At 35.0% G+C, this 57671-nt stretch carries 51 protein-coding genes and 1 other RNA gene (1 of these 52 running past the window's edge); 39 read left to right on the top strand and 13 right to left on the bottom strand.

The genetic code is table 11. The annotated features are described in order from the left end of the window. Positions 1 to 1719, top strand: the 3' portion of a protein-coding gene (gene dnaG / locus CP367_RS02465; protein ID WP_013086426.1) for a DNA primase. Its footprint begins 102 nt before the window's first position; only the last 1719 of its 1821 coding nucleotides appear in the window; its start codon lies off the left edge, out of view; its stop codon occupies positions 1717 to 1719. 15 nt (positions 1720 to 1734) lie between these two features. Further along, positions 1735 to 2847, top strand: a complete 1113-nt coding sequence (rpoD, locus tag CP367_RS02460; protein ID WP_005719716.1) for an RNA polymerase sigma factor RpoD — start codon at positions 1735 to 1737, stop codon at positions 2845 to 2847. 46 nt (positions 2848 to 2893) lie between these two features. Here the strand turns inward: rpoD and CP367_RS02455 are convergent, their stop codons facing one another. Further along, the gene (locus tag CP367_RS02455) at positions 2894 to 3568 is read right to left on the bottom strand and encodes a M23 family metallopeptidase (RefSeq protein ID WP_089145770.1); all 675 of its coding nucleotides are present in this window, start codon (positions 3566 to 3568) and stop codon (positions 2894 to 2896) included. Beyond that, entirely contained in the window at positions 3568 to 4008 is a 441-nt protein-coding gene (locus CP367_RS02450; RefSeq protein ID WP_005719714.1) for an 8-oxo-dGTP diphosphatase, read from the bottom strand. The genes CP367_RS02455 and CP367_RS02450 overlap by 1 nt, the downstream gene beginning before the upstream one ends. A 100-nt stretch (positions 4009 to 4108) precedes the next feature. Here CP367_RS02450 and CP367_RS02445 point away from each other — a divergent pair, with 100 nt between their 5' ends. The 8 genes from CP367_RS02445 (at position 4109) to CP367_RS02410 (ending at position 10715) form a co-directional block, all read left to right on the top strand. Then, complete coding sequence (locus tag CP367_RS02445; RefSeq protein ID WP_057726804.1) at positions 4109 to 4792, top strand: class I SAM-dependent methyltransferase; 684 nt, start codon at positions 4109 to 4111, stop codon at positions 4790 to 4792. Continuing rightward, entirely contained in the window at positions 4789 to 5586 is a 798-nt protein-coding gene (locus CP367_RS02440; RefSeq protein WP_089145382.1) for a Nif3-like dinuclear metal center hexameric protein, read from the top strand. Before CP367_RS02445 ends, CP367_RS02440 begins: the two co-directional genes overlap by 4 nt. Positions 5587 to 5604: 18 nt before the next feature. Further along, the gene (pepT, locus tag CP367_RS02435) at positions 5605 to 6846 is read left to right on the top strand and encodes a peptidase T (protein WP_089145769.1); all 1242 of its coding nucleotides are present in this window, start codon (positions 5605 to 5607) and stop codon (positions 6844 to 6846) included. A gap of 306 nt (positions 6847 to 7152) precedes the next feature. Continuing rightward, positions 7153 to 7527 carry a GntR family transcriptional regulator gene (locus CP367_RS02430; RefSeq protein WP_089145768.1) on the top strand — a complete coding sequence of 125 codons (375 nt, stop codon included), beginning with the start codon at positions 7153 to 7155 and terminating at the stop codon, positions 7525 to 7527. Then, positions 7520 to 8227 (top strand): ATP-binding cassette domain-containing protein, encoded by a 708-nt coding sequence (locus CP367_RS02425; RefSeq protein ID WP_005723095.1) that lies wholly within the window; start codon positions 7520 to 7522, stop codon positions 8225 to 8227. Before CP367_RS02430 ends, CP367_RS02425 begins: the two co-directional genes overlap by 8 nt. Continuing rightward, complete coding sequence (locus CP367_RS02420) at positions 8227 to 9057, top strand: ABC transporter permease (RefSeq protein WP_089143294.1); 831 nt, start codon at positions 8227 to 8229, stop codon at positions 9055 to 9057. Before CP367_RS02425 ends, CP367_RS02420 begins: the two co-directional genes overlap by 1 nt. Positions 9058 to 9066: 9 nt before the next feature. Continuing rightward, positions 9067 to 9876, top strand: coding sequence for a hypothetical protein (locus CP367_RS02415; RefSeq protein ID WP_013086419.1), 810 nt, complete (start codon positions 9067 to 9069; stop codon positions 9874 to 9876). Between the two features lie 20 nt (positions 9877 to 9896). Further along, positions 9897 to 10715, top strand: coding sequence for a hypothetical protein (locus CP367_RS02410; RefSeq protein ID WP_005719705.1), 819 nt, complete (start codon positions 9897 to 9899; stop codon positions 10713 to 10715). 58 nt (positions 10716 to 10773) lie between these two features. Here CP367_RS02410 and CP367_RS02405 read toward each other — a convergent pair whose 3' ends face one another. Further along, complete coding sequence (locus CP367_RS02405) at positions 10774 to 10962, bottom strand: LBP_cg2779 family protein (RefSeq protein ID WP_013086417.1); 189 nt, start codon at positions 10960 to 10962, stop codon at positions 10774 to 10776. Positions 10963 to 11032: 70 nt separating this feature from the next. Continuing rightward, positions 11033 to 11596 carry a signal peptidase I gene (gene lepB / locus CP367_RS02400; RefSeq protein WP_005722374.1) on the bottom strand — a complete coding sequence of 188 codons (564 nt, stop codon included), beginning with the start codon at positions 11594 to 11596 and terminating at the stop codon, positions 11033 to 11035. An 82-nt stretch (positions 11597 to 11678) separates the two neighbouring features. On the opposite strand from lepB, the gene CP367_RS02395 reads away from it, so the two are divergent. The 4 genes from CP367_RS02395 to CP367_RS02380 are packed head-to-tail and all read left to right on the top strand — an operon-like array spanning position 11679 to position 15540. Next, complete coding sequence (locus CP367_RS02395) at positions 11679 to 12431, top strand: hypothetical protein (protein WP_013086416.1); 753 nt, start codon at positions 11679 to 11681, stop codon at positions 12429 to 12431. Beyond that, positions 12421 to 13398, top strand: a complete 978-nt coding sequence (locus CP367_RS02390) for a hypothetical protein (protein ID WP_083554561.1) — start codon at positions 12421 to 12423, stop codon at positions 13396 to 13398. Before CP367_RS02395 ends, CP367_RS02390 begins: the two co-directional genes overlap by 11 nt. Next, positions 13379 to 14752 (top strand): RsmB/NOP family class I SAM-dependent RNA methyltransferase, encoded by a 1374-nt coding sequence (locus CP367_RS02385; RefSeq protein ID WP_089143295.1) that lies wholly within the window; start codon positions 13379 to 13381, stop codon positions 14750 to 14752. Before CP367_RS02390 ends, CP367_RS02385 begins: the two co-directional genes overlap by 20 nt. Next, positions 14749 to 15540: a Cof-type HAD-IIB family hydrolase gene (locus CP367_RS02380; RefSeq protein ID WP_005719694.1), complete on the top strand. Its 792-nt coding sequence runs from the start codon at positions 14749 to 14751 to the stop codon at positions 15538 to 15540. The genes CP367_RS02385 and CP367_RS02380 overlap by 4 nt, the downstream gene beginning before the upstream one ends. A gap of 52 nt (positions 15541 to 15592) precedes the next feature. Here the strand turns inward: CP367_RS02380 and fni are convergent, their stop codons facing one another. The 4 genes from fni to mvk are packed head-to-tail and all read right to left on the bottom strand — an operon-like array spanning position 15593 to position 19616. Continuing rightward, positions 15593 to 16609 (bottom strand): type 2 isopentenyl-diphosphate Delta-isomerase, encoded by a 1017-nt coding sequence (fni, locus tag CP367_RS02375; RefSeq protein WP_089145767.1) that lies wholly within the window; start codon positions 16607 to 16609, stop codon positions 15593 to 15595. A gap of 11 nt (positions 16610 to 16620) precedes the next feature. Then, positions 16621 to 17703, bottom strand: coding sequence for a phosphomevalonate kinase (locus tag CP367_RS02370; RefSeq protein ID WP_005719692.1), 1083 nt, complete (start codon positions 17701 to 17703; stop codon positions 16621 to 16623). Positions 17704 to 17745: 42 nt separating this feature from the next. Then, positions 17746 to 18708, bottom strand: a complete 963-nt coding sequence (gene mvaD, locus CP367_RS02365; RefSeq protein ID WP_013086410.1) for a diphosphomevalonate decarboxylase — start codon at positions 18706 to 18708, stop codon at positions 17746 to 17748. Next, positions 18708 to 19616: a mevalonate kinase gene (gene mvk / locus CP367_RS02360; protein ID WP_089143296.1), complete on the bottom strand. Its 909-nt coding sequence runs from the start codon at positions 19614 to 19616 to the stop codon at positions 18708 to 18710. Before mvk ends, mvaD begins: the two co-directional genes overlap by 1 nt. A 78-nt stretch (positions 19617 to 19694) precedes the next feature. Between mvk and rexB the strand changes: the two genes are divergently transcribed. From rexB to nth, 7 genes are all read left to right on the top strand, one after another. After that, positions 19695 to 23174 carry an ATP-dependent helicase/nuclease RexB gene (gene rexB / locus CP367_RS02355; RefSeq protein ID WP_089145766.1) on the top strand — a complete coding sequence of 1160 codons (3480 nt, stop codon included), beginning with the start codon at positions 19695 to 19697 and terminating at the stop codon, positions 23172 to 23174. A gap of 2 nt (positions 23175 to 23176) precedes the next feature. Then, on the top strand, positions 23177 to 26785 hold the full coding sequence (addA, locus tag CP367_RS02350) for a helicase-exonuclease AddAB subunit AddA (RefSeq protein WP_065990345.1): 3609 nt from the start codon (positions 23177 to 23179) through the stop codon (positions 26783 to 26785). A 15-nt stretch (positions 26786 to 26800) separates the two neighbouring features. Further along, a complete protein-coding gene (locus CP367_RS02345; protein ID WP_089145765.1) occupies positions 26801 to 29581 on the top strand; it encodes a DnaQ family exonuclease/DinG family helicase in 2781 nt (926 codons plus the stop codon). A 2-nt stretch (positions 29582 to 29583) separates the two neighbouring features. Continuing rightward, a complete protein-coding gene (locus tag CP367_RS02340; protein WP_013086404.1) occupies positions 29584 to 30081 on the top strand; it encodes a hypothetical protein in 498 nt (165 codons plus the stop codon). Positions 30082 to 30134: 53 nt separating this feature from the next. Then, positions 30135 to 31433, top strand: a complete 1299-nt coding sequence (gene asnS / locus CP367_RS02335) for an asparagine--tRNA ligase (RefSeq protein WP_089145764.1) — start codon at positions 30135 to 30137, stop codon at positions 31431 to 31433. A 78-nt stretch (positions 31434 to 31511) separates the two neighbouring features. After that, positions 31512 to 32156, top strand: a complete 645-nt coding sequence (locus CP367_RS02330) for a DnaD domain protein (protein WP_005719684.1) — start codon at positions 31512 to 31514, stop codon at positions 32154 to 32156. A gap of 2 nt (positions 32157 to 32158) precedes the next feature. Beyond that, entirely contained in the window at positions 32159 to 32788 is a 630-nt protein-coding gene (nth, locus tag CP367_RS02325) for an endonuclease III (RefSeq protein ID WP_013086402.1), read from the top strand. Between the two features lie 154 nt (positions 32789 to 32942). On the opposite strand, the gene CP367_RS02320 is transcribed toward nth, so the two are convergent. Both CP367_RS02320 and recU read right to left on the bottom strand, forming a co-directional pair. Beyond that, entirely contained in the window at positions 32943 to 35255 is a 2313-nt protein-coding gene (locus CP367_RS02320) for a PBP1A family penicillin-binding protein (RefSeq protein ID WP_089143301.1), read from the bottom strand. 2 nt (positions 35256 to 35257) lie between these two features. Further along, positions 35258 to 35887 (bottom strand): Holliday junction resolvase RecU, encoded by a 630-nt coding sequence (gene recU / locus CP367_RS02315; protein ID WP_005723080.1) that lies wholly within the window; start codon positions 35885 to 35887, stop codon positions 35258 to 35260. A gap of 70 nt (positions 35888 to 35957) precedes the next feature. On the opposite strand from recU, the gene CP367_RS02310 reads away from it, so the two are divergent. The 6 genes from CP367_RS02310 (at position 35958) to CP367_RS02285 (ending at position 40339) form a co-directional block, all read left to right on the top strand. After that, positions 35958 to 36527: a DUF1273 domain-containing protein gene (locus CP367_RS02310; RefSeq protein ID WP_005719679.1), complete on the top strand. Its 570-nt coding sequence runs from the start codon at positions 35958 to 35960 to the stop codon at positions 36525 to 36527. A 93-nt stretch (positions 36528 to 36620) separates the two neighbouring features. Continuing rightward, positions 36621 to 37031, top strand: a complete 411-nt coding sequence (locus tag CP367_RS02305; RefSeq protein ID WP_005723079.1) for a DivIVA domain-containing protein — start codon at positions 36621 to 36623, stop codon at positions 37029 to 37031. Between the two features lie 26 nt (positions 37032 to 37057). Further along, positions 37058 to 37425: RNase P RNA component class B (gene rnpB, locus CP367_RS02300), an RNA gene on the top strand. A 66-nt stretch (positions 37426 to 37491) separates the two neighbouring features. Further along, positions 37492 to 38616 carry a class I SAM-dependent RNA methyltransferase gene (locus CP367_RS02295; protein ID WP_089145801.1) on the top strand — a complete coding sequence of 375 codons (1125 nt, stop codon included), beginning with the start codon at positions 37492 to 37494 and terminating at the stop codon, positions 38614 to 38616. 3 nt (positions 38617 to 38619) lie between these two features. Continuing rightward, on the top strand, positions 38620 to 39852 hold the full coding sequence (locus CP367_RS02290) for a metallophosphoesterase (RefSeq protein WP_005722382.1): 1233 nt from the start codon (positions 38620 to 38622) through the stop codon (positions 39850 to 39852). A gap of 49 nt (positions 39853 to 39901) precedes the next feature. Continuing rightward, the gene (locus CP367_RS02285; RefSeq protein WP_005726999.1) at positions 39902 to 40339 is read left to right on the top strand and encodes a hypothetical protein; all 438 of its coding nucleotides are present in this window, start codon (positions 39902 to 39904) and stop codon (positions 40337 to 40339) included. A gap of 141 nt (positions 40340 to 40480) precedes the next feature. On the opposite strand, the gene CP367_RS02280 is transcribed toward CP367_RS02285, so the two are convergent. Continuing rightward, positions 40481 to 41104, bottom strand: coding sequence for a non-canonical purine NTP pyrophosphatase (locus tag CP367_RS02280; protein ID WP_005722384.1), 624 nt, complete (start codon positions 41102 to 41104; stop codon positions 40481 to 40483). Between the two features lie 783 nt (positions 41105 to 41887). Here CP367_RS02280 and CP367_RS02270 point away from each other — a divergent pair. From CP367_RS02270 to CP367_RS02240, 7 genes are all read left to right on the top strand, one after another. Continuing rightward, entirely contained in the window at positions 41888 to 42244 is a 357-nt protein-coding gene (locus CP367_RS02270) for a hypothetical protein (protein ID WP_005719668.1), read from the top strand. Positions 42245 to 42341: 97 nt separating this feature from the next. After that, the gene (locus CP367_RS02265; protein WP_089145762.1) at positions 42342 to 42950 is read left to right on the top strand and encodes a hypothetical protein; all 609 of its coding nucleotides are present in this window, start codon (positions 42342 to 42344) and stop codon (positions 42948 to 42950) included. Positions 42951 to 42975: 25 nt separating this feature from the next. Further along, positions 42976 to 43632 (top strand): hypothetical protein, encoded by a 657-nt coding sequence (locus tag CP367_RS02260; protein ID WP_061204726.1) that lies wholly within the window; start codon positions 42976 to 42978, stop codon positions 43630 to 43632. 46 nt (positions 43633 to 43678) lie between these two features. Beyond that, entirely contained in the window at positions 43679 to 44434 is a 756-nt protein-coding gene (locus CP367_RS02255; RefSeq protein WP_065990339.1) for a hypothetical protein, read from the top strand. An 11-nt stretch (positions 44435 to 44445) separates the two neighbouring features. Continuing rightward, positions 44446 to 44997 carry a cysteine hydrolase family protein gene (locus CP367_RS02250; RefSeq protein WP_065990337.1) on the top strand — a complete coding sequence of 184 codons (552 nt, stop codon included), beginning with the start codon at positions 44446 to 44448 and terminating at the stop codon, positions 44995 to 44997. A gap of 161 nt (positions 44998 to 45158) precedes the next feature. After that, positions 45159 to 45395 (top strand): replication initiator protein A, encoded by a 237-nt coding sequence (locus CP367_RS02245; protein WP_041810979.1) that lies wholly within the window; start codon positions 45159 to 45161, stop codon positions 45393 to 45395. Between the two features lie 61 nt (positions 45396 to 45456). Beyond that, positions 45457 to 48837 carry a DEAD/DEAH box helicase gene (locus CP367_RS02240; protein ID WP_233186469.1) on the top strand — a complete coding sequence of 1127 codons (3381 nt, stop codon included), beginning with the start codon at positions 45457 to 45459 and terminating at the stop codon, positions 48835 to 48837. Between the two features lie 117 nt (positions 48838 to 48954). On the opposite strand, the gene plsY is transcribed toward CP367_RS02240, so the two are convergent. Further along, entirely contained in the window at positions 48955 to 49590 is a 636-nt protein-coding gene (plsY, locus tag CP367_RS02235; RefSeq protein WP_005719656.1) for a glycerol-3-phosphate 1-O-acyltransferase PlsY, read from the bottom strand. A gap of 98 nt (positions 49591 to 49688) precedes the next feature. Between plsY and parE the strand changes: the two genes are divergently transcribed. From parE to CP367_RS02210, 5 genes are all read left to right on the top strand, one after another. Next, positions 49689 to 51635, top strand: a complete 1947-nt coding sequence (parE, locus tag CP367_RS02230) for a DNA topoisomerase IV subunit B (RefSeq protein WP_089145760.1) — start codon at positions 49689 to 49691, stop codon at positions 51633 to 51635. A gap of 18 nt (positions 51636 to 51653) precedes the next feature. Next, positions 51654 to 54110 (top strand): DNA topoisomerase IV subunit A, encoded by a 2457-nt coding sequence (gene parC / locus CP367_RS02225; RefSeq protein ID WP_060462510.1) that lies wholly within the window; start codon positions 51654 to 51656, stop codon positions 54108 to 54110. Positions 54111 to 54257: 147 nt separating this feature from the next. After that, complete coding sequence (locus tag CP367_RS02220) at positions 54258 to 55232, top strand: LysR family transcriptional regulator (protein WP_061204721.1); 975 nt, start codon at positions 54258 to 54260, stop codon at positions 55230 to 55232. Positions 55233 to 55261: 29 nt separating this feature from the next. Next, entirely contained in the window at positions 55262 to 56197 is a 936-nt protein-coding gene (locus tag CP367_RS02215; protein ID WP_054832972.1) for a manganese-dependent inorganic pyrophosphatase, read from the top strand. Positions 56198 to 56282: 85 nt separating this feature from the next. After that, positions 56283 to 56882: a peptidylprolyl isomerase gene (locus CP367_RS02210; RefSeq protein ID WP_013086386.1), complete on the top strand. Its 600-nt coding sequence runs from the start codon at positions 56283 to 56285 to the stop codon at positions 56880 to 56882. 41 nt (positions 56883 to 56923) lie between these two features. Here the strand turns inward: CP367_RS02210 and CP367_RS02205 are convergent, their stop codons facing one another. Next, the gene (locus CP367_RS02205; protein ID WP_013086385.1) at positions 56924 to 57283 is read right to left on the bottom strand and encodes a helix-turn-helix domain-containing protein; all 360 of its coding nucleotides are present in this window, start codon (positions 57281 to 57283) and stop codon (positions 56924 to 56926) included. Positions 57284 to 57671: the final 388 nt, after the last annotated feature.

The raw sequence follows: 57671 nt of genomic DNA, 5'->3' as shown, positions 1-57671 counted from the left end.
GACTATATTGGTCTTTGCCCTTTTCATCAAGAAAAAACTCCGTCGTTTACTGTAAATGCTGATAAGCAGTTTTTTAAGTGCTTTGGTTGTGGTAAGGGTGGAAATGTTTTTAAATTCTTGATGTATAAGGATGATTTAACTTTTCCCGAAAGCGTCGAGCGAGTAGCTGAGTTTGCCCATATTGCTATGCCTAATGGATATGGTCATAATAGTGGAACAAAATTAAATCCACTTATGCAAATGCATCAGGATGCCGTTGATTTTTATCATCGTGTGCTTTTGACTACTAAAGCCGGTGAACGGGGGATGCAGTATGCTCAAAAGCGAGAACTAGATCAAGAAATATTAGATCATTTTAAGATAGGCTATGCACCTAAGGCTGATAATGTTTTGATTACTTATTTACGTAGTAAAGGTTATCAAGATGATGATCTAGCACAAAGTGGCTTATTTGTTCAAGCTAGGGATGGGCAGTTATACGACCGTTTTCGTGACCGTTTGATGTTTCCATTGGATAATGAAAATGGGAGAACGATAGGCTTTTCTGGTAGACGAATTTCTGATGATAAGACCGAAGCTAAGTATATGAATAGTCCTGAAACGGAGATTTTTACCAAGTCAAAGGTATTATTCCACTTTGCAGAAGCAAAGAAAGCAGCTCGTGGTGAAGGTCACTTAGTTCTATATGAAGGTTATATGGATGTAATTGCAGCATATAAAGCAGGGGTGAAATCGGGAATTGCCTCAATGGGAACTAGTTTAACAGATGACCAAATATATTTGTTGAGACGTATTACTCCTAATATCATTATTAATTATGATGGAGATGATCCAGGAGTCCATGCCGAAGAACGTGCTGCACGTATGTTTAATAAAGATGGCAATTTTAATTTAGGAATTGTAGTTTTACCAGAAAAACTAGATCCTGATGAATACGTCAAAAAATATGGCGCTGAGAAGTATCTGGAAGAAGTCAAAGGTGCCTTAACGCCGACTGACTTTTTCTTAAAACGGTTGGAACAAAAATATAACTTAGATAATGACCGTGAAAAGATTGCTTATTTAGGTGAGGCCGTAAAAGAAATTGCACAAGTGCGCAATCCAGTTGAGCAAGATATGTATACTGAAAAATTGGCGAAGTCTAGTGGGGTTTCTATTGCTTCGTTAAAGGCAAATCTTGCTAAAGAAAGACGGCGAAATAATCGGGCACGCAATCATGTACGTAATTCTCAAAGAAATTCACCTGATTATCCGATAGACGTACCTTTACCTGGTGATGAAGACGTGCCTACAGAGCAGTCAGTAGTTGAAAAAAATCCTAGTCAGACCAGACTCTTGTATTTATTTATTCATTCAACTGATGCTCAAAAATATATGTTAGAAGGGCAATTTCATTTTCCTAATCAGGATTTTGAAACTCTGGCACAGGATTGGTTAAAATATGCGGAAACTCATGAAAATCCACAAATTGATGGGTTCTTAGATTTTATTCCTGAGCAACTTCAAGGTATAATAGTAGATGCTGAAATGGCACAGATGCCAAAAGATTCTACAATTCAAGAAGTTGATGCTTTGGTTCTAGCATTAAAAAGACGCAACATCTATTCCAGGCTGAATGAGCTTCAAGCTCAATTACAGGATGCTAAGCGCAAAAATGATGCACAAGGAATTATTGCAATCACTCAGGAGATTATTGGATTAAAACGGATCTTAGGTTAATAAGGAGGCTTTTTAGTGGCAGAAAAAGAAACTACACAAAAACTATCTTTGGATAAGATGGTTAAGCAAGTCGTAAAAGACGTAAAGAAAGATAAGTCGATCACTGAAGAAGATTTCACTGCTCGTTTGATTAAGCCTTATAACTTACAAGGCAAGGCTGTAGATCAACTAGTACAAGAGTTTGAAGATAATGGTATTAGCATTGTTGATGAAAACGGTGATCCTTCAAAGTTAGCCTTAAAGAAACAAAAGGATGTTGAAAAGGCTGAATTAAAGGATATGTCTGCTCCATCAAGCGTACGCATGAACGATCCAGTGCGGATGTATTTGAAGGAAATTGGTCGTGTACCACTTCTTACTGCTGATCAAGAAATTGCTCTTGCCAAAAGAATTGAATCCGGGGATGAAGAGGCAAAGCAAGAATTAGCCGAAGCCAACCTTCGTTTGGTAGTTTCTATTGCTAAGCGTTATGTAGGACGTGGTATGTCATTCCTTGATTTGATTCAAGAAGGTAATATGGGACTAATGAAAGCCGTTGATAAGTTTGATTATCGTCTAGGCTTTAAGTTCTCAACCTACGCAACTTGGTGGATTAGACAGGCAATTACTCGTGCGATCGCTGACCAAGCACGTACAATTAGAATTCCTGTTCACATGGTCGAAACAATTAATAAATTGATCAGGATACAACGTCAATTGTTACAGGACTTAGGCCGTGAACCTACACCAGAAGAAATTGGTGCAGAAATGAATATGCCAACCAATAAAGTACGTGATATTCTAAAAATTGCTCAAGAACCTGTTTCATTAGAAACGCCTATTGGCGAAGAGGATGATTCACACTTAGGCGACTTTATTGAGGATAAGGATGCAACTAGTCCAGAACAACACGCTTCTTACGAAATGTTGAAGGAACAACTTGAACAAGTACTTGAGACTTTAACTGATCGTGAGGAAAATGTTTTGCGTTTGCGTTTTGGTCTTGATGATGGTCGTACCCGTACTTTGGAAGAAGTAGGTAAGGTATTTGGTGTTACCAGAGAGCGTATTCGTCAGATTGAAGCTAAGGCATTACGTAAGTTGCGTCATCCAAGTCGCTCAAATCAATTACGTGATTTCATGGATTAATTATAATTATCTATATTAAAAGAGCTAAGTTTTACTTAGCTCTTTTTTATTGGACTGGATCTTTACCTGCTGCCCTTAGATTATCTTCAATGATTTTCATTGGATTTAACCAAGTGCCATTATCTTTCCAATAGTATTTGCATGGCGTATTGTCATGCTTTTTATCAATGTAATCTTTATCTGTCTTAGTAACTCCTAAATGAATGTGAGAGCCGGTCAGTTTACCAATTTTTTGTCCCAACTTGACTTTTTGACCTTTTTTAATATAAATATCAGTAATACTGAGGAAGCCTTCCTGGTAAACTTCAACATAGCCATCATCGGAAATAATCCAAATATAAAGTCCTAAACCTGGGGCGTATTTAACACGATGGACAGTTCCCGCATGCACAGCATATACGGAAGAATGTCCAACTTCACTAAATCCGAAGTCATAGCCATCATGAAAATAACTCTTGCTAGGATAGACTCGACGAATGACGTCAGTTTCACCAAACTTTTGTCCAGATTTAAATTTGATTTTCTTTTCATAGAGCTTCTTAAAAGGGTAACCCCAAGTAACATGAACGACTTTTTTCTTTTTAGCAGTCTTCTTTTTCTTAACCGTGTGAGTTTGTGGTCGTAAACTATTCAGATTGTTTTGCCATAAGGGAATAGAGGCAAAAGCTAAAATAGCAATTAAAGCAGCTAAAAGTGCAAACTTACTTTCAGTTTTTTTCATTAAAATAGCTCATCTCGCTTTCCGTCAAGCATATGTTCACTAATTGTTTGTTCAAAAAATACTGGTAAATCATGATCAAAATTGTAAGCTAACTTTTGCTTTTTCAATTCTTTAGCACTCATCCAGGTTAGTTTACCTTCGTCTGATTCTTTAACGGTACCCGAAAATTGTTCAGCTATGTAGAAAAATACTAAATAACGTTCATCATTGTGATCATAAAATTGTTTAACACCAACTAATTGAGGATGACTAATCGTTAATCCAGTTTCTTCTTTGACTTCCCTGACGACAGAATCATGAAAAGATTCATGCGCTTCAACATGACCTCCAGGAAAAGTAAGTCCTGGCCAGACCGGATCGTTGCGATCAAGAACTAAAACCTGATCTTTGTTTTTAACCATGCACATATTAGTTAATGTGACATTTTCTGTTCTACTCATGTAAAAAACCCGCTTTCTGTGACGATTATATCAAATAGTAGCAAAATAAGACTATGAAATATGCTAAAATTTGTTTAACCATATCTTTTATGGAGGAAACATGAATTTAAGATTAAATACGTTGGCAAAGATGGTAGATCCTGGCAGTCGAGTGGCTGATATTGGAACTGATCATGCATACTTGCCAATTGAATTAGTAAAAAATGGCAAAATTGATTATGCAATTGCTAGTGACGTTGCAGAGGGCCCTCTTGAAAATGCTAAAAATGATATTGCAGCAGCTGGGTTAACCGAGCAAATTGAAACTCGCTTAGGTAGTGGGTTAGAAACCGTTACTCATGCTGATCAGATTGATACAGTTGTGATTGCCGGAATGGGCGGCAAGTTAATGACTGATATTCTTGATAGAGCTTGGAGCAAAGATGCACAATTTAAAACTCTGGTACTAGAACCTAATATAGGCGAAGCAGGGGTACGTAATTGGCTGATGATGCATAATTATAAGATTATCTCAGAAAAATTAATTGCAGAGGCTGGGCATACTTATGAATTAATTAAGGCTAGCTTAACTGAAGAAAAGCATGAGATGACTGAAAAGGAAATCTTTTTTGGCCCCTTTATTGTACAAGAAAAGAATCCAGTTTTTTATCAGAAATGGGAAGGCCAACTCGCTTATTATCAAAGATTGCTGGTTAATTTGAATAAAGCAAGAAAAAAAGACGAAGATCGAATCAATGAAGTAGATCATGATATTAAATTAATCAAGGAGGAATTGGAGAAATGACCAAAGTAAAAGACATTGTTGCGCGCTTGCGACAAGATTTTCCGGAAAACATTGCTTCACAAGGTGATCCTGTTGGTATGCAAATTGGATCAATGGAGGCTGATGTTACCAAAGTAATGACTACTTTAGATGTACGTCCCCAGGTAGTTGAAGAAGCTGTTGAAAAAGGGGTTGATTTCATCGTTAGTCACCATCCTGTAATGTTTAGACCAGCACAAAATTTGAATTTTGCGAATGCACAAAACGCAATGTATGGCAATATTATCAAGAATGGAATTACTGTTTATTCAATTCATACTAATTCAGATAAAGCCCAAGATGGATCTGCTGATTGGCAAGCAGAGGAATTAGGTCTGCAAGATGTTGAACCATTTTGTCTGGATGATGATGGAATTGCTATGGGTAGAAAAGGAAAGTTACCTAGAACAATGACTGCTTATGATTTTGCCTATTATGTTAAAGAAAAAATGCAAATTAAAATGGCACGTCTGATTACTGCAAACAATGAAAAGCCAATTACCAGTGTAGGATTTATTTGTGGCGATGGTGGTAAATATTGGACTAGAGCCTTAGATGACCATTTAGATGCTTTTATTACTGGGGATGTTTATTATCATGTAGGCCATGATATGATTTCATCTGGTTTAACTGTTGTTGATCCTGGTCATTATACTGAAAAACTATTTAAGTACAAGGTCTATGATCGACTTAAAAAGTGGAATGAAGAAAATAACTGGAATGTTGGAATTGAGCTTTCCGAGGTTTCTACCAATCCATTTCAAGACTTATTTTAATTAGAAAGAGAGTTATATATGGAATATTCTAATTTGTTACCTAGATTTTTAAAGTACGTTAAAGTTAATTCGCGTTCTGACGAACATTCAGATCGCTTTCCATCAACTGAAAGAGAAGAAAACTTCCAAAAGAATGTCATTATGAAGGATCTTGAAGACTTAGGTTTAAGTGACATTCATTACAACCAAAAAGCAGGTAGTGTAATTGCTGAAATTCCTTCAAACGTTGACTATGATGTTCCGGTAATGGGCTTTTTAGCACATAGTGATACAGCTGACTTTAATTCAGAAAATGTTAAACCACAGATTCATGAAAATTATGATGGTGAAAGCAAAATTCAATTAGGCGATTCAGAATTTTACCTTGATCCAAAGGTCTTTCCACACTTGAAGAATTACAAGGGTCAAACTATAATTACTGCCTCAGGCGATACCTTGCTTGGTGGGGACGACAAGTGTGGTGTTTCTGAATTAATGACCTTTGCGGAATACTTAATGAATCATCCAGAAGTTAAGCACGGCAAGATTCGATTGGCCTTTACTCCCGATGAAGAAATTGGTACTGGTGCTGAACACTTTGATGTTGAAGACTTTGGTGCTGACTTTGCTTTTACTGTTGATGGTGAAGCTCCTGGTAAGTTAGATTGGGGTACATTCTCTGCGGCACAATTTAGTCTTGATATTCAGGGAGTTAATGTTCACCCAGCTGTTGCTAAGGGGCAAATGATTAATGCAATTCAAGTTGGAATTGACTTTCATAATCAACTGCCAGAACACGATCGCCCAGAACATACCGATGGACGCGAAGGTTTCTTCCATCTAATGAATTTTGCTGGTACTGTTGATAATGCTCACTTAGATTATATTATTCGTGATTTTGAACGTGATGGGCTTGAAGAGCGGAAGAATTTGGTTAAGTCAATCGTTAAGAAAATGAATGATGAATTCGGTACTGAACGAATTACACTTAAAATGTGGGACCAATATTACAACATGGCCGATGAATTAAAGAAACATATGGACATCGTTGACTTAGCGCGCGATGCTTATAAAGCAGAAGGTCTTGAAGTCAATGAAGACCCGGTTCGTGGTGGTACAGATGGCTCACAATTGACTTATATGGGCTTACCATGTCCTAATATTTTTGCCGGAGAAGAAAACATGCATGGTCGTTATGAATACACAGTTCTTGAGTCTATGTGGAAAGCGGTCGATGTCATGATTAAAATGGCTGAATTAAACGCTGAAAGAGCTAAGTAGTGAAACATTTTTGACTATAAACAGCGATAATTCTATTTATGATCTAATACGAAGAGGTTGATAGATTAGTAAATAGGATAAAGTAGTTAATAAATTAAAATTATGCACTGATAATATTAAAACGAAAAAGATAGTTTGTAATTACCGTCATTATAGGAATTATAGACTATCTTTTTGTTGTGCTTTTAACTTTTATGAACTTGTGAAACAAAGTGATTAAACTTAGCCCTTGCAAAAAGTGACTAAAGTGAGTATTATAGTTAGTGTAATAGACTAATAATACAGTGTAAAATAGGAGCTGAGTAAATGGAATTTAAAGATAATATTCCTATTTATCTTCAGATTGAACAATACTTGTATCGTCAAATTGCTTTAGGCAAGTTAACAGCTGGTGAGAAGATTCCTTCTGTTAGAAAACTTGCTCTAGAATTAACCGTTAATGTTAATACCGTGCAAAGAGCACTACAACAGATGAACAGTCAAGGTATTCTTTATACTAAACGTGGCGAAGGTAATTTTGTTACTGAAGATACTAAACTATTATCCGAAACCAAGCAGTCATTAATTAATAATGAATTAGAACAGTTTGTTCAAAATATGGAAGAGTTTGGAATAGGAAAGAATGGGTTAGTTTCAACGTTAGAGAATTATTTAAAAAATGGTGGGGATCAGAATGAATGATTTATTAGCTATTAAAGATGTAAGTTATAAGAAAAATCAGAAGCAAGTATTGCAAGATGTGAACTTGAATTTAGCTCCTGGCAAGATTGTTGCTTTACTTGGTGAAAATGGTGCTGGTAAGACCACTTTGATGCGAATTATTGCCGGTGTAGCTAAGAATTACAAAGGCGAAATTAATTTAGAGGGGGCAACAAAAGAGGCAGAAAGAAAGGCTAAGTTGTCTTTTACTGATGGTTTAACTGGCTTCAGCGATTCAACAAAGATCAAGGAAGTGGTTAAATTTTACGCAACGATTTTTCAAGATTTTGATGAGAATGAATTCGATGAGCTGCGTAAGTTTATGAAATTAGATCCTGAAATGAAGTTGAGTCAGTTATCACGAGGAATGCGTGAAAAATTGATTATTGCTTTAACATTTGCTCGTAAAGCAGATTTGTATTTACTTGATGAACCTTTTGGTGGGATTGATGCAATGGCTCGAAAGAAAATTATTAATTCCATCATTTTGTGGAAAGATGAAAAGGCAACGATTTTAATCTCAGATCACTTTGTCAATGAAATTTCATCATTGCTTGATGAAGTGGTTATTGTAAAAGATCATACCGTTTTGGAACACAAGTCAGCAGATGACATTCGTCAAACGCATAAGTCAATCGAAGAATACTATGAAAGTTTTTATGCAGATGAGGATGATGAATAATGACTAGTTTTAACACATTGTTTAATCGAATGTTTCAAGAAAAAAGCAAGTCAGTCTATTTAATCTTCTTAATTCAAGCCTTTGCTAGTTTATGTTTTACAATTATTGGTTTTGTTTCGGAAAATGGTACACCAGAATTTGTTAATGGAAAAGATACTAGTTCTGTCAATGTGATTGTTGCTTTTCTCGCTGTATTTGCAGTAATGATGCTGATAACGTCATTTATCGCTGATTTTGTTTATTGGATTATTTCTTCAATCAAGAATGAAAAAATTAATCGCAGTCAAACTTGGCGCTTGATTCCGGTAACTGATACTAAGTTTTTGCTTAGCAATTTTGGGACAGCATTTTTAACTTATATTTGGTTAGGAATTTTAGAAGCGGTCACGATAATCGTTACCCTTTTGCCGATGTTGTCTGATCAAGATGTGCGCAAAGCAATAGGTCAGGCTAGAATCCATCTTTCAGCAAGAGACTGGCAAACAATGCTCGAAAGTTTGCTGCTAATCATTTTTATTGGCTATGCTTGGTACGCAATTGTAAGTTTGCTTAACCTAGCAAGCCGCAGCATTATTGATTTTTTGCCAGGTGGCTCAAGTAAAGTATGGACCTTTATTATTAGAGTAATTGTAATTATTGCGATTATTTGGATTTTAGGCCATGCGGCAACAATTATCTTTTCAGTCTTAGGAAAGTTTAGTCCTTTTATGGTCAACAGCCAGGATATTAACTATGCCACTACGATTCTTCAATTCTTGGTCTTTGATGTTGTGATTACTTTGATCGATATCTTGCTTTTGAATAAATTCGTAGAAGCAAAACAGAATTAGGAGTTTTTTATGGCAAATTTTAAGACCTTGTTTAAGCAAATGTTTGTGCAAAAAAGGCGCTACGCTAACTTAGTTTTGTTATTACAAGTTTTTGCAGTCCTTTTTTTGCTGGTAATGGCTCTGTTAGATAAAAGCAATTTAGCTTATCTCAACATTAGTAAGGACAGTAATTGGCTAGATCGTTTGCTTAGTGCAGGAATGCTCAAAACGCCGATTGCCGATGTGATTTTTGTTGGTCTGCTTTGCTGGCAAAATGAAAAAATCAACCTCAGTCAAACTTGGCAGCTAGCTCCAGCTTCAAGTGTCAAAATCTGGCTGATTAATATGCTTTCTAGTTTAGTTGAATGTATTTATATTTTTGTAATTCAAGTCATTTTAGGCTTCGTTGCTGCTATGATTGATAATTTAAGTCATCATTATTCACTGCTTCATGACTTAGTTGATGCTAAAGTTACTTGGGCAGATGCTAGTTTATTAATTGAATTTCTATTGTTCTTAACTGGAACGGTTTTAGTTATTATGACTTTTGTCAGTTTTGCTAATTTTTTGACGAAAGTAATTGTTGATCAATTGCCAGTTAACAATAATATTGTCATTAAGTTATTTGTGATGGCAGTGATTGTGATTATTGCAATCTTGATTGCTGAACAGCTAAACGAACAAATTACTGCTATGTATTTGCATCGTTTTGCCAAAGAAGCAGCATATGATCCATTGGGTATTTCAGTGGTTGAGTACTTTGCAGGAGCAATTGTTTTAGGAGCAATCGACAGCTACTTAATGAGTAAATTTGTCGAACCTAAGATAATTAATCGTTAATTGAAGGGGAGGGGTAGATAGTGACGAATTTTTGGACCTTGTTTAGGCAAATGTGGACGCAAAAAAGAAAATTTATTTATTTGGTTTTCTTAATTAATATCTTTGCTGTAGTATTTTTATCAGGTTATTTTCTTCTTTTCAAAAATTGGAATGGTCTAGCAAATCTGCCGTCTAAAAATTTAGGGCAATTCTGGCGCAATAATTTTGTCTATGTGACTTTATACATTGATTTTGCCTTTTGTGCGATTACATGTTGGCAAAATGAAAAAATTAATCTGAGTCAAACCTGGCATTTAGCAGCTAGCGATGAACGAAAAACATACTTAGCTAATATATTTAGCAGTTTGCTGGCATGTGGTTATTTCTTCTTGCTGCAAGAAATCGTTAATAGTCTGTTGCTGATCCCTAGTTGCGGGGCAGACAGTTTTGCTCAAGCATTTCGTGAGTTTGGTCTGTATCCAATTAAAACAGTTCCCGGCGTTGAAATAACTAGCAATCGAATGCTTGCTTTTCATTGGTTGTTTATCATTTTGATAATTTTAATCATTTACTTCTTTGTCAGCTTTGCCAATTTTAGTTCGCGAGTAATTACTGATTTCTTGCCGTTTAAGAGTACAGTTTGGGCTCGCTTGTTAATTATCGCAATTTTGGTAATTGTCGCAGCTTACTGCGGCATGATCTTTATGTCTAAGTTACAGGGCTTTGTTGATAAGAGTCCAAATTTACAAGCAACCGATCCAATCTGGTTAGATGATTTATGCTTGTTTATTGTTAGCCTTGTTTTCGGTATTTTGAATCTAGTATTCGTGAAGAAATATCTTGAACCAAAAATAGATTAATTAATGCAAAAAAAGAGCTTCATTTCAATCAAGAAATGAAGCTCTTTTTTGTAGTTAACTAAGCATTAGCTGACATATAGTCATAAAGTTGATTTACTTCTTCAGCTGTAAATTGACCATCACCAGTTTTCATAGCATGGACTTTTTCAACTGATAGGTGACTAGCAAATGCTAGATCAGTGTCATTAACATGGTGTTTTACTTGAAAATTAATAATTGCATCAGATAATTCTTCTTGCTCATTCATAATAATTTCTCCTTACTCTTTAATTTTAATCAAATCAGGACGAAAAATAAAATTTTTTGTAATTTTTCAATTAAAATGTTTTCCATTGTGTAAACGGCCAATACCTGAATACGACTCGTCCAACTAGCGCGCTTCGTTTAACAAACCCAAAGTAACGGGAGTCCTTTGAGACGTCACGGTGATCTCCCATGACGAAGTAACTATCCTTAGGTACTCGCTTTTTTAAAGTGAAATTGTTAGTATAGAGTTCACCTAATTTATGTGACTTTCTTTGGTAGCCATTATTTAAATATGGTTCTGCAATTTGTTTGCCGTTAATGTAAAGCTTATCATTTTTAGAAGTAACCATATCACCAGGTGTACCAATAATTCGCTTGATATACAGAGCACCTTTTTGGTCTGGTGCTTTTAGAATGACGATATCATTTCGTTTAGGCGTAAAATGACGTACAGCAATCAAACGATCGCCATTCTCAAATGTGGGCTGCATTGATGGACCAGATACTGTTTCATTTGATAGGAAAAAACTAAAAATAAAGTAGTAAATTCCCATCAAAATTGCAAACATAATAATTATGTCTAAAACAAAGCGGCCAATGCTTTCATCATCATTTCTCTTTTTGGTTTCAACCATAGAATATCTCCTTTGCTTGCTAGTCTTATTATAACTGAATTCTCCGCCGTTGAATGGTAAAATCATATTAAGGTGTTTAAGTATGACAAAATTTTTGACGAAATTAACAAAATTAGAGCAAGAGATAAATCATCCTGCGGTTAAACGACAAGTTGAAGAAATAGCATTAATTGATAGTTATGTACAAGCAGGTAAGCCATTGAAGCGGGCACCACGCAGATTAGGTTTATTGCCAGATGAATTTGAAGAAGTTTTAGTTGAGGTGGGACCAGATAAAGAAGGGGCCTTAAGGGATTTAAATAATTTACTTAATAATTTTCGGCAATATCTCTCTTTAATATATGGCATCTGGTCTCTGCCTAATATTCAGACTGCGCAGTTAATTAAAAATAAGCTGCATGTACAAACAGCGTTAGAAATCATGGCAGGCAACGCGTATTGGTCTCAAGCTTTGGCTCAGGTTGGAATTAAAGTTCACAGTACAGACTCATTAGAGTGGGCCAAGACGTCGACCACTGGAGCTAAGCCTTTTTATCCAGTAGAAGATTTACCAGCTGACCAAGCAATTAAGAAGTATCACACAGTTAATCTAGTTCTATGTTCGTGGTCACCAAATTTCGGTCACGGAGATTTAGAAACTGTGGCAGCTTGGCATAAGTATAATCCAAGTTGTCATTTGCTCTTTGTTGGTGAAAAAGATGGTGCTACTAATTCACCAGAATTTTGGCACCAAAATTGGTTTAAAAATAGTGCAGCTTTAGACGAGATTAATCATTCCTTGCAAAGCTTCGATTTTATTAATGAACAGGTATTTGAAATAAAAAATGAATTTTAAAAAGATATTTTTGTTACTGATTCTTTTATTATCTTTTTTAGGAATTGGAACAATGCTCTCCAATATTGAATCTAGTTATGCTGACGAATTGCTGGAAGCACACGGCTTAACTAATAATACCCGCTATTTTAGAACAGATAGTGATGAAAAGATTAGTATTTTCCTAAAATATTTGGACAAAAATTATGCGAATCATCAAATTCAACTGCATTTAGATAATAATTATGAAAAAAAACAAGTGCTTGTTTGGGCTAATCATGCCGTTACTGGCTTGCCAACTGAGAGTGGTCGCTATTTTTCGCCTGATGATTTTAAAGGACAGGTTTCTTTTGTGGTGCTGGGGCCAACAGTTAAACTTAATTTATTAGATGTGCAGAATAATAAATATGTTATTTTAGGCAAAAATTATTATTCTGTTATAGGCGAATTTAAGGACTATCCACAGGTAGAAATGGATAAATATTATCTAAGTACAGGAATTGATCAGCCAACTGCTAAAGACCAGCTCAAGAATTATCGAATTGTAGTAGATGCAACACCTGCAGTGATTGAAAAGATTGCTAAGCATTATCATGCTAGTTTGCATATTCCGTCTTTTGTTCAAGAGCATCATCGTGATCGTTTATCTGTCGTGCCGGATATTTTAATGTTAGTTGTTTGCCTATTGGTCGGAATGATCACAAATATGTTGCTTGCAATAGGAATTAAGCGTCAGGCTCGTTTAACACGTCTACACGATGATTTGCTGCGCAATTGGGTAATTAACCGCAGCGTACGTTTATTTTTAATAGAGGCTATTTTTGCCCTTGCTACATACTTCTTTTTAAGATGGCATGCCTTTTATTCAACATATGGTTCTTTAATAGTTACATTAATAGCTTCCTGGGTTGTAATTGTATTGGCGTTTTGTGGGATGGTCTATTACTTAGTGAGAAAGGACAGGAAAATTGCTAAATCTACCAAATGAATTTAAAACTAAATATGAAAAATTATTAGGTACCAAAAAAGCACAAGAACTATTTGCGGCGATGAATGAAGAGAGCAAAAAAGCTTTTAGAATTAATACATTGAAGCCTACTAAGGTTTCATATGAGCTTACTGATTCAGTACCGCAAATAAATTCAGCCTATTATGGTGAAGTATCGGGGGAAGATCCTGAGTGGGTAAGCGGTAGTGTTTATTCTCAAGATCCAGCGGCTATGTTTCCTGCGGCAATTAGTGGTGTTCGGCCAGGAGAGCGCGTGCTAGATCTGTGTGCTGCGCCTGGAGGAAAAACAACAGCATTAGGAGAACAATTGAAGGGTGAGGGCCTTTTAGTAGCTAATGAAATCTCTGCAACACGAGTAAAGGCACTACGGGAAAATATTGAACGTTGGGGCATCAGTAATGCCTTAATTACTAATGAAAGTCCAGAAAAGTTAGTTCCAATTTTTTCAGAATTTTTTGATGTGATTTTAGTCGATGCTCCATGTAGTGGTGAAGGAATGTTTAGAAAAAATCCGGAGGCAATTGGTTATTGGTCTCAAGACTATGTTTTAACATGCCAGAACCGTCAAAAAGAGATCCTCAATGAAGCTGTTAAGATGCTTCAACCTGGCGGACGCTTAATTTATTCAACTTGTACCTTTGCGCCAGAAGAGGATGAGCAGATTGTTAGCTGGTTAAATAAAGAATATGGTTTTACAATTTTAGATACAGGGATACAAGCTAATAAGATTGATGTTGGACAGCCTGAGTGGGCTGATGGAAATCCTGATTTGACTAAAACATTACGCTTTTGGCCTCAAGATGGTATAGGTGAAGGACAATTTGTGGCAGTTTTACAAAAAGTAGGTAAAGCTAGAATTGAAAAAAAGAGCAAAAACAAAAAAGCCAAGCGTGATCCGTGGCGCTTAACCCAAAATGATCAGGAACTAGTTGGTCAGGTAATGGATCAGTTTAATTTACCAGTTGCTTTAAGTGACTGGCGTAATAAAGCAAAAGTCCGTAATGAACATGTCTATATTCCTGCAATCAGTTTGCCTGAAAAAAGTAAGCTTCATGTAATTAATAATGGAGTCGAGTTGGGTATATTAAAGAAAAAACGTTTTGAACCAGGACATCAATTGGCAGAAGTGCTAGGTAAGGTAAAGCAAGAACGGGTTTATGATTTACCGACAATTGAAGAATACCAAAATTATTTGCACGGTGAAACCGTTAAAGTGGACAGTGATTTGCGGGGCTTTGTGTTAGTCAGCTATCAAAAATTAATATTTAGTTTTGGCAAAATCGCTGGTAATCAAGTATTGAAGAACTTTTACCCAAAGGGATTGAGAAAATGATAAAACTAATTGCGACAGATATGGACGGAACCTGGTTAACTGACCAGAAAGACTATGATAAAGAATTATTTTTGCGTGAATTTGCGGAAATGCAAAAGCAGGGGATTAAATTTGTAGTTGCTAGTGGCAATCAATATGCTAACTTAATGACTCGTTTTCCTGAGGTTTTGGATAAAATTTATTTTGTAGCTGAAAATGGGGCATTAGTTGCTCAAGGAAGACAAATTTTGCATGTTGACTCGTTAAGTGATGACATATATCAAACTTTATTAAAAATAACTACTGAATATCCATATCCAGCTGTAGTGATGGGGTTAGTAAGTGCTTATGTTAAAAAGAGCAGTGGACGAGCTTATAAACAAGAAATGAAAAAATACATGGAGCATATTACTGTAGTAGATTCTTTTGGAGAAATTGATGATCAGATTTTCAAGGTCAGTCTGACAGTGCCAGAAGATAAAATGTCTAAAATTTTGCGCGAATTAAAAGAAAAATATCCGGAGGTTGGTTTTGTTTCTGGTGCAGCAGACTCGATTGATATGCAAACTAAGGGAATGAATAAAGCAGTAGGTCTAGCATATTTGAGTCAAAAATTAGGGATCAAATCAAGTGAGATGATAGCTTTTGGCGATAGCGGTAATGATGTAGGAATGCTGAAATATGTAGGCCGTAGTTTTGCTACTGCAACGGCGTTGCCAGAAGCCAAACAAGCTGCAGGGCAAATTATTGGTTCAAGTAATGAAAGTGCTGTTCAAAAAGAAATTGCCAAATTGCTTGAAATTAAATAAGGAAAATTATGTAAAGTAAAAGCACTAGTAATCATTAACTAGTGCTTTTACTTTACAGTAACTGATCGATTTGAGCCTTTAATGGTAAATCATAGTATTTTTTTATTTGTACCAGGGATGCTAAATCTTTTTTGCCGTAAACAGCAATTAAAGCAGCCAATTCATTTTTCCAATTAGTAATTAATTGCTCTAATCCAGTACTACCATTTTGGATGTATTCTTGTAAAAAAACATTTGAAATACCAACAAATTTTCCTCCTAGAGCTAAACCTTTTAAAATATCTAGGGGATTACGTACTCCACCAGAAACAAAAAATTTAACTTGCTCTTGCCATGCCATCAGAGCAGTCACCACAGTAGGTAAACCTAAATCTTCTAAGTATGAAACGTCACTGGCATTACGTGCATTCTCAATCTGGGCAAAGTTTGTGCCACCAGAACCGGCGACATCGAAGTATTCAATGCCATTTACTTTTAAAAGATGAATACTTGTTTGATCCAATCCAAAACCGACTTCTTTAATAATAATGGGCAAATCGATAGCGGTACGAATTGCTTTAATTGAATCAAGCCAACGAAAGTCACGATCACCTTCAGGCATGGCAATTTCTTGTATTGTATTTAAATGGATCTGAAGCGCATCTGCATTTAATTCTTGGATAATTTGTTTAATTGCAGAGATTGGTGTTTCTGGATTAACATTAACAATTAGTACACCATCTGGATCTTCTGCTCTGGCAACCATAAAACTGTCTAGTTGATCATTTTCCTTAGCTAAAATGCTGGCAGATCCCAAAGCTAGGGCAATATTTTGCTGCTGGGCAACCTGTCCCAATGCTTGATTAATTTGTTTAGAAGCAGCTGAGCCACCAGTCATAGCATTGATAAAAAAAGGCGCAGAAACATTTTTGCCAAACATTTCTGATCCCAGAATAGTTGGATCGACTTTTGTTTCAGGCAGAGCAGGGCGCAACAAATGCAGTTGATCAAAACTATTATATTTTTCTTTATTAAAAAACATCTGAGCTAACTTCAGATGTTCTTCTTTTCTTTCAGATCTAATCGACATAGAACTCTCCATCAATGAGCCATGATAATCTGGTGAACCTTAAAATTAAGAGGCATAATTCCATTATGGCGCCATTCGCTTTCAAGTGCTTCAACATCGGTATTAGCATCTGTAATCACAATGCCACAGTCACCATTACCAGCACCAGAAGTTTTAGCAGCTCCACCAAAATTTTCTGCAATTTTGATTAATTGCGATAAACGTGGAATTTCAATGGCAATTTGGTTAATTTTGGCAAAGTGCTGCAACAATTTACGGTTAGCCCGAATTTGTTGTTTGATTAAAGCAATATTGTTTGCTTCGAAACCTTGAACCATCTTTAAAACACAAGCTCTAGAAGCTGCTAAGAAATTTTTATATTCCATATTCAAAGCCGCCTTATTAGCGTTAGTTTCATCAACGAGGCGTGAAGTTGATGCTGGCTTTTGACTCCAACCAATCATCAGTTTCATATCTTTAGGAGGAGTTAGTAATTCAACTTTTAAGCCAGGCCAAGCTTCATTAACGACTTGAACTAAAGTCTTATTAGCTAATTCTTGCTTTAACCATTTTTTGTCAAAAGTTTGGTAAGCTAACCAGCCGCCATAGACACTAGCTGCAATGTCACCAGCTGAGCCATTTCCTTGAACTGAATAGTGTGAAATAGCCGATAATTTATAAACCAGTTCATTGCTCATTTTTACGCCATAAAAACGCAAGATAGCTTTAACTGTAGCTACTGTGACAGCTGCACTTGAACCTAAACCATATTTTTTACCATCTGCAGAATCTAAGTCTGAATTGACGTGTAAATCATAGACTTTCATCTTGATATTTTGCTCAATACAATATTGTTCAGTAAATGAAATAGCTGACAAAATATATTCAAAAGGGTTGTCACGATTATCGATTACCATTTTTGAGCCCTGACGAACCCAATGAATCGAATCCTGTGAGTATTGCTTGGAGTGAATTAAGCCAGTTGCCCCTTTACTCTTAGTGATTGACACACGTACAAATTGGTTAACTGCTACTAAAATAGCAGGACAATCTTGCTCTAATACTGCATATTCTCCGGCAATATATAACTTTCCGGGCGCTTTTTCTGTTATCAAAAGAACTAAATCCTCGAATCTAATTAACTTTTTTAATTACAACTAGTCCAAATAAGTAATTCCAGGACCAAAACTTGCATTCACTATATTAACATTATTAAATTCGGACGAAAAGCGTTGAATGATATCTTTGCTATTTCTTAATTGGCAAAGTACCTTAATATTTGGTCCTGCATCAATTGTATAGTAACATTCAATTCCTTCAGTACGAAGTTGTTCAACTAATTTAATAGCTTGAATGGTTTGCGGCTCAAAGTAAGTGAATTCAGGCTGTGCAGTTAAATTAATTGCATGCATTTCATTTGCATTTAACTCAGCTAACTGGCCTAGGGCAGTGAAATCATTACTTTTTATAGCTTTGATCATTTCATTTAATTCTGAATCGTTGCGTTCAAGCCAGGGCCTGAAAAATGGAGAAGATTGGGCATCTTTCATACCATAAGTCGAAGAAATCTTTTTTTGTTTGGTATTTAATTCAACTGCTAAAAGGTGAAGATCCATCGTTGGTGTTTCATCTAGTGCATATGCGTAAGATGTTTCGTCACTATTACCTTTTTGCCAAACAGCAAAACCGCCATAAACGGAGCGGCTGGCAGAACCAGATCCAATCCTGGCTAAACGAGATAAATCTTCTAGATCAATGTTGATGTCATAGCATTGACAAAAAGCAGCAGCTAGTGCCGCAAAAGCAGAACTAGATGATGCTAATCCTGCAGAAGTAGGGACGTGATTGACAGATTTAACGATTAAATTGCCAGTGACGTGAAAACGAGCCTGCAATTTTTTTAGATAAGCAAAAACACGTTGACTAGCTGCAGCAGTTTGCTGTTGATTATTTAAGAAAAATTGATTTTCACCATCTGTTTTTTCAACGCTAGTATCAGTATAAAAAGCATCTAAAGTCATTGATAAACTAGACATTAAAGGAAGACGTAATTTGTCGTCAGCTTTGCCCCAGTACTTGATTAAAGCAATATTTGTATGTGCTCGTGCGGTTCTATTCATTAAATCTCCTCAATCCAGTAGTCACTAATTAAATCTTTACATTTAGCGGCAATTTCTTGGGCGACAGTTTCGTTATCGCACAAGGAAATAGTAATGCCGCCAAGACCTCCGCCTGATAATTTAAAGCCTAAAGCGTTATTTGACAAGGCAATTTTTTGCAGTTGGTCAATTTTATTTGTTGAAAGATCAAATGAGTGCAAAATTTCTTGTGCTTCATTAAAAATCTGTCCAACTGCTTGACGATCGTGCTTGATCCAAGCTTTTTTAGTAAGATCCGCTAATTCACCCAAGCGAGCTATTTTTTTCTTGGCATAGTCGGACTTTTCAAGCATTTTTTTAACTAAAAAAACAGCTTCCTTTGTATTGCCTAGTTGACCAGTATCCATGATTAACAGGGTAGCTCCTAATTTGGTTTGTAATATTTTAGGCCCCATTTTTTTATTAAAAAAAACTAGATAATCTGAATTAACAGTGGCTGCATCAAGACCAGAAGCTTTACCATGATTGATCATTTCAGCATGATTAGTTACAGTCATAATTTCTTTTTCAGTCATATTCAGCTGAAAGAATTGGTTCATTGCCTTAGTGGTACCTAATGCAACAGTAGCGCTTGAACCAAAACCACGTTCCATTGGAATTTCACCAGTGTATGTAATTTTAAGTGGATGGTTATTGCCAGCCTTTTTTTGCATATGTTTAACTACGTATTTTAGGCCATCATATTCTGCCGGTGCTTCAAATAATGGACCGTGATAGCGAGCGGTATCCATCCACATTTGAGAAGCAGATTCAACAGTAGTTTTAATGTGTAAAGCCTTAATTGGCATAGCTAAAGCATCATATCCATAAACTACTGAATGCTCCCCAATAATAATTACCTTGCCATGAGCTAAATAGCTGCTTTTCATTTTTAATCATCCTTAAAATAGATTTATACAAAAGATTGCCCTTGCTATGATAAAATAAAAAGCAAGGAGTGCGAACAAATGATCAAAATTCTTACAGGACGACAAACCGACCCATTACAAGAAAAAATTCTGGAAGAAGCAGTTGAAAACTATCAGCAACACCCAGAACAAGAAACTTTTATCATCGTTCCTAATCATATTAAGTTTACCACAGAAGTTAGGGCAATTAACAAATTAGCAACAAGCAAACAACAAACTGAGACTGCAGTTAAAAATTTGCATGTTTTGTCTTTTTCGCGTTTAGCTTGGTTTTTCTTAAAAGATGCCGAACAAGGATTGCCTAATCAACTAGATGATGCAGCTAGTGCAATGCTCTTAGCTCATATTATTGAGAACAAAAAAGATGAATTGACTATTTTTGAAAATGTTAATGTTAATTCTGGATTAGTAAATCAGCTTTATCAGACAATTTTGCAAGTTTATGACGGAAATTTAGATTTAGACGAGATATCAGAGGATAATTTAGATCAAGAAACTAAAAATAAATTACATGATTTGCGGATTATCTATGATGCCTTTATTAAAGAAATTGCGGGTAAATTCTCTACTAAGAATGAGGTTCAGCTGCAACTAAATGAAATTTTAGCTAAAAGTAAAAATTTAAAGCAAGCCAGTTTTTATTTCTGTGATTTTTCACATTTTTCATTACAGGAAACACTAACGATTAAAATTTTGATGCGTAAAGCAAAAGATGTAATCCTTGCGTTTAAAACGCGCTTAGGTGAAATTAATTCTAGTGCGGAAGAAGGAGATTATGATTATGTAATCCAGCAAACTATTAAGCGCTTAACGCTGTTCTTACAAGAGAGAAAAATGGACTACGTGACAGCAACTTTTCCGCTTAATTCGCAACCAAATGGTCGTGAAATATTAAATAGTCTTTGGACGGAGACAATTCCTAAAGTTGACGAATTGAAGCAGGTACAATTAGTTAAAGCAGACTCTCGATATGCAGAGGCTTATTTTGTAGCGCGGACTATTTATCAACAGGTAGCACTAAGCAACTATCGCTATCATGATTTTTTGATTTTAGCTCCAAATTTAAAGGAATACGAGACTTATTTGACGCCAATTTTACGTCAAAATCAGATTCCATTTTTTAATGATTTACAACAGGAAATGAAGTATCATCCTCTGGTTGTTTTAATTGAAAGCTTATTTAACTTACATGAGAATCCGTTTCAAACACAAAATATGCTAGCCATCCTAAAGACACACTTGTTAATACCTTCTTGGTATAAGGAAGAGGCGGAGTATATTCATGATGTTGATGAACTAGAGAATTTTGTTCTGGCTCATGGTATTAATCATAATTTATGGAAAAAACACTTTGATAATTTTGTGAATGCTGAAGTGATCCGCTTAGACAAAATGGATGATGAAGTAGCTAAGATCGATCGTTTGCGCAGCTACTTGGTTGATAAGATTTCAACATTTTTCAAAATAATAGAGCAAGAAAAAGATAGTCAAAAGGCGTTAACGATATTTTTTGAGTTCTTAACTAAGAATGGAATTGCCGACCGATTAGAAAAATGGCGTGATGAGGCCAATGAAGCCGGTGATTTACAGCAGGCGCAGCAACCAGAGCAATTATGGGATTTATTAATGCAGCTGTTGCAAGACTATTTAGCAATTAATCCTGAAACTTTTGATTTAAATGAATTCTTTAATATGTTAATTAGCGCTTTCCGAGAAGCAAATTTTTCCCAAATTCCTTCAACACTTGATGCGGTAAACCTTTCTGAAATGGGGATGGTACAAACTAGCGGCTATAAGCAAGTGTTTATCATTGGCGCTACTGCTAATAATTTACCCCAAATTCAGAAAATGCCAGGTTTTTTAACTACTGAAAACTTGAATCAGCTACAAAATAGTTTTAATTCAGAATCTTACTTAGAAGATAGTCAACAGCTTAATAACTTAGACCAAAATTATCAGTTTGGTTTGTCGCTAGCTTTAGCACAAGATAGGGTATATGTATCTTATCCAGTGCTTAATGCTTCAAATGAAGAACTTGATCCTTCAATTTATTATCAACGTTTAAAGGATTATGGTGCTCAGCAATTTGTTCAACATGATTTGCCAGAAAAGATGCAGGATCTTTTGTCTTTCATTACTAACCCTGATGCAAGTTTAGGCTATTTAACCTATATGAATTCAATAAATTCAGGTCTTGCTGTGCAAGAGTTATTAAAAATCACACAGGAGCAACTACCTCAAAAAACGAAGACAGTGCTTGAAGCAAGTGATTTTGATAACCAGCCAGAAAATATTGGTCAGGACTTGGCTAGTCAATTGTATGGTCAAAACTTGAATTCATCTGTGTCACAACTGGAAACTTTTTATGAAAATTCATATGAATATTTCTTGAATTATGGGCTTAAGCTGCGGCGACGGTTTGAAAATGAATTTGATGTTATTCAGGCTGGAAACTATTTTCACGAGACTTTTGACCGTTTAGTGAAAAAACTAAACAAGCAGCATACCGACTTAGCAGATTTAAGCAGCATAGAACTGGAACAAATGCTTAATTCGGTGCGAAATGTGATGAAGGATGAAGGAAAATATTCTCAATTAATGAATGATCCTTTTAATCAATATCTTTTCAAGTGTCTAGACCATACTACTTCTAAGGTAGCTCATAATTGGCGGCGCTCCTTGAAGGAAACCCCGTTACGGGCTAAGTATTCTGAATTAAGTTTTGGGTTAGGCGAAAAAATTAAAGGATTAAGCTTAGAAGTGCCAGATATATCAGGTCAACATAAAGTTGATTTGCGCGGTAAAATGGACCGGGTTGATTTGGCCAATTTCAATGATAAGGATCAAGTTTTAGCCCAGGTTATTGATTACAAGTCATCAGCTAAAAAATTTGATCTTGGGATGTTTTATAACGGAATTGCTTTACAGATGGTTTCTTATTTGGATGTTTTGACTAAAAATGATCAATTTTTTGCTGGAAAAGATCGTCTTTCATTATTGGGTGCTTTTTATCAAACTGTTACTAGACAATTAGAACGTTTGAATAGCAATAAACTAATTGATAGTAGTTTAAATTTGAAAAAGGGAGCAACTGATAGTAAACCCAAGCTGATGTATACTGGCTTAATCAGCAATGATCCAGAAATCTTAGTAGAAGCTGAGCCATTACTTGATGATCATCCTAGCTATTCTTCTGAACTGTATACTGGGGTTAAAACTAAGGCTAGAGGTGGCTTTAGCTTGCCACGTGACCGCAACTTTAGTGAGAAAGAAATTGAATTACTGCTAGAATACGATGAGTATCTTATTCGACAAGCATCAAGCCAAATTTTATCTGGAAAAATTGAACTTAATCCATATCGTTATGGCAAAGCGAAGAATGCCTTAACTTATTCTGATTATCGTGATGTATTCTTTTTTGATGCGATGCTGCGTCAAAATCAATATCATGAAATAAACAATCTGAATAAAAAAGAATTAATTCTTAAGATCAAAGAGAAATTAGGAAAGGAACAATAAAATTGTCTCAATTTACTAAAGAGCAACAACAAGCAATTGATGATCGTGGTCATGATATTCTGGTTTCTGCTTCTGCAGGTAGTGGTAAGACAACTGTTCTTGTTGAGCGCGTTTTAAGGGAGATTCTTTCGGGAACCCAAGTTGATGAATTATTAGTAATTACATTTACCAAAGCAGCAGCTGAAGAAATGAAAACTAGAATTAAACAGGCATTATCAGCTGAATTAGCAAAGCCGGGATCTAATCGCAGATATTTACGTGAGCAGCTAAATCAAGTGGATACTGCTAATATTTCTACAATTGATGCATTTTGTCTAGAAGTAATCCATCGCTTTTATTACTCTGTAAACTTAGATCCAAGTTTTAGTATTCTAACTGATGATACTCAGGCTGCATTGTTAAAAGAACGTGCATTACGTGAAATTGAAGGGGAGTTTCTAGAAGAGAAAGACGTAAATTTTAGGCATTTTTATGATAACTTTGCAGGGGATCGAGATGCGGATAGCCCGCGCGACTTGTTGCTAGATTTGTATGATTTTGCCATGGCCAAACCTGAGTATCGCTCATGGTTAAAAAAATTGGTTGATGTTTACGTGGTTAATGGCAGTATCGTGGAATCTGATTTGTGGCAAAAACAGATTAAGCCATACTTGCTTACTAGTATTGGCGACTTACAAGGGAAAATTAATGATTATTTAGAAAATCCAGTAATAGAAACAAAAGAGCTAGCTAAGGCTAAGGAAGCTTTTACCTTGTTTGCACAAAATTTAGATCATTTTGTTTTTGCTTTAGAAAATGATGCAGACTACGATAAACAACGAGAACTATTACGTTCGTGTGTTTTTACAGTGAATTATCGTAAGTCAAGTAAATGGGATGAAGATGTTCTAAATTTTTATGAAGACCTACAAAAGTTAAAAGATGAAGCAAAAAATTTTGTTTTTGATACTTTTACTTCATTTTTTGCTGTTGATGAACAAGAACAAATTAAAGTCATGCAGCGCGGCCAAAAGATTGTTGCTGCAATTGCTAAATCCGAGCTAGCCTTGATTGATCGGTTTAATAAGCTGAAGCGCAGTGAAAATTTGCTTGACTATAGTGATATGGAACAATTGGCTTATCAGATTTTGAGTCAAGATACATCGAATTCTCAAATGGCTCGTGAATTTTATCAAAATAAATTCAAAGAGATTTTGATTGATGAATATCAGGATATTAATGCTTTGCAAGAAAATATCATCCAGCAAATCAAAAATAAAGATAAAAATACGCTTTTCATGGTTGGTGATGTAAAGCAGTCGATCTATGGCTTTAGACAAGCAGAGCCAAGCTTATTTTTGAAAAAATACCATGATTTTGCCAATGATGATAATAAACAAACCAAAAGAATTCTGTTGTCAGATAATTTCCGCTCTACTGAGCCGGTTACCAAAATTGTAAATCAAGTATTTAAAAGTGTGCTAAGTTCAGATTTTGGCGGGATTGACTATCAAAAAGAAGGACAATTGATTTTTGGTGCTAAGTATTATCCTGAAAACACTCCTAAAGCTAGTGAAGTAATTGTTCATGAAAAGAAAAATAGCAGTAATGAAGATGAAAATGAGATAGATTTTTCTGAAATTCAAATGGTTTTAGCACGTATTAAGCAACTAAAAGAAGAGCGTGTACAAATCTTTGATAGTAAAACAGGAATGAGAGAGTTACGTTACAGTGATATTGCTATCTTGACTAGAAGTCGTAGTGATAATTTGGAAATAATGCAGGAATTTGCTAAGCAGGATATACCATTATTTGTAACTGATGCGAAGAATTATTTTCAAACTTTTGAATTGACTGTTATGATGAACTACTTAAAGATCATTGATAATCCCGATCAGGATATTCCATTAGTTTCAGTTTTACGTTCGCCTTTGTTTAATTTTGGTGAAAAGGATTTAGCTAAAATTCGTATCAAGAGTAAGAACTCTACTTTCTATAGTGCATTGACTTCTTATGTAGGTGTAGGAGATGAATTAAGTACTCGAATCAAAGATTTTTTAAATCAACTAGCTGATTTGCGCAAGTTTGCCACGGCACATCGTATTTCTGAATTGATTTGGAGCATTTATGCTAGGACAAATTTATTAGAGATAATGACCGCACTACCTAATGGTGAACAGCGACGAGTTAATCTAGAAGCTTTATATGAACGTGCTGCTTCATATGAGAGTGCAGGGTTCAAGGGATTATACCAATTTATCAATTTTATTAATCGGATGCGGCAAAGTCAGAAGGACTTGGCACAGCCTTTATTAACTAAAGAAGCTGGTAATGCGGTCAGATTAATGACTATTCATGGTTCTAAGGGACTAGAATTTCCGATCGTGTTTTATGTGGGGATGCAGCATAAATATCAAATGCGTGATTTAAAAGGTAACTATGTGATTAGCTCAGATAGTATAGGAATTACGCTCCGTGAAGAACATTATCGGATTGACTCTTTAGTTAAAGCGATGGGAAATGTAACTAAAAAAAGGCAATTATTAGAAGAAGAAGCGCGAATTCTTTATGTAGCATTAACGCGGGCTAAGCAGAAATTAATTTTGGTTGGCGATGTTCCTAATCTGGATAAACGAGTTAAAGAATGGTCGACTGAACTAAATCAGATTGGTCAATTATCGTTAGCAGATAAGTTATCTTCCACTAGTCCATTGAGTTTTATGGGACCTGCGTTGGCTTTAGATCGACACCTAGCTGTGAAAATGTCTGATATTACTAATTCGTTGGATAAGAGTCAGTCGTTTTTGTATATTAATTATGAAAATGCTAACGGTGAACTACCTGATTATCAGAAAGCGGAGACAAGTAATGATAAAACGCAAAGTAACCTTTTAAATCAAACCACGAAACGGCTTTATCAATTTAATTATCCGTTTAAAGATGCTAGTGAAACTACAGCTTATCAGGCGGTATCTGAAATAAAAAAAGCATTCAACGATCCGATCGAGACCGAATTAGAGAATGCTCACTTATTGACATCGACTAATCGTTATTTACAACCGATTGATACTAAACCTAATTTCTTGTATCAAACTAAGTTTACTGGTGCAGAAATTGGAACTGCTACACACATGATTTTGCAGTATTATGATTATCAAGGCAATGGTGCTGAAGATCAACTAGAAGTAGAAATTCAAGAATTGATTAAGCAAAAGAAACTGAATCCAGAAATTGTTTCTAGTTTAAAGAAAGACCAAATTGAGTGGTTTGTTCATAGCAATTTTGCCGAGGAATTTTGGCAAAAGCCAGAGAATTTAAAGCGAGAAATAGATTTTTCTAGTTTAATCTCCGCTAAAACTTTGTTTAAAAACTTTTCAGATCCTAATGCCAAAATTTTGGTTCATGGTACAATAGATGGCTATTTTGTCAAAAATGATGGTATTATTTTGTTTGACTACAAAACTGACCACGTTGATCAATCGCATTTATCTGAATCAATTGAATTGATTAAAGAAAAATATACAGGTCAGCTTAGACTATATGAACAAGCTATCAATGAATTTAGTCAAAAAAAAGTTATTGGAAAATATTTAATTCTGCTTGATGCTAAACAAGCGGTTGAAGTGAAATAGAGGAAGGAGGAAATTATGGCAAAAAGTTTTACTAAAGATACATTTGCTGTAGTTGATCTAGAGACTACAGGAACGCAACGTGAGAATGGGCATCATATTATTCAGTTTGGGTGTGCTATTATTAAAAATCTCAAGGTAGTTAAAACTTATTCATTTTTGATCAATCCGCATCGTGAAATACCACAATCAGTTGTTAATTTAACCGGAATTAATGATCAAGATGTAGCAAAACAAAGAGATTTTGATTATTATGCACCCAAAATTACTAAAATTTTGCAAAATACTGTTTTCGTAGCTCATAATGTTGACTTTGATTTGCCTTTTTTGAATTATGAACTAGTGCAACATGGTTATGAGGCACTTACAAATAAAGCAATTGATACTGTAGAACTGGCTAAGATTGCTTTTCCGACTTTTCCATCTTATAAGTTGAGTGATTTGACAACACAATTGGGGATTAAACATTTAGATCCACATAAGGCAGATTCTGATGCTTATGGGACTGCAGTTTTATTGCTTGAAATTTTTAATAAATTAGAAAGTCTACCTCAAGCTACACTGAATACCCTCAGTTCATTATCTCATGGGCTTATTCGGGATACATCTTGGGTGATTACAACGATTGCAGATAATTTACGTCAAGAAAAACGGCCTTTAGGTAAAGAATATATGCAAGTGCGTAATATTATTCTGCAAAAACAAAATGATAATTCTGAAGCACATGGTGGGAATGCTAAATTCCCAAAGACTGACTCAGAGAAACAAAAGCTATTTAAAGGTCGTTTACACTTTCGTAGAGCTCAAGTCGACCTAATTAATCATTTGCATCAGTTTATTAATGATCCAGATAAAAGAGCGATGCTAATTGAAGCACCTAACGGGACTGGGAAAACTTTTTCTTATCTTTTTGCTTATGCTTATCAGCTTTATTCTGGTAGAAAATTAGTTGTAGCTACACCAACTAAAGTGTTGCAAGAACAAGTGATTGAACATGAAATTCCGCAGTTATTTAAGGTGACTAAGTTGGATTTGACTGCAGAAGTAGTTAAGTCAAGTAGTCGTTACCTTGACCTTGACGGATTTGTACAGACGATTTTTCAAGGTACACCGAATAAGCAAACCTTGATATTACAGATGCAGATACTGGTTTGGCTGACTAAGACTAAAACTGGTGATTTAGATGAATTAAATTTAACTAACTATAATGCACCACTCTTTGCACAGATTCAACATCCAGGGGATGCAAGAGTAGGTAGCCGTTTTGCAGGGGTCGATTTTTGGAATTTAGCGCGTAAACGACAAGAAGAAGCGGATATATTGGTGACTAATCATGCTTATTTGGCTAACCACTATATGGATACAATTTGGGGTCAGAATCCGTATTTAGTCATTGATGAAGCTCATCGTTTCACAGACAATGTCGTAAGTTCGCGTAATGATTCTTTGCGTTTTGAAGCTTTGTGGGGAGTTTTAAGTCATCTCCGTAATTTGCTTTATTTCTCAGATGAAAGTGTTGAAGCGCAATTTAATGATGATGTGCAGCTGAACCTTTTACTAAAGAAAATAGATCCTAAAATTTTGGAATTAATTCAGTTAATTAATGAATTACAAAAGCAACTTTATTTTCAAAGAGATAATGCTGTTAATCGGACAGTTTTAGCTAATGGTAATCTAGAACTTAGTTTTCAAGGAAAAAGTTTATTTGGCGGAAATAGCAAGTTTAAAGCGATTTTACCTAAGTTCCAACAAAAATTAGAAGAGGTTAGGGACTTAACTAATCAGGTTTTATTTGAATTATATAATGAACAAGAACGCATGCTGGCTAATGTTGAGGTATTAGTTAATGAGATTACGGAACAAATTGATCGCCTAGATTATTACTCTGAAAAGGGCTATCAATTGGCTGATTTGCTTTCTGATCAAAAAGGTTTAGAGCAAGATGGCTTTATTTTGATGATTACTAATCCTGATGATCCACTAAGTACCAATTTAGACTGGTTAATGCTTGATGCTGGTGAAGTATTAAAACAAATCTATAGTCGTTTTGACCATATTGCCTTCGTCAGTGCTACTTTAACCAGTAATCGAAATTTTGAATATGCAATCAACCAGTTAGCTTTAACAGAATTACATCCGGTTGAATATATTGGTAAAAGTACTTTTAATATAAAAAAGCATTTGCAGGTACTGGCAGTTAATAATATGCCTAGCCCTGATAGTGAAGAATTTGAAAAGACTATTGCACAAATTTTACTTAGTGACATTCAAGATAAGCACCATGTACTTGTTTTGATGACTAATTTAGAAAAAATTAAAACTGTTTTTACCATGATTATGAATGAGCCACAGCTAAAAGATTTTGAAATCTTGGCCCAGGGATTGTCTGGTTCCAATAACCGAATTGCTAAGAGGTTTGTAATTGCTAAAAAGTCAATTATAATTGGTGCCGATAGTTTTTGGGAGGGAATTGATTTTCATGATTGTGGGATTGATACTGTTTTTGCGGCAAAAATCCCGTTTGAATCTCCTGATCAACCTGAAGTTCGTTTAAGGCAGAAGAAATTGGAAGATCAGGGAATCGATTCTTTTACTAAAGATAGTTTACCAAGAGCTGTCATTCGTTTTAGACAAGGAATGGGCCGTTTAATTAGAGGAGAACAGGATCATGGTCAATTTGTAATTTTAGACCCAAGATTATGGACTAAAGATTATGGTCAAGAGTTCCTTCAAACGATTCCTGTCAAAGTTGAAAAGGTTACTAGAGAAGAATTAAAAAAGAAATTAGAAAATAAATAATTATGTTACAAGATGATACAAGACAAACAATCAAGTTTGTGAGTTGGGTAATTGGTTTGATAATAGTTGCCTTTCTAGCCAGCATTGCTATCTTTTATTATGCTGGATCTAGAAGTCGGGGCAATGATCAAAAAGTTACGCAATTGGCTACTAGTAAAACACCAATTAGAAAGATTCAAAACTATTATCATTTAGATCGCGGCACTAGCAGCTATGCTATAGCAGGCACCAATAATAAGGGAAAACAATATTACTTTATTTATTTACCAAATTCTAAAAAGGCATATCTATATCCTGCGGCCAAAGGAATCACTGAATCTAAGATTAAAAATAAGTTTAAATCTATCCATACGGATGCTACAATAAATAATATTAATCTTGGTTGGTATAAGGGTGAGGCCGTTTGGGAAGTGGCCTACAAAAAACAAAACGGCAACCTAGGTTATACTTTATATGAATTCAAAAATGGAAATGATATCTCAGAAGTCGATAATTTGTAGAAACTTTGGTATTATGGAAATTGTATAATTGATAAAAAGGTGGATAGGAATTTATGACAGAATTGATTTCAATTAAAGATTCTTCTAAACATGTTGATGAAGAAGTCAAGATGCATGTTTGGTTAACAGATAAACGATCAAGCGGAAAGATTATCTTTTTGCAATTACGTGATGGTACTGCATTTTTCCAAGGGGTAGTACGTAAGAATGATGTATCAGAAGAAGTATTTGATACTGCTAAGTCACTTAGACAAGAAGCAAGTTTTTACATTACTGGTACTGTTCATGAAGACGCACGTTCACACTTTGGTTATGAAATTCAAATCACTGATTTAAAAGTGGTTTCAAACAATGAAGGTTACCCAATTGGTAATAAGGAACATGGTGTTGACTTCTTACTTGATCACCGCCACTTATGGTTAAGATCAAAGAAACCATTTGCTATTATGCAAATTAGAAATACCATGTTTAAGGCTACTGTAGATTTCTTTGAAAAAGAAGGCTTTATCAAATTTGATGCACCTATCTTTATGCATTCAGCTCCAGAAGGTACTACTCAATTATTCCATGTAGAATACTTTGACCACGATGCATATCTTTCACAATCAGGTCAATTGTATGGTGAAGCCGGTGCTATGGCTTATGGTAAGATCTTTACTTTTGGTCCAACTTTTAGAGCAGAAGAATCAAAGGGTCGTCGTCACATGACTGAATTCTGGATGATGGAACCAGAAATGGCTTGGATGCATCAAGATGAATCGTTAGATATTCAAGAAAGATATCTTGCCTACATGGTGAAGCAAGTTCTAGAAAATAATGAATATGAACTTAAGATTCTTGGTAGAGATCCTGAAAAACTTCGCCCAACTACTGAAGGTAACTTCGTTCGTCTTCCATACGATGATGCAATTAAAATGCTTCAAGATGCTGGACGTGATATTAAGTGGGGCGATGACTTTGGTGCTCCAGATGAAGGCTATATTTCAGAACAATATGATCGTCCAGTCTTCATTGTCAACTATCCAACCTCAATTAAGCCATTCTATATGAAGAAGAATCCTGATAATCCTAAGGAATACTTATGTGCTGATGTAATTGCACCAGAAGGTTATGGTGAAATTTTTGGTGGCTCAGAACGTGAAGGAAATTACGAAATCCTTAAGCAACAAATTGAAGATGCTGGCTTAAACTTGGAAGATTACCAATGGTACCTTGATCTTCGTAAATTTGGTGGAGTTCCTCACTCAGGATTTGGTATGGGCTTTGAACGTACAATTGCTTGGGTTTGTCACCTTGACCACATTCGTGAAGCAATTCCGTTCCCAAGATTGATTAACAGAATGCAACCTTAATTTGGTTAATAATTAAATATTGATACACAAAGTTGGACTAGTTATTAGTTCAACTTTTGTTTTTGAAAGGAAATTATTTTGGAATTTAATGATTATCGGGCATTAGGCTTTACAACCTTACAAAATGGATTGATCGCTTACTACCCTCAATTAGGCATTAGTGATGCTGAACTAATTTTGATAATCCAATTGGAAGCATTTAGCCAACGAGGTGAGAGTTTTCCATCTAATGAAAAGATTGCTGCTAATACTAATTTATCGGTTAGTGATGTGGGTAATCTTATTCAGCGGCTAATTGAACGAAATTATTTAACTATTGAACAAATGACTGATAGTCAGGATAAAATTGGTAATAAATATAGTCTCAATAAGTTGTATAATGCACTTGATCACTATATTGATCAAAACGTCTTGATCAAAGATAAGAAAAAAGATAAAACTGTTTCAGTTGCTAATAATTTAGAAAATAATCCGTTAAATTATTTGTCACGAAAAGTAGAAGTTGAATTTGGTCGCTATCTGAGTCCAATTGAACGAGAAGAGATTGCGCAATGGTTAAGTGTGGATCACTATGCTCCTGAATTAATTGAACTTGCTTTGCGAGAGGCTGTATTGTCTCAGGCATATTCTTTAAAGTATATTGATCGTGTTTTACTTAATTGGCAAAGGCATAGTCTGAAAACAACTGATGAAGTTGAGAGATTTTTGAAAAGGAATCGATAAAAATGACAGAAGATGTATTGAGTGATGAAGAAGCACGTAGAGTTTTGAAAAAAATTTTAGCATTGTATCCTGACGCACAAGGTGAATTGCAATGGGATACTAACTTTCATTTACTTTGTGCGGTTATGTTGAGCGCACAAACGACTGATAAGATGGTTAATCGTGTTATGCCTAGTTTTAGTAAAATGTTCCCAACCCCAGAAGTATTAGCAAAAGCTCCAATTGAAGAGATTGAGCATGAGATAAAAACTATTGGTCTATTTCGTTCAAAAGCTAAACATTTAAAGGCCACTGCGCAAATTTTGGTCGATAAATATAATGGACAGGTTCCTAAGGATAAAAAGTTATTGATGACCTTACCAGGGGTGGGAGAGAAAACTGCTAATGTTGTTTTGGCTGAAGGCTATGGTGTGCCAGCTATTGCTGTTGATACTCATGTGTCACGGATTTCTAAAAAGTTCCATATTGTAGATGACAAAGCTACTCCACATGAAGTAGAGAAGCGATTAGAAGCAATTTTACCTAAAAGTGAATGGATAAAAACGCACCATGCAATGATTCTATTTGGTCGTTATACAATGCCAGCTCGAGCTAAAGGCGATCCGTATTCTTATTTAAATTCCGAAAAGTAAAGCCGAAATAAATTCGGCTTTTTTTATTGAATAATTTTATATAATCTGTTGTTACTAAATTTTAATTTTATAATTTCAGGCCTCAACTACGTTTCGGCCAAAATAAAAACAGATAACAAAACGCTATCTGTTAATAAATATATTTAATTATTGCCTAGTCATTATCCGAATCATCATTACGTTCATGTGATTCTTCCTCAGGTTTTCTCGTTGATGAACTTTGTTGTGTTGAAGAAGATTGTGTTCTTCTTTGAGAGGAAGAGGCTCGCTGACTGCTATTGGATTGAGATGATGAGCCATTTTCACGACTTGATGATGATTGAGTAACTGCAGTTCTAGAAGATGAAGGAGTAGTTCCAGTATTATCGCTTGAAGTATCAGTTTCTTCGTCGTCTTCATCATAACTTGCTGCACTATTACCAATTCCGGCTGGGGCATGGCCTCGAACAAATAATTGCCAAGTGCCGCCACTAGTTGCTAATTCTGGAGGATTAGAGTTATTTACAATTTTCGCTCTTACAACTGAGCTAGGCTGTTTCCAGTCTAGGTTAGGCTTATTGTTCATTAGGTAGGTCATCATACTCTTATACATTAGCTGTGCAGATTGTTGACCTATTCCAGAAATAGTACCGTCCTTTAAATTATCGTAACCAGTCCAAACACCCATAACATATGATCTGGTATAACCAACGAACCATGAATCTTTTGGAGTTGAATTATAGCTTGGGTACTTAGCTAGATCTTCATCAGAGTATTTAACAGTACCGGTTTTACCAGCTTGATAAAGATCTGCAATTTTTGCATTAGTACCAGAGCCTCGTTTGATTACGCCTTTAAGCATATCGGTAATCATATAGGCAGTTGATTTCTTCATTACACGTACACCATTTGAATCATAATTTCTGGTTAATCCATCTGGTGTTTCAATCTTAGAAACAAATTGCGGCTTGTGGTATACGCCCATGGTGGCAAAAGCACTATAAGCACCAGTCATTTGTAAACTAGACGCATTAGCGCCAATTGCTACTGATAAACCAGATTTTGGTGAAACATTAACGCCCATTCGGCGAGCAAAAGCTGAAGCCCGTTTTACTCCAACTTCAGCAAGAGTTTTAACAGCTGGAACATTACGTGACTGCTCCAATGCATGTCGCATAGTCATCATCCCGTCGTATTTGTTGTCCCAGTCATATAATTGGATATTGGTACCAGGATAAACATACTTACTGTCATCAAACATTTTTGCTGTTGACCAATTCAAGTATTGAATAGCAGGTGCATAGTCAAGTACTGGCTTAATTGACGAACCGGTAGAGCGTACAGTTTGAACAGCCCGGTCTAATCCTAATTGAACAGAAGGTAAGTGACGTCCACCTAAGATTGCAACAACATGACCATTGTTTGGATCAACTACAGTTGCACCAATTTGCATTTTATTGTTTGTAAAAGGTACAGAACCGTTGTTAGCTAACTCGTACAGCTTGTTTTGAGCTTTTTGATCGATATTAATAGTAATCTTTAAATTATCGTGATATGGATCAAAGCCTTTGCTCTTAACTTCAGAAATTACCTCTTTAATGTATGGATCATCAATTTTTCTAAGCTTAGACTCGTTATTATTTCGATGTGATTTAAGTCCCTTACTAATTGGTTCAGCAACTGCTTGATTGTACTCAGCTTTAGTAATTTTGTCATTTTGTAGCATAGTCTTTAAAACAATATCACGCCGGTATTTGGCCTTTTGCGGATAAAGATATGGATCATATGCAACAGGTGCATTCGGCATCCCTGCAATCAATGCAGTTTGTGCCAAATCTAACTTACTTAGTGGCTTACCATAGTAGTAGTTAGAAGCAGTACCCATGCCATAATTTCCATAGTTCATAAAGACTTTATTAATATAAAATTCTAAGATTTGGTCTTTACTGAATTCATGTTGGACTTTCATAGCTAACCAAGCTTCTTGAGCTTTTCTCTTCAGAGTACGTTGAGAAGCGGCAGTAGAGAAGACCGTTAGCTTAACTAACTGCTGGGTTATAGTAGAACCACCTGCAGCAATACTATTACTTTTGGCATTAGTTAACATAGAACCAATAATTCTAATTGGGTCAACGCCTAACTTATCTTTGTAAAAACGTTTGTCTTCTACTGAAACTACAGCATCTTTTAATTGCTGAGGAATGTCTTTATTTTTAACATAAATTCTTTTTTCAGAACCAAGTGATAGTAAAAACTTACCATTATTAGTATATAGACTTGAAGATTTACCACTCTGCAATTGGTCCTGACTAATGTTAGGAGCATCTTTGGCATAAAAAGCAAAAAGCCCGATTCCAGAGATTACTATTAAAAATATCAGCAAAAAGATCCATTTAATGATTCTAATCCATAAGTGGCCACTACTTGGCCTTCGACCATGATAGTCTCTTCGTGATTCTCGTTTCATATTATTGTTATTATCTGCCATGATTATCTTTTCCTATCTGCAATGAATTTATCTACCGCCTTAAGATAAGGCAGTGTAGGACGAAAGCCACTTTTGATTTCAAAAGAATTGTTTTCAATTTCTTTTAAAGTCATTGAGCTTTTATCTTTTTTTCGCCAAGCTCGAATTACAAAACTAGCTGGAGTAACAAAGTAGCGCTCTAAGCTAGCGAACCTAATAATTGTAAAACAAATTCCTTGTTGTTTTAAGCATTCGTCCAAGTGAAAAATTTGGTGTTCATGAAAGTTTTTTAATGGGAAGTTAGTTTTATTCCGTGTTTCTTTTGCCTCAAAATCGAGATAGTACCCTTTATAAACACCATTATAGTCAGTTGTTGAAGCTTGCCTAAAGTAAGCTTCACGAATGACCGCCTTAGAACGTTTGGGATAATCAACTTTAACAATTTGAATTGGGGTTGGCTTTTTATGAACAACTGCAATTTCTTCCATTAAATAATATTTATTAGATTCATTGATTTGTTGCTCAAGTGTCATCCCACGATCAGAAAAGTTAACACCTTTTTTATGATGATATGATCGGTGAACTGGATGTTCATCTTTTTTAGTTACAGGTTTTCTAAATGCGGCTAAACTACCGCTAGGATATTTGACCATTGTCCTCACTCCTGTTAGCATTATAGCAATAAAGACTACATTTTTGAACATAAAGGGGGGGCTTAAACAAATGCAGCGTTTATGGGTGACTGGCTATCGCAGCTATGAATTAAATGTTTTTGGCGATCGTGATCCCAAGATAACTGTCATTAAATATGCCCTAAAAAATTACCTGACAAGTCTACTGGATGATGGGCAATTGGACTGGATTATTACTGGAGCTAACCTCGGTGTCGAACAGTGGACAGCTGAGGTTGGACTTGAATTAGGAGAAAAATATCCGGTAAGAACATCAATAATGATTCCATATGAAGAATTTGCTAATCGATGGAATGATAGTAACAAAGCTAAATTCTTAAATTTGAAGGAAAAAGTGGACTTTTTTGCTTCAACTTCTAATACCCCTTATCAAAGTCCACTTCAATTACGTAATTATCAAAATTTTATGATTCAGCATACTGATCGAGCATTGATGATCTATGATTCAGAGCACCCAGGTAAACCTAAATATGATTATAATTTAATCCAAAAATACCAGGAAACTAAAGAATATCCATTAGATTTAATTGATTTTTATGATTTACAAGATGCAGCTGAAGAATACCAAGAAAATCATCAAATAAATCATTTTTCTGAATAATATGGTAAAAATTTTATTAAAGTCTGTTTCTTTATTTTCAGTCAGCGTTGTTTTTGCTAAAATAGGGTGGAATGTAAAGGAGTTGTCAGTAAGATGGCAAATTTAAATGATATAAAATTATCAGGACAAGATATATTAAAGAAACAATTCAAAAGTAAAGTAAAGGGATATGATCCCGATGAAGTTGATGCATACTTAGATGAAGTAATTTCTGATTATACTACTTTTCAACAAATTATCGAAGATTTGTATGGTCAGATCGGTACGCTCCAACGTCAATTAATGGATGAAAAGCAAAAAGCAAAGAAAACAGTTGAGGCTGAAGAAGAAAAGGTTAAGACTTATATGCCAACGCATAGAAGAAGTGCGCCTGTGAAGTTTGCAGAAGATGCAGATGATACTCAAGGTGAAATTTCGACTAATATGGCTATTATTCAACGGATTTCAACTTTGGAAAGAAAAGTTTATAATCTAGAACAACACGTTTATGGATTAAAGCATTAATTTTTGCTATAATGATTAACAGTGTGAATTTTGAGTAGGCGCGGCTAGCTTATGTTAGCTGAGGAAAGTCCACGCACACACAGACTGCGATGTTTGTAGTGATCGTATTCAGCCTAACAAGCTGGAGGGGGACGTTAGTCTTCACGGCGGAAAAAGTGCTAAATCTTCGGACATGCATTACTATCCTGAAAAGTGCCACAGTGACGAAGCAAGGTCAGAAATGACTTTGGTGGAACGAGGTAAACCCTGCGAGTGTGAAACCCAAATTTGGTGGGGGAGTTTCGGCCTAAGGAAATGAACTAAAGGTCGGATTATTGCTTTAAGCAGTAAAGATAGATGACTACTGAAGGTAATCTTTGCCAGAGATTATTGGAACAAAACGTGGCTTATAGAAATTCACACAGGCAGAGTTGGGCTTTTAGGTCCAGCTCTTTTTTATTTTGAAAATGAAAGAGTAACAATGAAAGAATACCAACTTTACGCAACTATGGGCGCTGGTTTTGAAAGTGTCGTTAATAAAGAATTACAGTCTATGGGGTATAAGACCCGTGTTGAAAATGGTCGTGTCTTTTTTAAGGGTGGTCAAGAAGATATAGTTAGAACTAATCTTTGGCTGAGAACAGCTGACCGAATTAAAATTTTGCTAAAAGAGTTTAGAGCAACAGATTTTGATACCTTATTTAATGAGATTTATGATTTTGATTGGGCCGAATTATTGCCTGTTGACGCTAAGTTTCCTGTTCAAGGTAGAGCTGTAAAATCAAAATTGCACTCTGAACCAGATGTACAGTCAATTGTAAAAAAGGCAACTGTTAATAAGATGGTTGACCAGTACCATCGTCGTGGCTTTTTGCCAGAAACTGGTAATGAATATCCCTTAGATATTCATATTTATAAAAATGTAGCTCGAATTTCGCTAGATACTACAGGCGCTAGTTTGTTTAAACGTGGCTATCGAGTAGAGCATGGTGGAGCCCCTATGAAAGAAAACTTTGCGGCCGGGCTATTAAAACTAACTCCATATAATGGTACTCACCCCTTAATTGATCCTATGACTGGTTCAGGAACTTTAGCTATTGAGGCAGCATTAATTGCTAAAAATATAGCACCAGGAACCTGGCGTAAATTTGCCTTTGATGGTTTTGACTGGTTTAACCCTAAACTACATAATGAAGTATTAGCAAAGGCTAAGAGTGAAGTTAAGCCGCTTGAAGCACCGATTTGGGCTAGTGATATTGATCAGTCTGTTCTTGAAGTAGCTAAATTAAATGCTCACAATGCAGGTGTATTGCAAGATATTCGCTTTAAACAAATCGCAGTTAAAGACTTTACTACTGATCTAGAAAATGGAATTATAATTGCGAACCCACCTTATGGTAAGCGATTGAAGGATCGTGAGTCGGCAGAAGAACAGTATCGCCAAATGGGAGAAGTACTTAGACCGCTTAGTTCGTTCAGTCAGTATTACTTAACTGCAGATCCTAACTTTGAAAAATGTTTTGGTGCAAAGGCTACTAAGAAGCGCAAACTGTTTAACGGAAATTTGCGGGTTGATTTCTATCAGTATTGGGCTAACAGAAGGTAAGAAATGATTACAAAAGAGCTTAACACAGAATTTTGGGTGATCTCGGATACGCACCTAATCGCAGATAGTTTACATGATGAAGGACAAGCCTTTTCACGCATGCAAAAAACTAGTCAAGGTAAGGATTTGTATTATCAAGAAATAGCCCTTTCTGCTTTTATGCGAATGGCACAAAGAAAAAAGCCTGCCGCAATTATTGTAACTGGTGATGTGACATTTAACGGTGAACGAGTTTCTGCTGAGAAATTTGCTCAAATTTTTAAGCCGTTGAAAGAAACTAAAGTGTTAGTTTTACCTGGAAATCACGACATTTTTGATGGTTGGGCTAGAGAATTTCGTGGTAAAAAACAGTTCTATGCTGGTGAAATTAGCCCAATGTTTTGGCGCTCGATCTTTGATAAATCATATCGTGAGGCCTTAGATGAAGACGATAATTCATTGGCTTACAGTGTCCAACTGAATCCGCAATATCTTTTAGTTTTAGCGGATTCAAATATTTATGGAAAAGAAGAGACAACAGAAGCACCGCACACTCACGGCGAAATTGGAAAAGTACAATTAAAATGGATTGAAAAACAATTTCGTTATGCGCAGGAACATCAGTTACGTCCGGTTTTATTTATGCATCATAATTTATATGCACATAATCCAGCAGTTAACAAGGGCTATGTAGTTGATGACGCTGTTGAGCTACGACGTTTGTGTGCGCGTTACAACGTGAAATTAGCTTTTTCTGGTCATATTCATGCTCAAAATATTATGGGACCACAAGACATGACGCCTACAACTGAGATCGTTACATCAAGTTTTTGTTCTAATGATCAAGGCTATGGAGTAGTGCGAGTTCATTCACGGCACATTACATATGTGCGGCGTAATTTTGATATGACAAGATATTTAACGGATGAGGAAAAGGAAAATTATACTTTAGTTCATTATCATAAGTATTTAAAAGATCTACAGCTTGGTAGTATTTCTGCGGATATGATGCAAAGTGAATTAAATCAGTATCACGAAGACATCGAGTTAGTTAGGGCGATGGGGAATTTGTTTGGCTGGATGAACTATCATTTCTTTAATGGTCATAATCATATAAAGGCTAGCGAGTTGAATAAAATCCATGCTTCTAAAGAATATCAAGTTTTGATTAAGCACCATCCTGAGTATCGGTTATATCTAAAGACGCTGTACGACACAAGTGATCACTCTAATTTACAAGTGAAGATACGATACTAAACAAATTTTAGTATAATGGATACTGATTCTAAAGAAAGCGGACATGATTATGTTAAAAGATGAAACAAAATTTGATCAATTAGGGCAAAAGCTTTTTATGAAAGGTGTTTTGCAAGACTTCGAAAAGAAAAATGGTCCAATTAAGGGCAGAATGATGGTTACAGAAGGAAAGATTCCGCCGGAAATGTTAACTAAGCTGCAATCTGAATTGATGAATAGTAGTAATTGGATTGTAGTTGAAGGTAGTTTTGATTTTTATAATTATACTGTCGGCATGATTGTAGATTTGACTACAGGTAAGCCATTAGCAAATGGATGGTTGGTACCACAATTGGGTCACCCAGGGATGCAACCTGCAGAGAAATGGCAAGAATTTTTGATTGAAAAAGTCGTTGATGCAATCGATGAAAAAGGTAAGATTAATTTGCCGCTATATGTTTGGATTTCAGATCGTAGTGATTTGACCAAGACTGATCAAGATTTATAAAAATATTTTTAATTATGTAAAGCTTAAACAAAAAGGTAGGTCAATTTTGACCTACCTTTTTTAGGATTTATTTATGAGTATTAAGAAGTTATTGAATTAAGTAAGTAGATATTATTTAACCAGTTTAATTTTCAAAGTGAGCTAGTTATTAATTGCCTGAGCAGATTTTTGAGCATCCCACCAATCGGGTAAATCACACAATAACTTATTTAATGTATTATTGCGGTGCGAAATTGAGTTTCTCTCATTGAGATTCATTTCTGCAAAGGTTTTTCCTAGTTCTGGAACTACGAATAAAGCATCGTAACCATAGTTACTGCTACCATGTGGATACTTAGCAATTAATCCACTGATTCTACCAGCACTAACAATATCATTGCTTTCTTGACCTGGCCAAGTAAAGACAAAGGTAGTGTAGTAGCTAGCTGTCCTTTTTTCACTAGAAACTCCACCTAAATAGCCTAATAATTTAGCTTTATCATCTTGACCATTATGGTGGTAAGGCAAGATTCCTAAAGAGTTAAGTAGATAATCAACACTTAGACCTGAGCTTTCTGATAATGTAGGCAAATTGGTAAATTCAGCTAAACGATGTGCTGTAGCTCTAGCATTACTTAAAAATGTTGCCTCAGAATATGACTTTTGTGGTGCATAATCTACTTCAGCTAAACCAACTACTTTGATAGGAAGACTAAGCTGGTTAAGTTTATCTTGTAATTCATTAATTTTATTTTGGTCATATGTTGTAAATAATAAACTATCCATTATTTTCCCCATGCTTTCAAAAATAGATATACCATTTATAGTGTATCCGCTTTCATATACTGCACAGTCATTGTCTTATCTTTGTGAAGTAAAGTCAAGCATAGATAATAGCTTTTATCAAAAAGTCCATATACTTCAGGTTTTTAAACTGAATAATGTTATTTTTAATGACTAAGATTGTGAAAATTATAATATGAATTCATTTCAATTTATATTACTTTTATATTTATACCAATCTTGTATAACCTTTTGATATATAATTTCTCTGAGGTTGTTTTTTTATATGAAAAAACGAAATACATTTATCACACTAAACTTGTATCAAATTACACAAGATAGAGTGATTAATCAATTAATAAAAAAATAAAATTGTATTTTAATAAAAAAGAGAAAATCTTTTTTAGATTTTCTCAATTATGATTAACTAGCTATTAAAAATTTCCATAATGCATTATTGGTGTACCAGTTTTGCGGTTGAATTGCTCCTATACAGGCTACAATAATATAAATTGCTAATGTTGAGATTATGAATACAATGCCTAAGTTGACAATGTTGAATGGAAAGGTAGTTTTATGTTGTTTCATTGCGATGTGAATGGCGAAAGCCAACAGAACCAAACCTATAATAATTCCAAATTGATAATAAATTCTCATTTTCTCTCCTAAGTTACAGTTAAAAGTATACGTTAAAATCGGATTAAAGAGTGATTTTTATTTATCTAGCCTCTTTATTTTATCAAAATCAATGTTATATTAGAGAGGTAGAAAGAAGATTATGTACATATGTCTGTAGATATTTACAATGAAAAACTTGAACCATACGACGATGGTAAGCGTCATAAATTTAGTGGTACTTTTGATAGATTAAACGATCGCTTAGCTATTTTTAAGGATTTGCGTATTGCAGGTGCTGGTGGCAATCCAATTGTTAAGCAGTTAGCACTGCATTACTTGAAAACTTTCAAAGACCTTGATTTGAAGAGGGGCGATGTAGTTGAATTTGAAGGCATGGTTGAAAAAGATTCTAACAATGGCTTCACAATTGAACGTCCAACTCAAGCAGAAAAAATCAGATCAGCAGCTGCCGATGATGCTAAAGTTGACGTGGTTGGCGATGATTGGAATTGGTTTGAAAATTAGTTAACGGAAGTGACTTACGAGATGTAAGCCGCTTTTATTTTTGAAATTTAAGTCATAGCTAGAAATGTAGTAAAATTAAGCTTGTAAGGAGAATTAGATGCACTTTGATATCTTTAATCGAAAAACTGTCTCAACTGATAAAATGTTTTTCCAGACAACATTAAATCCTAAGCAAGCAATAATCATTGGCAATGGTGCTAAATTTCGACGTTGGGTTTTCTTTTCTACTAATTTTGCTACATTTTATGTAATCATTCTGTCAGCTATTAGTATTTTATTAATTAAGTCTAATGTTTCTGTACTAATTTGCTTACTATTAGCATTAGCAAATTTAGTAATTAATCGCTCAATACCTCGTTATTGGCAAACTTTCTTTGGCCCGAATGCTGAATATGGAAAAAATCATCGTCCAGCTATTTTGCCTATTTTATATATCATAACCTTGTTCGGTTGGCTTTGGAGCGTATCACATTTCGTAGGATCTTTAACTTTTATTACTGGTACATTTGTGCTAGTAGGTCTTGCAGGTAGTTTATTATCGCTCTGGATATGGATGAATTTGAATACTGTTAGTTGTGTTCCAATCAGTGAATTACAATGGCGAAGCAATGCCAAACGCAGGGGAATGTCTGATGAAGACATTGATAAGGTTATTGCTAGTTTAAAAAAGCGTAGAGCAATATATTTTAGTAAACACGATAAATAAAATTATAGACGAAAGATAGAATTTAATGACAGATTTTACAGAATTTGAAAGTACAATTTTTTCATCAGACGATAATTTTGCCATTCGAAAAATTAAACATAATGTCATTTTGACGTATCGCACTCAAGATGGTGAAAAAGAATATGAAAGCCTAAGTAAGAATACATATCGTGTATTTTTTGAAAATAATCTTGAAGTTAGTCGACTGTATCCACCTGATGAATTCAGTCACAATTGGCTAATCCAAATTTTAATGCCGCAACTTTCAATTAATTCGCTCAAATCTATGGCGATTGCCTTAACTACATTAGAAAGAATTGCGCAAAGTCAAGAAGGCATGCAATTATCTGAATATGTTAAAAATAGTGAGTTAGTAGAAATAAAGTCCTGGTTTGATCTGCGCAATAAATTGCGAAAAATATCCAAAGCTTATAGCCTAATTAAGCAAAGTACTGATCAAACAACACAGTGGCTAGGAAGTGATGGACATCGTTATCGTGAAGTGATTTTAGCCAATAGTTTACGGCTTAATTATGGTCAAGATGAAGTTGTTCGTTTAATTCCAATTAAAAATAATTGGGTTATTCAGTTTGTTAAAACTGATTTCAGTGCAACTGATGGCGTAATTGATCAGCTTTTTGCGGCATTAACATTATTGACTCAATATGTAAAACAAATTTAAATCAGAGATGAAACATATTCTTTATGCCCTTAATGGGACTTTTTTAATGTTACTCGTTCCGGCTTTATTTGTATTAGCATTACGACAATTAAGCCATGAAGCTAACCAAAAATTGGTAAATACATTTGGTTTTAATAGTCAAATTATTGCTGGCGGATTAGGAATTATTGTTCATGAACTTAGTCATTTGATTATGGCTATAATTTTTGGTCATCATATTAATGCGGTTAGTTTATTGCGCATCCCTAGTAATACCAATGATATGTCACTTGGCTATGTTAAACATACTTGGTCTCCTACATCTACTTATCAAAAGGTGGGTAATGCTTTTATTGGCATTGCACCTGTATTAGGATGCACCTTGCTGATTTACATAATCATGCGTACATTGAATGCACCTATTTCATTGGTTCAGAATCAGCTTACTACTCAGTTATTAAGTAATGGTAATGCACCTAACTGGAATTTCTTAACTCATAGTTGGATTTATATTTTTGAATTATTTCAGCTTAATTTTGATTCAATATGGCACTCAATTGTTGCTTTATTGCTAGTAATCAGTCTATGTTTTGGTGGATTCGATTTAAGCGAGGCTGATATAAGTAGTGGCAAATATGCTTTTTTAGGATTAATTGGTATAACCTTTATCATGCTTCTCTTAGTTTCTTTTCTAGGCTTTCACGCTGCATTATTACCGTTTTTAGTTAATATTACTGTCTGGATTTATTTGGTATTCATTATATCAATAGTAATTTTAGCAATAATTAATTTAATTATGTATATTTTAAATATTATTTTATAAAGGAGAAAATAATGGCAAAAGCGTTATTAGTTATCGACTATAGTAAAGACTTTGTAGCTGATGATGGAGCTCTTACTTGTGGCAAGCCTGCTCAAGCAATTGATCAACGTATTACAGAACTGTGTAAACAGTTTCTACAAAATAAAGATTGTGTGATTTTCCCGATGGACGCGCACTTAAAAAATGATCCATATCACCCTGAAACTAAATTATATCCACCGCATAATATTATTGGAACTGCTGGCCGTGAAGTATATGGTCAAACGGGTAAATGGTATTTAGAAAACAAAGATAATGATCATGTTTTATTAATGGATAAAAATCGTTATTCAGCTTTTCAAAATACTAATTTAGATAATTATTTACGTGAACGCCATATTCATGACCTGACACTAACTGGTGTTTGTACTGATATTTGTGTATTGCACACAGCGATTGCGGCATATAATTTAGACTATGAAATTACAATTCCACGTTCTGCTGTTGCTACTTTTACATCAAATGGCGATGAATGGGCAATGGCTCACTTTAAAAATGCATTAGGTGCGAATATTGCTGATTAATTTAATGGCCTGCATAATTTACTAAAGAGGTCAAAATGTATACAAATATTCGTAAGTTTAAAAAGGGCGGAAACTACCCGGAACAGCAAAATGGGCTACCACAAGCATTTTTTCATAATCCCAAGTATAAGAAGTTAAGCCCCGATGCATGATACCTATACATGATATTTACGATGAGAATGATTGATTCACAAACCAATGGATGGGTAGATGCTGACGGTAATATGTATATTATTTATTCTAATCAAGAGCTAATGGATGACATGCATTGCAATTCTTATACGGTGAAACGACTAAAGAAAGAATTGGTTAATCATGATTTGTTACTCGAAGAAGATGCTCCTGCAGGACATGATGATAGGTTATATCCTTTAAGAATTAATGAAAACGAAAAATGATAAAAGACATTGGTAAATACGGCCAATGTCTTTTATTTAGTATTAGTAAAGAAAATAACTAATGTATCCGCATCAGGATAAGGCTCTGAATGAACACTTAAGAAATTTTGCAATTTATGATTGTATTCAATATTATTTTCACTGTAAACACGAGGTTGCGGCTTTACTTGCAGTAGAAAACGAACAAGAAAATGAACATAACGTTAAAGTCCCTTTTGCTGACTTAATTTCTGAACATCTTAAGCAAATGATCGCACATAAAAGCCCAGTACTTAACCCCTTAAATTTGATTGGCAATATGAAATTTACCAAAAAAAGTTATGATCAGGCACTGGAACTTAATGATCACTGGTCGATTAGTAGTTGTCGGCATTTTGATGATAAGATGCGTAAATATGAATATTTTTGGGAGATAGTAACAGAGGACAATGAGTTAATTACATTATCTGTGCAATTTACTCGCTGGCAAATTATATCAATTAAATTTGATAGTGATTTTTCCCGTATTGAAAAAGATAGTGTTAGAATATTAGCTCTGTTTTACTTTATTAATGAGTATCTTGATGACGATCCATTTGATTTAACTAACCAGGCCGCTGAAGATCTACTTGAATTTTATAGTGACGCTTCTACCCAAAATGATGAGCCGATTATTTTGCGGGCAAGTATTGATAAGTATAATAACATCCCTAGTTTGACGTTTAAATTAGGAAAGAACAAGCATCTTTATAAAGTTAAAGATCTTAATCAACTAGTAGATGCATCCCGACACAGCTCTTCTCTAAAGCTAGGTAAATTTTTCAACGAGCCTATAAATCAGGCTAAAATGGATATTGATAGTCAACACTGGTTATCTTTTATTGAAAAAATTATAGATGCTCGTAATCTAAACGAAGAATTTTATTATAATTACAGTAGTCAGGTTGGTCGCATTACACTAGAGAACTCTGTGGCCGATGAAGTTAATGATTTACTTTATCAAGGCGTAAAGTTGTACTCAAATGAGCAGCCTATAGGATATACAACTGATCAACTAGATTTAAACATTAAAATTGAAACTCAAAAGTCATCTGCTTTAGTTAGTGTAGAGGATCTTCCAGTTTCTACTATAATTACTGGGAGTCATGCGTATTATGGCTATTACAAAGATGTATGGATCAAATATATAGGTCTTACGCCTGCTTCTTTGCATAATTTAGGATTGCAGCCTGGTGCTGAAATGCAATTTAGTAAAAAGACCGTTGCTAAGTTTGCACATAATATTTTGCCTAAATTTGAGCAAACAAAGTTTATATTAGTGTCTGGTACTGATGAGTTGAAAGCTATTTTGCCACCAGAGGCCCATTTTTTGTTTAAATTAGATTATCGTGTAGGCAGTATTTTATGTGTGGCTCGAGTACAGTATGGGGATGCACAATACGAGTTAAATCAAGGATATACTGAAGAGGACCGACGCGATGTTGAAAAAGAGACCGCAGCATGGAAGCACATTAATACATATTTTAGGGATTATCAGCATGGGCGGTATGTTTTATCCAATGAAGACTCGGATGTCGTACAAGCTTTTCTAGATGATGGTATCAATGAGTTGAAACGATTAGGCGAAGTACAAATTACAGCTAACTTTAGATCACTTTTAAAGGGAATAAAGATTAATTTGGATGTTGGAGTAGGTATCAACCTGACTAATGAATTATTAGATATCGATCTTGCTGATCAAAAGATGAGCTGGGAAGACATTCAAGCGGCTTTGAAAGCCTACCAAGAAAAGCGAAAATATTTTGTTTTAAAAAATGGAATGCTAGCTAAGGCAGAACAACCGACAATTGAACAATTGGCACAAACTTTGCATGATTTAGGTATTAGTTTTAAGGATTTCATTCACGGTAAATTACATTTACCAGCATATCGTGCCTTTTATTTTGCTAAGCAAATGAAAGCTGCTAATGCACTGCATTTCTCAACTAATGAATCCTTTAATACTCTGATTAATGATTTAGCTAAGAATCAGTTGAAGCAAAATCAAATACCAGTTAGTTTGCAAAATATTTTGCGTCCATATCAGAAGATAGGTTTTAATTGGCTAAGCACTATCGTTAATTATAAATTTGGCGGGCTACTTGCTGATGAGATGGGATTAGGTAAAACCTTGCAGATTATTAGTCTTCTTTTAGCTCGCAAAGAAAAAATGCAAAATCAGTTACCTAGCTTAATCGTTGCGCCTGCTTCTGTTATCTATAATTGGCAGGCAGAAGTTAAAAAGTTCGCACCTAGCCTTAATGTGGCTCTATTAGATGGCACTAAAAAAGAACGAGAGAGATTGCTTTTAGATGCTAAAAAGTATGATCTGCTAATCAGTTCATATCAATCGCTTAATCGAGATCTAGAAGCGTACCAAAATCTAATTTTTGATGTAGAAGTAATTGATGAAGCACAAAATATTAAGAATCAGCAATCAGTTACCGCCAAGACAGTCAAAGTCATTAAAGCGCATCATAAACTAGCTCTAACAGGAACACCGATTGAAAATAAATTGAGCGAGTTATGGAGTATTTTTGATTACTTAATGCCAGGTTTTTTAGGTTCATATCCTGACTTTAGGAAAAAGTATGAATTACCGATTGTTAAAGAGCAAGATAAAGAAGCAGAAGATCAATTAGCTAATATGGTAATACCCTTTATCTTGCGGCGTCTAAAAAAAGATGTGCTACGTGACTTACCTGACAAAGATGAAGAAATTGTGCCTGTTAAAATGAATAAGAAACAAGCTGATTTGTATAATATGCAGACGCAAAAGATTATCGTTCAATTAAATGGACAGGGGGATGAAGACTTTAAGAGATCACGTTTTCAAATTTTGGCTCAGATTACTAAATTACGTGAAATTTGTTGTGATCCTCATTTGCTTTATGAAAACTATCACGGCAAGTCTAATAAATTAATTGCTACAATTGAGTTGATTAAGAATAATCTAGCAAATGGACATAAAATTTTATTGTTTTCACAGTTCACAGCTATGCTAGATATTTTGCATGAAAACCTTGCCAGATTAAGACTACCTTTATTTACTATTACTGGATCAACACCTAAAACTAAGCGTCAAGAACAAGTTCAAAAGTTTAATCAAATGGCTCAACCAGGGGTCTTTTTGATTTCATTAAAAGCAGGCGGAACAGGCATTAACTTGACTGGTGCTGATGTTGTAATTCATTATGATCCTTGGTGGAACTTGGCCGCAGAAAAACAGGCGACGGATCGAGCTCATAGAATTGGTCAAAAGCATTCTGTTAAGATTTATAAGATGGTTACAGAAGACAGTATTGAAGAGAGAATCATTGCTTTACAGCAAAAGAAAGCAGAATTAGCTGATATAATTTTGCAAAATGATCAGATTGCTGATGCAACAATGAGTAAAGACGATTTAATTAAGATTTTGAAATAAATAGATCATTATAATAAAATAAAAATATTTGTTTGTACTTGCGAACTTTTGTTTGCAAAAGTATAATATTTAGGTAAACAAAAACCAACAAGCTAAATGCTTGCTGGTTTTATAATTTTAGTTTGAGTTAGTATGTTTCTTTTTATACCAATACACTAGACCGAATGGAACCAGATTCTCTTGGTGATGTTCGATTCGAATAATATTGCTTCGGTGACTCCAGTAAATTAAGATTACGAGCAATCCACTGATAATGCTCAAGGCAAGATCGTGGAAAAAGAATGAAGCAATAAAGATTAGAACTACTGAGATCAAACTAGTTAATGAAACCATACTTGTAATAAATAAGATAGGGAAGAAGATTAACGCACAGATCAAGAAAAAATGGACATTATATCCTAGTAAAAATCCAGCGGAAGTTGCTACTGCCTTGCCTCCTTTGAACTTTAAAAAGACAGGAAAAGCATGGCCTAAAATTGCAGCTAAGCCAAAAATCAAGCAAAGATAATGTGGTCCTAGTTTAAAAATTATTGGTAATACTGTAGCAAAAGTTCCTTTGAGAAAATCTACTATAAAGACAATGATTCCAGCAGCTGGTCCTAATACTCTAAAGGTATTAGTCGTTCCGATATTTCCTGATCCGTATTTCCTAATATCTTTATGAAAAAAGATATTACCCACTAACACACCTGTTGGGAATGATCCAATCAAGTATGCTAAAATAAACAACGATGCAAATTTTAATGCAAACATATTTAACAACACTCCTATTAATCTATCGCTATTTTAGCAAAGATTATCTTTTAAATATATGGTGCTGGTTAAATTAATGAACAAGTGGAGGAATTTTAGTGGCAAAAGCTAATACTTATGATGATTCTTCAATTCAAATTTTACATGGCCTAGAAGCCGTTCGTAAAAGACCTGGTATGTATATTGGTTCAACTGATATTCATGGTCTTAATCAATTAGTGTATGAAATCGTCGATAACTCTGTCGACGAAGCCATGGCTGGTTTTGGTAAAGAAATTGATGTAACCATTCATTCAGATAATAGTGTTACTGTAAGAGACTTTGGGCGTGGTATGCCGACAGGAATGCACAAATCGGGTAAGCCCACAATTGAAGTTATTTTAACTGTATTACATGCTGGTGGTAAGTTTACTGAACAAAATTATAAAACTTCAGGCGGGTTGCATGGCGTAGGTTCATCCGTTGTTAATGCACTTTCAAGTTATATGAAGGTTAGAGTCGTTCGCGATGGTAAAGCTTATGAAGAAGAATTTAAAGATGGTGGGCATCCGGTAGGTACATTAAAGTGTGTAGGAAAGACAAAAGAGCCAACAGGGACTACCATTACGTTTAAGCCAGATGAGACTATCTTTTCAACCACGAAGTATAAGTATGAGACAATTCAGGAGAGAATTCGTGAATCTGCTTTTCTACTTAAAGGGGTTAAATTTGTCTTAAGAGATGAGCGTGAGCCAGAACATCATGATGTTTTTCAGTATGATGATGGAATTAAATCATTTGTTAAGTATTTAAACGAAGGTAAAGGCACAATTAGTGATGTCTTTTATTTTGAGGGCAAGCAAGATGGCATGGAAATTGAATTTTCAGGTCAATATAGTGATGGATATTCAGAAAATTTAGTTTCATTTGTTAACAATGTTAGAACTGGTGATGGTGGTACCCATGAGTCAGGTGCTCGTAGTGGATTTACACGTGCATTTAACGATTATGCTAAAAAGCAGGGTCTACTAGGTAAAAAAGATAAAAATATTGATGGTTCTGATTATCGTGAAGGGCTTAGCGCGGTTTTATCTGTTAAAATCCCTGAAGAATTACTTGAATTTGAAGGACAGACTAAGGGTAAATTAGGTACTCCACAAGCACGTTCTGCTGTAGATTCACTTGTTTATGAGAAAATGTCTTACTATTTAATGGAAAATGGTGAGCTGGCTCAGGAACTAGTTAAGAAGGCTCAAAGGGCTAGGGATGCACGTGAAGCAGCTAAAAAGGCACGTGATGAAAGCAGAAATGGTAAAAAGAGACGAAAAAAAGAAGTTTTGTCTGGTAAATTAACGCCAGCTCAATCACGAAATCCTAAAAAGAATGAATTATTCTTGGTCGAAGGTGATTCAGCTGGTGGATCTGCTAAGCAAGGTAGAGACAGAAGATTTCAAGCAATTTTGCCTCTTCGTGGTAAAGTATTAAATACTCAAAAGGCAAAATTGCAGGATATCTTTAAAAACGAAGAAATTAATACTATGATTTATACCATTGGTGCTGGTGTAGGAACCGAGTTTAATGTTGATGACTCTAATTATGATAAAGTCATTATCATGACTGACGCCGACGATGATGGTGCTCACATTCAGATCTTGCTATTAACATTCTTTTATCGTTATATGCGGCCGATGATTGAACACGGAAAAGTTTATATTGCTCTGCCACCGCTTTATCGCTTACAAAAAGGTCAAGGCAAAAAGACGCAAGTTCAATATGCATGGACTGATGAAGAACTAGCTGATGATGAAAAGAAAATGGGACGTGGCTATTCGCTGCAGCGATTCAAAGGTTTAGGTGAAATGAACGCGGAACAGCTATGGGCTACTACTATGGATCCTCAATCGAGAATGTTAATCAGAGTTAAAATTGACGATGCTGCTCTTGCTGAGAGACGAGTTACTACCTTAATGGGTGATAAAGTAGCCGCAAGAAGAAAGTGGATTGAAGAAAATGTTAAATTCAGAATGGGCGAAGACGGCTCAATTCTAGAATCCGAAGATGAATAAAAGAAGGTTTTAAATTTAATGGCCACAAAAGAACGAATTCGAGAAATGCCACTTGAACAAGTAATGGGTGAACGTTTTGGACGATATTCAAAATATATTATTCAAGAACGTGCTTTGCCTGATATTCGAGATGGCTTAAAGCCAGTTCAGCGGCGTATCCTTTATGCAATGTATCAAGATAGTAATACTTATGATAAACCATTTAAAAAGGCTGCTAAGGCTGTCGGTAATATCATGGGTAACTTTCACCCTCACGGTGACAGCTCAATCTATGGGGCTTTAGTGCACTTATCACAAGACTGGAAGATGCGCGAACCGTTAGTTGAAATGCATGGTAACAATGGTTCAATGGATGGTGATGGCCCAGCAGCTATGCGTTATACGGAATCCCGCTTAAGCAAAATCTCTAATATGCTTTTGCAAGATATTGATAAGCAAACCGTAAACATGGTGCTTAACTTTGACGATACTGAGTATGAACCTACAGTCTTACCTGCACGCTTTCCTAACTTATTAGTTAATGGATCAACTGGGATCTCATCTGGTTACGCTACAGAGATTCCACCACATAACTTAGGTGAAGTGATTGATGCAACAATTTATTTATTGAAACATCCTGATGCTTCTCTTGAAGATTTGATGAAATATGTAAAAGGCCCTGACTTTCCAACTGGTGCTATTGTTATGGGGACTAAGGGAATTAAGGAAGCATATAAGACAGGACGTGGTAGAATTCAAGTCCGTGCCAAAACCACTATTCAAGAAATTCGTGGGCATAGGCAAGAAATTGTTGCTACGGAAATTCCATTCGATGTTAACAAAGCACTATTAGTAAAAAAGATAGATGAAATCCGTCTGAATAAAGAAATTGATGGAATCGCAGAAGTTCGTGATGAAACTGACCGCCATGGTTTGTCAATTGTGATTGAATTGAAAAAAGATGCTGATGCGCAGAATATTTTAAATTATTTATTTAAAAATACTGACTTACAAGTATCTTATAACTTCAACATGGTCGCTATTGATCACATGACTCCTGTTCAAGTTGGGCTAAAACGAATTTTAGCTTCTTATTTAGAACATGAAGAAGACGTTGTAACTAAACGTACGAAATTTGACTTAGATAAGGCAGAAGCTAGATTAGAGATTATTCAGGGCTTGATTCATGCCATGGATATTTTGGATCAAGTAATTAAAACCATCCGCGCTTCTAAAAATAAAGCCGATGCTAAGAAGAATTTAATAGCTAAGTATAAATTTACTGAAAAACAAGCTGAAGCAATTGTTTCTTTACAACTTTATCGTTTAACTAATACGGATGTTAATGAATTAATTGCTGAACAAGACAAGTTAAATAAATTGGCCGAAAAATACCGTAAATTATTATCAGATCGTGCAACTTTAGAAAAAGAAATTATTAAAGAGTTAAATGCAGTCAAGAAAGAATTTGCTAATCCACGTCGAACTCAAATTTCAGAAGAAAGTGCTAAAGTTGAAATTGATGAAAAAGCCTTAGTTGCTGATGAACAGGTTAGAGTACTAATTAGTCGAGATGGCTATTTAAAGCGTTCATCTTTACGTTCATATCAGTCAACTAATGATGATGACAATGGTTTACCAGATGGTGACAAAGTAGTTTATGAAAACACACTATCTACCCTGACTAACTTGTATTTATTTACCAATAAGGGGAATGTCATTTATCGTCCAGTACATGAACTAATTGAAACCAAATGGAAAGAAACAGGACAACACCTATCACAAGAAATTGGATTAGACAGTGATGAGCAAATTATTCGCGTCTTTGTATTTGATAAATTGAATACTGATTGCAACTTTATTCTGGCTACTAATGACGGTTATATCAAACAATTGGAGTTAGCTAACTTACAGCCGACGAGAACTTATAAGTCACGTGCAATGACAGCTATCAAGTTAAAGGGCAAGGATAGTTATGTGGTTGGGGTAGATTTGATCAAATCAGATAATCATAAGGAAATCACATTATTTACTCATCGCGCCTATGCAATTAGATATGATGTTAGCGAGATACCAACTTCAGGAGCTAAAGCAGTAGGTGTTAAATCTGCTAACTTGAAAGATGACGATTATATCGTAAATTATGTCCTAGTTGATTCTAAGTATGTTGATTTAATGCATGTTGGGCTAATTACTCAACGTGGGGCATTTAAGCAATTCAAACTTAAACTAGTTAATAAAGTTTCTAGAGCCAAGCGAGGGGTACTAGTACTGCGGGAATTGAAGAATAAACCGCATAGAATTGTTGCTCTAATGCCATATGCTCAAGATCATTTGTTACATGTCACTACTTCTAGTGACCGTCATGTAAATATTAAAACTACGGATTATCCATTAGGCGATCGTTATTCTAACGGCTCATTTGTTATTGATACTACCGTTGATGGGACGCCTGTAAGTATTGAATTGGGAAGACCCATTAGTAGTCAAAATTAAGATTTGAGTTTAACTAAAACAATATATTAATTTTTAAAAACAGTGTTAAGACATATGTTTTGACACTGTTTTGTTTTGGATAGATAATAGCAGTGTTATGGGACATGGCTTATCGTAAAATAATATTTTAGGAAAGAGATAATCGTTATGTCTAAAAGTGATACTATTTTATCGGCTAAATCATTGCGTTATTTTTTACAATTGATTGAGACGATGAATTATACCCAAGCTGCACAAATTTTAGGTATTACTCAACCGGCTTTAACTCAGCAAGTAAAAAAATTGGAACGCGCTATTGGTGCTCCATTATTTGGACAAATGGGGAAGAAGTTATACCTAACCGAAGCTGGTAAAGAAATGGAAGCAGCAGCGATAGAGTTGCTAAATACCATTAATGGTGTTATTAGTGACATTCAAGAATATACCCAGTCAGATAAAGGCAATATTTCAATTGGTATTCTAGAGTCCGTACATGTTGATCTTTTCTACCAATTTTTACGTTACTTCAATAAAAAGTATCCAGAAGTAACTTTTACCGTTGATTACTTTGACCGCAAAGAGCTATGGCACAGACTTGATTCCAATATGATTGATATGGCGATTATGTATATGCCAGATACTACTAATAAAACAGGAGCTAATTTCCGTCATCAATACAATCATCGTGATATTTGCCCTGAGCATATTGTTGTACTGACTCACAAGGATAATGTGGAAGCAGGAGGGACATATTCTGTTACTCGTTTTGGCAACAGAAAGTGGGTTGCATATCCGGAGAATTACTACTTATCAAGATTAATGCGACTTAACTTTAGTAAAAAGATTGATCTCGTTACTCCGTTTAAAATTGCATCTACTAAGGAAATGATCAAAATTGCAGAAAATACTGATCTTGATACTTATGTAGATCAGACTTACTATGATGCGCATAAGGATGAGATTAATTTGACTCCTGTTTATATTAAAAATATGCCTGAGTTTACGACTGCTTGTGTTTATCGTAGAGGAAAATTAGATGTTCCTAGGATGAAGAAATTACTAACGGAATTACAGATTTTCTTAGACAATAACTTGGATAGGAACAATAATTTTAGTAAACTATTAAGTGAAGAAATTAAATAAAATAATTAGAAAAAGAGGCAATTTATTTAATGGAAAAAGAATTTGTTTTTGGACACCAAAATCCAGATACTGATGCAATTGGCACTGCTATTGCATTTTCATATTTGCAAAACAAGTTAGGTTACAACACTGAAGCCGTTGCCTTGGGTGAGCCTAATGATGAAACTGCATATGCTCTTAAAAAATTCGGCTTTAAAGCACCTCGTGTAATTAAAGAAGCTGCTCCAGAAGTTAAATCTGTTATGTTGGTTGACCACAATGAACCACAACAAAGTGTTTCAGATATTGACAAAGTTAAGGTTACTCATGTTGTGGATCACCATAGAATAATGAATTTTAATACCGCTGATCCATTATATTACCGTGCAGAACCTGTAGGCTGTACTTCAACCATTGTTTGGAGAATGTTCAATGAATTTGGCATTGAAATTCCAGAAAACTACGCTGGTTTAATGCTTTCAGCTATTATTTCAGATACTTTACTTCTTAAATCACCAACTACTACAGATAAGGATAAAAAGGCTGTAGAAGCATTGGCTAAGATTGCTGGCGTAGATTACAAGGAATACGGCTTAGCAATGCTTAAGGCTGGTACTAACATCAGTGACAAGTCAGAAGAAGAATTGATTGATTTAGATGCCAAGAGCTTTGAATTAAATGGTCACAACGTCCGTGTTGCACAAATCAATGTTGTTGACTTACCTGAAGCGTTAGAACGTAAGGAAGCCTTTTTAAAGGCAATGGATGCTTCATCTAAGGATAATGGTTATGATATGTTTATGCTTTTAATTACTAACATTCTTGACTCAGATTCAGAAGCTTTAGTTGTTGGCTCTGATGAGACTAAGTCATTATTCGAAAAAGCATTTAATAAGCAACTTAGTGATTCAGAAGTTAAATTACCTGGTGTAGTATCACGTAAGAAGCAGGTTGTTCCACCTCTTACTGATGCTTTTAATGCTTAAAAGTAATGATGTAAAAAATAGGAGGTAGGGTTAACTGCCTCTTATTTTTTACCTAAAAATTAAAACTGATTTTAGGAGAAAAATATTGAAATATCCACAATTAAATTTAGAAAATCAACAGGGACCAACAGCTGTATTGAAAACCAATCAAGGTGAAATAAAAATTCAACTTTTTCCAGAACAAGCTCCAATGACGGTTGAAAATTTTATTCGTTTAGCTCAAAAAGGCTATTATGATGGTACTATTTTTCACCGCGTAATTAGCGACTTTATGATTCAAGGTGGAGATCCTGAAGGAAATGGCACTGGTGGTGAAAGCATTTGGGGGCATCCATTTGAAGATGAACTTTCACGAGAACTTTTTAATATTCGCGGAGCATTATCGATGGCTAATTCAGGCCCTAACACTAATGGTAGTCAATTTTTTATCGTTCAAAACAAGAATATGCCTAAGCGTTACATAAAACAGATGGAACCCGCAGGCTATCCAAAGGAAATTATTCATGCTTATAAGCAAGGCGGAACTCCATGGCTTGACGGTCGTCATACGGTCTTTGGACAAGTAATTACAGGCATGGATGTAGTTGATAAAATTGCTAAGTCGAAAAAAGATAAAATGGATAAACCACTAGAAGATATAACTATTGAGTCGATCCAAGTCCAAGGATCAAAGTTTGATGACTAACAAAAACGTGCTGTTTTTTCGGAATAAACAGCACGTTTTTGTTAATTATTCATTTCTTTTAGAAGGGTGATCAAAGACTTACATACGCGTTCAGCCTTAGGTTCTGGTAATTTTCTTAATTCGTTAATAACTTTTTTCATGAAAACGGGTGTATTGTTATCATGAATTTTTTCAGGCTTGATTTTTTTAGCACGATAGGCATTGTTAATGATATCGGGTGTAGTAGTATTCAAAGCTTTGGCAATAGAATCAAGCTTCTGAATACTAATGTTTTGGTCCTTAGTCCTTTCCACACGTGAAATAAAATTTACAGAAAGATCACTTAGCTCAGCCAAATCTTCCTGTGTTAGTTTCTGTTCACGTCTTCTACGAGAAATTTCTTCTCCTAAATTAATATTCACAAGCATTCGATCCTTTCAAGTAACTTATAGTCTATTATAGCCTATATAAAATTATGTAAAAAATGAATAGACTATTTTAATATTCTCAACATACACTTATATTAAATAATAAGAAATTATATTTGTTTATAAATGTACATTTTTAGCGTAATCAGTGCTATTAGGGAGACTGTAAAATAGTTTGTGTAAGGATGAATGATTCCTTAAATTTATTTCTTTAAACATTAGAAAAAGGAGTTCCTTTCTCGTATGATTGGTTTGAACAAAAAAACACATACAGAAAGAAGAACTCCTTCATGAATGATTTTACCAAAGATTTTGCTCAAGCTCTATTCAATCCAGACAAAATAAATGATTTATTGCGCAAAGAGCTACAACAGGCTGTTAA

It is taken from the genome of Lactobacillus sp. UMNPBX16 (assembly GCF_002553775.1).
Lineage (GTDB): Bacteria > Bacillota > Bacilli > Lactobacillales > Lactobacillaceae > Lactobacillus > Lactobacillus crispatus.
This window is presented reverse-complemented; position numbering and strand designations above follow the sequence as displayed.

Coding starts and splice junctions, on each gene's coding strand:
- CP367_RS02455 (WP_089145770.1), bottom strand. CDS start 3,568: ATGAAAAAAACTGAAAGTAAGTTTGCACTTTTAGCTGCTTTAATTGCT.
- CP367_RS02450 (WP_005719714.1), bottom strand. CDS start 4,008: ATGAGTAGAACAGAAAATGTCACATTAACTAATATGTGCATGGTTAAA.
- CP367_RS02445 (WP_057726804.1), top strand. CDS start 4,109: ATGAATTTAAGATTAAATACGTTGGCAAAGATGGTAGATCCTGGCAGT.
- CP367_RS02440 (WP_089145382.1), top strand. CDS start 4,789: ATGACCAAAGTAAAAGACATTGTTGCGCGCTTGCGACAAGATTTTCCG.
- pepT (WP_089145769.1), top strand. CDS start 5,605: ATGGAATATTCTAATTTGTTACCTAGATTTTTAAAGTACGTTAAAGTT.
- CP367_RS02430 (WP_089145768.1), top strand. CDS start 7,153: ATGGAATTTAAAGATAATATTCCTATTTATCTTCAGATTGAACAATAC.
- CP367_RS02425 (WP_005723095.1), top strand. CDS start 7,520: ATGAATGATTTATTAGCTATTAAAGATGTAAGTTATAAGAAAAATCAG.
- CP367_RS02420 (WP_089143294.1), top strand. CDS start 8,227: ATGACTAGTTTTAACACATTGTTTAATCGAATGTTTCAAGAAAAAAGC.
- CP367_RS02415 (WP_013086419.1), top strand. CDS start 9,067: ATGGCAAATTTTAAGACCTTGTTTAAGCAAATGTTTGTGCAAAAAAGG.
- CP367_RS02405 (WP_013086417.1), bottom strand. CDS start 10,962: ATGAATGAGCAAGAAGAATTATCTGATGCAATTATTAATTTTCAAGTA.
- lepB (WP_005722374.1), bottom strand. CDS start 11,596: ATGGTTGAAACCAAAAAGAGAAATGATGATGAAAGCATTGGCCGCTTT.
- CP367_RS02395 (WP_013086416.1), top strand. CDS start 11,679: ATGACAAAATTTTTGACGAAATTAACAAAATTAGAGCAAGAGATAAAT.
- CP367_RS02390 (WP_083554561.1), top strand. CDS start 12,421: ATGAATTTTAAAAAGATATTTTTGTTACTGATTCTTTTATTATCTTTT.
- CP367_RS02380 (WP_005719694.1), top strand. CDS start 14,749: ATGATAAAACTAATTGCGACAGATATGGACGGAACCTGGTTAACTGAC.
- fni (WP_089145767.1), bottom strand. CDS start 16,609: ATGTCGATTAGATCTGAAAGAAAAGAAGAACATCTGAAGTTAGCTCAG.
- mvaD (WP_013086410.1), bottom strand. CDS start 18,708: ATGAATAGAACCGCACGAGCACATACAAATATTGCTTTAATCAAGTAC.
- mvk (WP_089143296.1), bottom strand. CDS start 19,616: ATGAAAAGCAGCTATTTAGCTCATGGCAAGGTAATTATTATTGGGGAG.
- rexB (WP_089145766.1), top strand. CDS start 19,695: ATGATCAAAATTCTTACAGGACGACAAACCGACCCATTACAAGAAAAA.
- CP367_RS02345 (WP_089145765.1), top strand. CDS start 26,801: ATGGCAAAAAGTTTTACTAAAGATACATTTGCTGTAGTTGATCTAGAG.
- CP367_RS02340 (WP_013086404.1), top strand. CDS start 29,584: ATGTTACAAGATGATACAAGACAAACAATCAAGTTTGTGAGTTGGGTA.
- asnS (WP_089145764.1), top strand. CDS start 30,135: ATGACAGAATTGATTTCAATTAAAGATTCTTCTAAACATGTTGATGAA.
- nth (WP_013086402.1), top strand. CDS start 32,159: ATGACAGAAGATGTATTGAGTGATGAAGAAGCACGTAGAGTTTTGAAA.
- CP367_RS02320 (WP_089143301.1), bottom strand. CDS start 35,255: ATGGCAGATAATAACAATAATATGAAACGAGAATCACGAAGAGACTAT.
- recU (WP_005723080.1), bottom strand. CDS start 35,887: ATGGTCAAATATCCTAGCGGTAGTTTAGCCGCATTTAGAAAACCTGTA.
- CP367_RS02310 (WP_005719679.1), top strand. CDS start 35,958: ATGCAGCGTTTATGGGTGACTGGCTATCGCAGCTATGAATTAAATGTT.
- CP367_RS02305 (WP_005723079.1), top strand. CDS start 36,621: ATGGCAAATTTAAATGATATAAAATTATCAGGACAAGATATATTAAAG.
- CP367_RS02295 (WP_089145801.1), top strand. CDS start 37,492: ATGAAAGAATACCAACTTTACGCAACTATGGGCGCTGGTTTTGAAAGT.
- CP367_RS02290 (WP_005722382.1), top strand. CDS start 38,620: ATGATTACAAAAGAGCTTAACACAGAATTTTGGGTGATCTCGGATACG.
- CP367_RS02285 (WP_005726999.1), top strand. CDS start 39,902: ATGTTAAAAGATGAAACAAAATTTGATCAATTAGGGCAAAAGCTTTTT.
- CP367_RS02280 (WP_005722384.1), bottom strand. CDS start 41,104: ATGGATAGTTTATTATTTACAACATATGACCAAAATAAAATTAATGAA.
- CP367_RS02270 (WP_005719668.1), top strand. CDS start 41,888: ATGTCTGTAGATATTTACAATGAAAAACTTGAACCATACGACGATGGT.
- CP367_RS02265 (WP_089145762.1), top strand. CDS start 42,342: ATGCACTTTGATATCTTTAATCGAAAAACTGTCTCAACTGATAAAATG.
- CP367_RS02260 (WP_061204726.1), top strand. CDS start 42,976: ATGACAGATTTTACAGAATTTGAAAGTACAATTTTTTCATCAGACGAT.
- CP367_RS02255 (WP_065990339.1), top strand. CDS start 43,679: ATGTTACTCGTTCCGGCTTTATTTGTATTAGCATTACGACAATTAAGC.
- CP367_RS02250 (WP_065990337.1), top strand. CDS start 44,446: ATGGCAAAAGCGTTATTAGTTATCGACTATAGTAAAGACTTTGTAGCT.
- CP367_RS02245 (WP_041810979.1), top strand. CDS start 45,159: ATGATATTTACGATGAGAATGATTGATTCACAAACCAATGGATGGGTA.
- CP367_RS02240 (WP_233186469.1), top strand. CDS start 45,457: ATGTATCCGCATCAGGATAAGGCTCTGAATGAACACTTAAGAAATTTT.
- plsY (WP_005719656.1), bottom strand. CDS start 49,590: ATGTTTGCATTAAAATTTGCATCGTTGTTTATTTTAGCATACTTGATT.
- parC (WP_060462510.1), top strand. CDS start 51,654: ATGGCCACAAAAGAACGAATTCGAGAAATGCCACTTGAACAAGTAATG.
- CP367_RS02220 (WP_061204721.1), top strand. CDS start 54,258: ATGTCTAAAAGTGATACTATTTTATCGGCTAAATCATTGCGTTATTTT.
- CP367_RS02215 (WP_054832972.1), top strand. CDS start 55,262: ATGGAAAAAGAATTTGTTTTTGGACACCAAAATCCAGATACTGATGCA.